Below are 56,144 nucleotides of genomic sequence, written 5' to 3' on the forward strand. Positions count from 1 at the left end.
CCGTCGGCAGCAGCTCCCGCACCCCCTCCGCAGAGGTCAGGAAGTCGGTCGCCCCGAACTGCCGTGCCACCGCCTCCTTGGCCGGATTGGCGTCGACGGCGACGATCCGCAGCGCCCCCGCGATCCGGGCCCCCTGCAACACATTGAGCCCGATACCCCCCGTACCGATCACGACGACACTGTCCCCGCGATCCACCTTCGCCCGGTTGAGCACGGCCCCCACCCCGGTCAGCACCCCGCACCCGATGAGCGCGGCGGAGGGCAGCGGGATGTCCTTGGGGATACGCACCACCTGCACGGCCTTGACCACCGTCCGCTCGGCGAAGGCGGAGTTCGACGCGAACTGGAAGACCGGCCGCCCACCCCGCGCGAACGGCTGCCCCGGCCGCCCGATCGCCTTGCGGCACATGGTCGGCCGCCCCCGGTCGCAGTCCGCGCAGGTACCGCAGTTGGCCAGCGTGGACAGGGACACATGGTCCCCGGCCGCGACATGCGAGACCCCCTCCCCCACGGCCTCGACGACCCCCGCCCCCTCATGCCCCAGCACCACGGGCACCGGAAAGGGAATCGTCCCGTCCACCACGGACAGATCGCTGTGACACAGCCCCGCCGCCGATACGGCGACCAGCACCTCCCCCGGCCCCGGCCCCCGCACCTCCAGGTCGTCGACGACCTCGACCCGCTTCCCGTCGAACACCACGCCGCGCATCACACAACCCCCTTGGGTTCCTTCGGCAGCCCGAGCACCCGCTCGGCGATGATCGTGCGCTGCACCTGGTCCGAGCCGCCGTAGATCGTGTCGGCCCGGGAGAACAGGAACAGATGCTGAAACGCGTCGAGTTCGTACGGCGCCGAGACCGACCAGTCGGCGGGCCCGACCCCCGCCGCCACCCCCCGCACCTGCATGGCCAGCTCCCCGAGCCGCTGATGCCACCCGCCCCACAGCAGCTTGGCGACACTGGAGGCGCCGGCATCCCCCGAACCCCCCAGCGTGCGCAGGGCGTTCCACCGCATCACCCGCAGCTCGGCCCACTGCCGGACCAGCCGATCCCGTACGACGGGATCACCCACCGTCCCGCTGTCGACGGCCGCCCGCACCACCCGCCCCAACTCGGCGGCGAACCCGATCTGCTGGGCGAGCGTGGACACCCCCCGCTCGAACCCGAGCAGACTCATCGCGACCCGCCACCCGGCCCCCTCACCCCCGACGACATGCTCCACGCGCGCGTGCGCACCGTCGAAGAAGACCTCGTTGAACTCACTGGTGCCGGTCATCTGCCGAATGGGCCGCACCTCGATCCGCCCCGGCTGATCCATGGCGACGAGCAGAAAGGACAGCCCGTGATGCCGGGTGGAATCCGGCTCGGTACGAGCCAGCACGAAACACCAGTCGGCCTCCTGCGCCAGTGAGGTCCAGATCTTCTGCCCGGTGACGCGGTACGTCCCATCCCCCGCGCGCTCCGCCTTCGTACGAATCCCCGCGAGGTCAGAGCCGGCACCGGGTTCGCTGTACCCCTGACACCACAGTTCCTCGCCGGCGGCGATCGCGGGAAGAAAGCGCCCCTTCTGCTCGGCCGTCCCATGCGCCAGCAGGGTGGGCGCCAGCAGGTTCTCCCCGATGTGCCCGGAGCGCGGCGGCGCGGAAGACCGCGCGTACTCCTCGGCCCAGGCGACCTGCTGGGTGAGCGTGCCGGTGCGATTGCCGTACCCGCCCTCGGGCCACCCCAGCCCGATCCACCCGTCTTTCCCGAGGGTGCGCTCCCAGCTGCGACGGTCCGGACGAGCCGAGACATGTTCGCTGAGCCAAGCCCGAGCCTCCGCGCGAAAGGCTTCGTCCTCAGCGGCCGTTCCGAAGTCCACAGACCTCTCCTCCCATACGCCGGATGCGCCGACCCACCCAGGGGCGCGGGGAACTGCGCGACAAGCCACAACGAGCCCGCAGCCGCCAACCCACCGATCCGCCCACCCCACTAGGCGTTGGGGCGTTCCCCTTCACGCGCGGCCCTCTCCATCGCAGCAAGCCGCTCCAGCAAGGGCATGGGATCCACCCCCACCGACCCCGGCAAGAACTCCGCGATCCGCTCCGGCGTCCAGGAACCCTCCGCATACGCAGCGCGCAGCTCCCGCGGCTGCGCCCACACCGCGATCTTCGGCCCGGCGACCGTGTACACCTGCCCGGTGACCTCCCGAGCCCGCTCCGACAGCAGATACACGACGAGCGCGGCCACATCCTCCGGCTCCCCGATCTCCGCCAGCGACATGGGCACACCGGCCGACATCCGCGTACGAGCCACCGGCGCCACCGCGTTCGCGGTCACCCCGTACTTGTTCAGCCCCAGCGCGGCGCTCCGGACCAGCGAGATGATCCCGCCCTTCGCGGCGCTGTAGTTGGCCTGCGAGACGGACCCCTGATGGTTCCCACTGGTGAACCCGATCAAGGTCCCGGACTTCTGCTTGCGCATGACCGCGGAGGCCGCCCGGAACACGGTGAACGTCCCCTTGAGGTGAGTGGCGACCACCGGGTCCCACTCCTCCTCGGTCATGTTGAACAGCATCCGCTCGCGCAGGATCCCGGCGACACACACGACCCCGTCCAGCCGCCCGTACGACGAGAGCGCCACGTCGACGACCCGCTGCCCACCCGCCATGGTCGACACGTCGTCGGCGACCGCGACGGCCTCCCCGCCGGCGGCCGAGATCTCCTTGACGACACCCTCGGCGACCTCACTCGTCGGCGAGGCACCGTCCACCGCGACCCCGTAGTCGTTGACGACGACGGACGCCCCCTCGGCCGCAGCACTCAGCGCCACCGCCCGCCCGATCCCGCGCCCCGCCCCCGTCACGGCGACCACCTTGCCTGCCAAGAAGTTCCCCACGCCCGGCCCCTTCCCGCGGTTTCTGACGGACCGTTAGATTTTATGACCCGTCAGACACCCGTAGACAAGCCCCGGGGGAGCACCGATGCCACTGCCCGCGATGCATCCGGCGTTTCACGACATCGCCAAGCGCGTGAACAACTGGGGGCGTTGGGGCCCCGACGACGAGATCGGCACCCTCAACCTGATCACCGACGAGGTCGTGCGCCGGGCCGCGACGGAGGTCAGGTCCGGCCGCCGCGTCCCGCTCTCCCTGCCGCTGAAGGAGGACGGCGTGCAGACCGGTCTGATGCCGGGGCGGGTCAACCCCCTGCACGCGATGGTGCAGATCAACCAGGAGATCTTCGGCCCGGGCACGGTCGCGTGCAGCGACGACGCCGTGACGATGGGCCTGCAAGCGGCCACCCACTGGGACGCGCTCACCCATGTCTCGCACTCGGGCGTGCTCTACAACGGCCGCTCCGCCGCCACCATCACCCCGCACGGCGGCGCCGAGTTCAGCGGTATCGACAAGGCACGGCACATCGTCTCGCGCGGCGTCCTGCTGGACGTGGCACGCGCGCGTGGCACGGACCGGCTGGGCGGCTCGTACGCCGTCACCCCGGAGGACCTGGAGGCCGCCGAGGAACTCGCGGGCACGCGCGTGCGCTCCGGCGACATCGTGCTCGTACGGACCGGGCAGATCCAGGTGTATCTGGCGGGCGACAAGCACGCGTACGGCTATCCGTCGCCGGGGTTTTCGATCCGTACGCCGGAGTGGTTCCACGCGCGCGATGTCGCGGCGGTCGCGAACGACACGCTGACCTTCGAGATCTTTCCGCCCGAGATCGAGGATCTGTGGCTGCCCGTGCACGCCCTCGACCTGGTGGAGATGGGGATGCTTCAGGGCCAGAACTGGAATCTCGAAGAGTTGTCCACAGCCTGTGGAGAAGCGGGCCGCTACACGTTCCTGCTGTCGGCGATGCCCGAGCCGTTCGTCGGCGCGACGGGCACTCCGGTCGCCCCGGTCGCCATTCTCTGACGCGGCAGACACGGGCGAGGGTCGGACGGCGGCGCCCCGACGCCCGCCCCGAGCACGGCACCGTGCTCCGCCGTCCGACTCGGCGCACCCGCCCCGGTTCCGCTCGACCGTGAGGGAACCGGCGCCGAATCACGACCCACACTCGCCGAGGGCTCCCGTCACCGAAACCCTCGTCGTCCCCTCGCGGCGAATCGCTGACCACAAGCGTGAGCAAACGGACACGCGGCGTCAACACCTGTACGGGGATTTATTACTTACGCACCATTTGTGCAGGGCGCACACAGAAGCACATCACGGCGCACCCCCAGTCGATCGACAGGGAGCACCGAAACGTTCTGCAACCGCGCACCGACCGCGCCACCGTGGGCGACACAACCCCGGACGGCCTCAGACCGCCTCGTACGCCAGACCCTCGTACCCCTCGAAGGCCGGTACGCCGCCGCCGAAGGACGCCGACCCCTCGCGGCCCTCCGCCGCGCAGCGGTCGAGTTCGCACCAGATGCGTTTGCCGGCCCCTTCGGGGCTCCAGCCCCACCGGTCGGCGAGGCCGTCGACGAGAGCGAGTCCGCGTCCGCCCGTGGCGTCACCGTCGACGCAGCGCGGCACGGGGGCACGGCCACTGGCGTCGGCCACCTCCAGGCGGACGGTGGCCTGTTCGGCCGCGGCACCGGGCAGCGACAGGCGCAGGACGGCCGGACGGCCGGTGTGCACCACGGCGTTGGTGACCAGTTCGGACACGAGCAGGATCAGGGTCTCGGCGAGCGGCTCGTCGACCCCTATCCCGGACCCGGCGAGCCGCGATCGGGCCCACCGCCGGGCTCGCCCCACCTCAGCGGGGTCGGGCCGGATCTCCAGCTGCACTTGAAGCACCTGCACCGCTCACACCATCCGAACCGGCAGACACATAGCCTCGCGCCTCACGAGGGCCACGATCGTAGCCATTTTTTGCATGGCCAGAACAATGGCCACGGCCGGGATCACAGAACGTGAATCCCTTACGAGACAGCATGGTTGACGTACAGTCACCTCAACAAGCGCTTCGGGCATATTCCAGCGCGAAGGAGTACCCGGCTGGCATACTGTGCGACGCTCGTTGCGGGGAGTCGAACAGGTGGAGGCCAACGGCCCGCCGACCCTGCGAGAAGCGGCGCGCACCGCCGCATCCGGAGCCGCCACAGAGGCAACACCGGCATGGCTCGTGCTCGGAACCACTCGCATCCCACAGAAGGTACCGGAGCGACTCCCCGACTCCAGGCCGTGACGGGTCACGCATAGGACACAACCCGATATCAACGCTCCGTAATTCCGGTATGCCACAATCCGCGACATTCACGGGAGCGCTCCCGCCCGACCCCGTGGCCCACCTCCTGTCAGACCGTCAGTTCGGCCGCGAGCAGCTCCTCACACTCCGTGCGGCCGCCGCCACGCTGCGCTCGCACCCAGGCCCGCTTCAGATGCAGATGCACCTCGGACTCCCAGGTGAAGCCCATGCCGCCGTGCACCTGGAGGCAGTCGCGGGCGCCGCGTACGGCGGCCTCGTCGGCGAGCAGCCGGGCCGCGGCGATGTCGGCCGGGTCCGCGGTGACGGCGGCCGCGTAGACCGCCGCACGGGCCACCTCGGCCCGCACCAGCAGCTGCGCGCAGAGATGCTTGACGGCCTGGAACGCTCCGATCGGCTGCCCGAACTGCTCACGGGTCCGGGCGTGTTGCACCGCCAGCTCGCACGCGCGCGTGGCGGTCCCGAGCTGCTCGGCGGCGGTGAGGAGCACGGCGACGGGGTCGGTCGCGGGCCTTCCGGGCGCAGGGCCCCCAGGCACCGCCAGGCGGGGCGGGCCCGCCGTGTCCGCCGACGACAGCGGTACGAAGTCGCCCGCGTCGGCCTCGGACACCCGCTGCGGGGACGCCGACGGGCCCACCGCCCGCACCGGCCCGAAGTCCGCCACGGCACCCCCGCCGACGCGGTGCAGGGGCGTCAGCGGATCGACCGACCGCAGCGCCACGGCGCCGGCTGTGTCGCCTCGTACGACGTCGGCGGCGTCCAGCCACTCCACCAGCCCGCCGTCCACGCCCGCCACGACCACGGACCCGTCGGCGGCCCCGGACACCGTGCCCGCCGCGAGATGCGTGGCCACCAACGGCCCGGGCAGCAGTACCCGGCCCGCCTCCTCGAAGGCCAACACCGCCTCGGGCAGCCCGAGTCCGACCCCTCCGTCATCCTCCGCCAGCCGCAGCGCGAAGAACCCGGCCTCGCCCAGCTCCCGCCACAGCGCCCGGTCCAGGCGGCCGGGCGTGTCGACGGCGGCCCGCAGCGCCTCGCGGCCGAAGCGCCGGGCCAGCAGTTCTCGTACGCCGTCCCGCAACGCGCGTTGATCATCGGTGAGTTGGAAACGCACGGGAACAGTCACCGCCCCTTCGGCAGCCCGAGGATCCGTTCGGCCACGATGTTCTGCTGGATCTGCGAGGTGCCGGCGGCGATGGTGTACGACAGCGAGGACAGCCGGTCCAGGACCCACGGCCGGTCGAGGTCGAGGGCATCGGGACCCAGGACGTCGGCGGCGGTGTCGTAGAGCTCCTGGCGCGCGTGCGAATACCTCAGTTTGAAAACCGAACCCCCGACACCGGGGACTCCCCCGGAGGTCTCCGCCTCGCTCACGTTCCACTGCGTCAGCCGCCACAGCGCCCGGAACTCGGCGTTGAGCCGCCCGAGCCGCCGTCTGAGCTCCGGCTCGTCCCAGCGCCCGTTCTTGCGCGCCTCACCGGCGAGTTCGCACAACACCCGCCTGCACGCGACCACTTCGCCCACGAAGGCCGTGCCGCGCTCGAAGGACAGCGTCACCATGGTCACGTGCCAGCCGTCGTTCTCGTCCCCGACCCGGTTGCCGACCGGCACCCGCACCTCGTCGAGGAACACCTCGGCGAACTCGGCGGACCCGGCCAGGGTCTTCAGGGGCCGTACGGTGATCCCCGGCGCGTCCATGGGCATGGCGAGCCAGGTGATGCCCCGGTGCTTGGGCGCCGCCGGGTCGGTGCGCACCAGCAGTTCGCACCAGTCGGCGACTTCGGCGTGCGAGGTCCAGATCTTGGACCCGCTCACCACGTAGTCGTCGCCGTCCCTACGCGCGCGTGTCCGCAGCGCGGCGAGGTCGGATCCGGCGTCGGGCTCGCTGAACCCCTGGCACCAGACCTCCTCCCCGCGCAGGATCGGCGCCAGCCACCGCGCCCGCTGCTCGGCGGTCCCCTCCGCGGCGATGGTGGGCCCCGCGTGCAGCAGGCCGACGAACCCCGCGCCCACATAGGGCGCCCCCGCCTTCTCGGTCTCCTCCAGGAAGATCAGCCGCGTGGTCGGCGAGGCGTCCCAGTGCACGTGCGCGTACCCGGCGTCGTACAGCATCCGCTGCCAGCCCATGTCGTAGGCGCGGCGCCCGGGCCAGTCGTCCGGGGACGGCTTGGGCGGCAGCGTGGGCAGCACGCGGCCGAGCCACTGCCTCAACCCCGCCCGGAACTCCTCCTCTTCGGGCGAGCAGGAGAGCTCCACTACCGGTCCCGGTCCAGATCGAGATCGAGCATGCGGATGGCGTTGCCCCGCATCAGCTTGTAGACGGTCTCGTCGTCCAGGCCCTTCACATGGTCGAGGGCGACCTCCTTGGTGTGCGGGAAGGTCGAGTCGACGTGCGGATAGTCGGTCTCGAAGGTGGCGTTGTCACGGCCGACGACGTCCAGCGAGGCGACGCCGTGCTTGTCGCGGAAGAAGCAGCAGAACATCTGCCGGTAGTAGTACGTGGACGGCGGCTCGGGGATCAGATCCCGCACCCCGCCCCACGCGCGGTGCTCCTCCCACACGTCGTCGGCGCGCTCCAGGGCATACGGGATCCAGCCCATCTGGCCCTCGCTGTAGGCGAGTTTGAGCGTCGGGAACTTCACCAGGACCCCGCTGAAGAGGAAGTCCATCATCGAGGCCATGGCGTTGTTGAAGCTGAGCGCGGCCTGGACGGCGGGCGGGGCGTCGGGGGAGGCCGCCGGCATCTGGGAGCTGCTGCCGATGTGCATGTTGACGACCGTGCCGGTCTCCTGGCAGACCGCGAAGAACGGGTCCCAGTGGCCGGAGTGGATGGAGGGCAGTCCGAGGTAGGTGGGGATCTCGGAGAAGGTCACGGCCTTCACGCCGCGTGCGGCGTTGCGCCGGATCTCCGCGACCGCCAGCTCCACGTCCCACAGCGGGATCAGGCAGAGCGGGATGAGCCGCCCGCCGCTGTCCCCGCACCACTCCTCGACCATCCAGTCGTTGTAGGCGCGCACACAGGCCAGCGCGACCTCTTTGTCGTGCGCCTCGGCGAAGGTCTGTCCGCAGAAGCGCGGGAAGGTCGGGAAGCACAGGCTGCCCTCGACGTGGTTGAGATCCATGTCCTTGAGCCGTGCGACGGGGTCCCAGCAGCCGCGCCGCATCTCCTCGCGGGTGATGCCCTCCAGGGTCATCTCGTCGCGGTCGAAGCCGACGGCGGCGATGTTGCGCTTGTACGGGAACTTCAGGTCTTCGTAGATCCACCAGTCGGTGGGCGGACCGTCCGGGTCCATCGTGATCTGGTACTTGCCGCCGACGTAGGCGAGTTCACCGATCCCGGCGGTGAGCGGCTGCGGTCCGCGGTCCTGGTACTTGGCGGGCAGCCAGGTCTTGAACAGGTGCGCGGGCTCGATCACATGGTCGTCGACGCTGATGATGCGGGGCAGTTCGGTCGGCATGGTCCCCTCCGCCGGACGGTGTTCACCGGACAGGCACAATCTGATGGAGCGTCAGATAGCATGTCACCTGACGAGTCGTCAGCCAAGCAGGGGGCACCCATGAACGAGACCCCGCAATCCCTGAGCTCCGCCCGCACCCTCTGGGACCTGGTCACCCGCCGCGCCGACCTCACCCCCGACCGCCCGGTCCTCCTCCAGGACGACCGCTCCCTGAGCTTCGGCGAGCTACGCGCGCGTGCCGAGCGGGTCGCGGCGGGGCTGTACGACATGGGCGTACGCCCCGGCACGGTGGTCGCCTGGCAGCTGCCCACCCGGATCGAGACGGCGGTGCTGTCCTTCGCGCTGGCCCGTCTGGGCGCGGTCCAGTCACCGGTCATCCCGTTCTACCGGGACCGCGAAGTCGGCTTCGCACTGCGGGAGTCCAAGGCCGAGTACTTCGCGATACCCGGCGAGTGGCGGGGCTTCGACTACCCGGGGATGGCGCGGCGGCTCGGCGCGAAGGGCGTCTTCGAGGCGTACGACCGTCTCCCCGACGGCGATCCCGCCCTGCTGCCCGCCCCGCCCTCCTCGGGCACCTCGGTCCGCTGGATCTACTGGACCTCGGGCACGACCTCCGACCCCAAGGGCGTGCTGCACACGGACCGTTCACTGATCGCGGGCGGCTCCTGCCTCGCCCACGCGCTGAAGCTGTCGCCCGACGACGTGGGCTCGATGGCCTTCCCCTACGCACACATCGCGGGGCCCGACTACACGGTGATGCTGCTCCTGTACGGCTTCCCGGCGGTGATGTTCGAGCAGTTCGCGCTGCCGGACGCGCTGGAGGGGTACCGCCGGCACGGCGTGACGGTGGCCGGCGGATCGACGGCGTTCTACTCGATGTTCCTGGCCGAGCAGCGCAAGCGGCCGGAGGCGAAGGTGATACCCACCCTGCGACTGCTGGCCGGTGGCGGGGCGCCCAAGCCGCCGGAGGTGTACCACGCGGTCGTCCGGGAGATGGGGGTGCAGCTCACGCACGGGTACGGCATGACCGAGGTGCCGATGATCACCATGGGGTCGCCGGACGACTCCGCGGAGAACCTCGCGACGACCGAGGGGCGGCCCCCGGAGGGGATGGAGATACGGATCGTGGACGGGGAGGTGCGGCTGCGCGGGGAGGCGGTGTGCCAGGGGTATCTGGACGCGGGGCAGACGGCGGAGGCCTTCGACGAGGACGGGTTCCTGCGCACCGGTGACCTGGGGGTGCTCAGGGACACCGGGCATCTGGTGCTCACCGGGCGGCTCAAGGACGTGATCATCCGCAAGGGCGAGAACATCTCGGCGAAGGAGATCGAGGACCTGCTGGCCGCGCATCCGGCGGTCGCAGACGTGGCGGTGATCGGGCTGCCGGACGAGGAGCGCGGGGAGCGGGTGTGCGCGGTGGTCGAACAGCCGCCCGGGGCCGAGGAGTTGACGCTGGCTGCGCTGACGTCCTACCTCCGCGCGGAAGGGCTGTCGGTCCACAAGCTGCCGGAGCGGCTGGAGGTGGTGGACGCCCTTCCGCGCAACGAGACGCTCAGGAAGGTGCTCAAGTACAAGCTGCGGGAGCGCTACTCGGGGACGGTGAAGTAGCGGGCGAAGGCGGAGACGACCTCCTCCTCGCCGATCCTGCCGTCGCCGTCGGTGTCGAGCGTGGCGGCCGCGGCGACGGCGGCCTCCTGCGCGACGCCGAGGATCCGCAGCACGCGCGCGGTGTCCTCGACTGTGGCCGCTCCGTCGCCGTCCGGGTCGGCGACGGCGAGGGCCGCGTGCAGGAAGGGCCGGGCGATCTCGGCGAACCGGTCGGGATTGTCGCGCAGCCGCTTCACGGCGCCGTTCACGAACTCTTCCCGGGTGATCCGCTGGTCTCCGTCGCGGTCCGCTATCCCCGCCATGCCCTGCCAGAACGCCTCCGCGCCGACATACAGGGCCTGTCCCTTGTCCGACCGTGCCGCCGTACCGAACTCCGCGAGCAGCGCCTTGGCCGCCACGCTGAAGTCCGCCCGGTCGATGTAGCCGTTGCCGTCCTGGTCGAAGGTGGCGAACCGGCCGGCGATCCTGCGCTCGTACTCGCTGCTGACCATGTCTTCTCGGGCCGCCTTACGTCACGTGGGGTGCATCTGGATCGGAGCGTACGACGCCGGGGCGGGGCGGGGAGCGGGAAAACGGCGGTTGTGCCAAGACCGGGGGAATTTCGGGACAACGATGTGGCAGAAACGGCGACTCCTCCAGGTCACGCCGACAGCGGCCCGGCCTCGTCCTCCGTCGCCGAGACCAGGTCCAGGTGGACGTCGAACAGCCGTCGCACCCCCAGCGCCCCCAGCACCCTGTTGACGTGGGAGCCGTCCACGGCGCCCTGGGCGGGGAGGATCAGCCGCAGGTGCCCCTGGCAGGAGCGGATGAGGCGGCGGGAGGCTATGAGCACGCCGACGCCGCTGGAGTCGCAGAAGAAGACCTCGGAGAGGTCGAGGACAAGACTGTGCCGGCCCTCGGCCACCACGTCGTGCACCCGCTGCCGCAGCACCGGTGACGTCACCAGGTCCAGTTCTCCCGACACATGGAGCACGGCCCAGTCGCCGTGTTCGCCGCCGGTCACGTTGAACGCCACCACCACGCCCTTCGTTCGCCGGGACTTCCCGGAACGGCCCGCAAACGGAAGCCGTTCCTACGCTTCCTTGCAGCGCGGCTGCCCAGCGGCCGTTCCCTGAAACACAAGTCAGGAAACGGAAACCGATCAGAAGAGGCTTGTTTTAGTCGCCTTCGATCCTGTTCGATCGTGGATGGGCGCAGAGTGGAAGGAAGACGAAGGTCCACTATCACCAGCCGCTCTCTCGGGGGCGCACATTGCTACAAAGGGGCGTGCGCTGTCAGACGTGCCGACTACATTCGAGGAGACGGTGGGTTCAGGCTTGACGAGGACGCGAAGGACCGGGAGGGGGCGGCATGGTGAAGAAGGACGCACCTCCCCGCTGGGACCGCAAGATGCAGCAGCGGCTCGCACGCGGTGAGGCGGCCGCCCTCGGCGAGCTCTACGACCGGTTCGCCTCGCTGGTGCACGGCCTCGCCCACCGCGTGCTGGGCGACGAGCGCGCCGCCGACGGCATCACCCGCGAGGTCTTCGCCCACGTCTGGGAGCACCCCGACGCCTACGACCCCAAACAGGGCCCCCTGCGCTCCTGGGTCGCCACCCTGACCCACCGCCTCGCCGTGCAGCGCCTGCGCGCCACCGAGACCGCGGCCCTGGCCCAGGACGGCCGCGGCTCCACCGAGGAACTGGAGCTCAAGGTCCGTCACGCCTCCGTCGCCGCCCGCGCCGACTACATCGTCCAGTCCATGCCCTCCCCGCTGCGCGCCGCCCTGGAGCTCGCGTACTTCCAGCGCCGCGACTACCGCCAGACCGCCGCCGACCTCGGCGTCACCGAGGACGAGGCCCGCCGCCGCCTCCGGCTGGGCCTCCAGCTCCTGGCCACGGCCCATGACGCCGGCGCCGCCCCCGGAGCGCCTCCCGGCTACGGAGGTGCGGCGTGAACGAGGCGAACCGCTTCGAGGCGTACGACGAACACGAAGGCAAGGAAGGGAAGGAGGGCGAGGAGGGCCGGGAGTACAAGCCCCACGACGGCGCTGACCAGCAGGGCGAGCCCTCGCCCCCGGCAGGCGACGACGGCACCGGCGGCCCGACCGACGGCGACCGTCCCACCCCCGCCTCCGAGCCGCCCCGCATACCGCTCCCGCGCGCGTCCGTCGAGGACACCGGGCACCCCCTGCCCCCACTGGAGACACCGCCGCCCGCACCCCTGGTCCTGGAACACCCCGTACTGAAGGCGCTGCTCGGCGCCTGGGCACTGGCCGCCTGCTCCCCGGAGGAGACCGCGGCCGTCGAGGAGCACCTCGGCGACTGCGGCTCCTGCGCGGACGAGGCGCTGCGACTGCGCGGGGCGGTCGGTCTGCTCCATCCGCCGGAGAGCCTCGACCTCGACCCCGGACTGCGCACCCGCGTCCTGGAGGGCTGCCTGGACCGCCGCCCGCCTCGCATCCCGGTACCCGAGTGGGCGGCGCCCTACGACGCCGAGACGGCCCGTCTGGACGCGCTGCTGCGGGACATGGGCGATGCCGAGTGGCACGCGCCCGTGCGGCTGCGCTGGTTCGAGGCCGACGAGGCGACGAGCCGTCGTACGACGGTCGCCGGCGTCATCGCGCACCTGCTCACGGTCGACGGCCTCGTCGCCCTCGCGCTGGGCCTGGACGACCCGCTCGGCGACGTCACCACAGACGCGCCGACCCCCGCGGCCCGCACCGAGGCGTTCTGGCGCGGCTCCCACTTCCCGCCGACCCGCTCCGTCCGGGGCCCCTGGCGCGAACAGAGCCACGACCTGGTGCGCACGGTCTCCTTCACCGGCGGCGGCCCCGGCAAGCTCTCGGTGTCCTACGGCGACTTCGAGCTCCCCCTGCACGACGCCATGCTGGACCGCGCCTTCGAGTGCTGGGTCCACGCGGAGGACATCGCCGAGGCGGTCGACTACCCGTACGACCCGCCGTCCCCCCGCCATCTGAACCGCATGATCGACCTGGCCGCCCGCATGCTCCCCGCGGCGCTGGCCGTGCGGCGCCGAACCGGGCTGGCCGCGCCGCTCCGCGGCCGCCACCTCGTCCCCGCGGGCGAGCCCGGGCGCAGCCTGCGGCTGGAGATCGAGGGTTCGGGCGGCGGCGAGTGGCTGATCCCGCTGGACTCCCCGGCGGCGGTGGGCTCCACGGAGTACGAGGTGGCCCACGTGGCCCTCGACGGCGTGGAGTTCTGCCAACTGGCCGCGGGCCATGTGCCTCCGGCGGACGCGGCGGCGGGACAGGTGGGTGACCGGGAGGCGATCAGGGACGTACTGTTCGCGGTCGCGTCGTTGAGCCGGATCTAGGGGCGGGTTGCGGATTCGCCGGCGGCTGCGGGTGAGTGGGGGCCCTAAAGAAGGCCGGTTCCCTGGACCCACCTTTTTTAGGGGCGCGGGGAACTGCGCGACCAGCCACAACCAGCCCGCAGCCGCCCGACGACACAAGCCCCCGAGCTCTTAGGCGAACACAACCGTCCGCCGCCCGTTCAGCAGAATCCGCCGCTCCGCATGCCACTTCACGGCCCGCGCCAGCGCCTGGCACTCGACATCCCGCCCGATCGCGACCAGCTGGTCCGGCGTGACGTCATGCCCCACCCGCTCGACCTCCTGCTCGATGATCGGCCCCTCATCGAGGTCAGCGGTCACATAGTGCGCCGTCGCACCGATCAGCTTGACCCCACGGGCGTGAGCCTGGTGATACGGCTTCGCACCCTTGAAGCTCGGCAGGAACGAGTGATGGATGTTGATGATCCGCCCGCTCAACTGCTTGCAGAGGTCGTCCGAGAGCACCTGCATGTACCGGGCGAGAACGACGAGCTCCACATTCTGCTCACGCACCAGCTCCAGCAGCCGCGCCTCCGCCTCCGCCTTGTTCTCCCGCGTCACCGGAATGTGGTGGAAGGGAATGTCGTACGACCTCACGAGCTCGGCGAAGTCGGTGTGGTTGGAGACCACCGCGGCGATCTCCACCGGCAGCGCACCGATACGGGCCCGGAACAGCAGGTCGTTCAGGCAGTGCCCGAACTTGCTGACCATGAGGACGACCCGCATCTTCTCCTCGGGCTGGTGGATCTGCCAGTCCATGTGGAAGGCGTCACCGATCGCCGCGAAGCTGGCCCGCAGCTTGTCCACCGTGACCGGCGCCTCCGCTGAGAAGTGGACGCGCATGAAGAACAGACCCGTGTCGTGGTCGCCGAACTGCTGGCTGTCCTCGATGTTGCAGCCGGTCATGAAGAGGTAGCTCGACACGGCGTGCACGATGCCCTGTTTGTCGGGGCAGGACAGGGTGAGGACGTACTGCTCGGCGGGCGCCGCGGCTCGGGTGGACTGCTCGTTCATGCAGGACAGGGTCCCATATCCACCGGCACCCCAGAGAACGCGTCCGTCACGCGGACCGGGTCATGATCTGGAGCACGTGCAGCGAGCGGGGCGGCTGGTCCGGGTCGTCCCCGTCGGCCGTGGCCATCCGCACATGGGCGTCCCGCGCGGCCCGTACCGCCTCCGGCCACCCCTGGTGGTCGAGATAGGCGGAGACGGGTGCGTCCGGGCCGACCTGGTGCATGATCCGCAGCACCCGCAGGACCGCGGTGTCGACGAGGGCCGACTCCTGGGAGTCCCGGAAGATCGTGCCGACGTATTTCTCGGCGGACCAGTTGTCCAGCCAGGTGTCCTCGACGAGGCGGTACACGGCGTCGGTGACGTCCCCGTACCCCTCGACACCGGCCAGCCAGACGTCCCGCTGGAACCCTGGGTCGGAGAGCATGTGCAGCGCGGAGCGCACATTGCTGCGCCAGCGCCACCACGGCATGTCGTTCAGTGGCATGCCGCCCATGGTGGAGGAGCGACGGCCGCGACGGGAAGAGTTCTCCGAACCTTGCACGGTCATCGATCGTACGTTCCTCGTCACACCGGTCTCACCGACCCCCGCAATTCACCTTCGCGTCACCGTTCGTTGACCGTAAGTCACTCCCGGGTTGGCCATGTGGCGAAAGCGTGTGTGTCCATGACCGGCAGGCGACGCATCCGCAGCACCTTCCTCCCCAAGCTCCACCCGCCCGTCAGAGCCACCGCCCTCGTGGCGACGGCACTGGCCGCGTGTGCGTCGCTGACCGTCGGTTGCGGGGTCATCCCCGGTGCCACGGGGGGCTCCGGGGATGACCCGATCAAGGTCATGACCTGGGCCCCGATGAACACCGGCGCCACCAACAAGCCCGGTATGCCCGCCTTCGCGCAGGCCTACGCCCGTTGGGTCAACGCGCACGGCGGCATCAAGGGCCGCAAGCTCTCCGTCCTGGTCTGCAACGACCACAACGACGCCGTCTCCGCCGCCAAGTGCGCCCAGCGCGCGGTCGACGAGAAGGTCGTCGCGGTGGTCGGCTCCTACAGCCAGTACGGCGACGCGTTCTTCCCGACGCTCGAAGGTGCCGACATCCCCTACATAGGCGGCTACGGCATCACCAACGCCGAGTTCGACAGCGTGGCCTCCTACCCCGTCAACGGCGGCCAGCCCAGCCTGCTCGCCGGCCTCGGCGAGGAACTCGGCGGCAGCTGCGGGCCCGTGGCACTCGTCCGCCCCGACAGCATCGCGGGCGACGAACTGCACGTCATGCTCGACTCAGGCCTGAAGGCCGCCGGCCACGCCGCCGCGGACGACCAGCTGGCCGCGGAGGACGCCACCGAGTACTCGGCCCAGTCCGAGCGCGCCCTCGCCCACGCGGTCGGCGACCCGACGAAGAAGGGGTGTGTGCTGCCCGCGCTCGGCGACCGCACCAGCACCTTCATGGACTCCTTCCGGCGCGCCCGCGAAAGCTACCCCGACGTACGCACCGGCACGGTCCTCGGCAGCGTCGACCAGACGGTCATAGACGCCTCCGGCGGCGCGTCGGGCCCCTACGAGGGGTCGTACATCACCGGCTGGTACCCGGTCGCGACCGACCAGCGCTGGGACCCGATGAAGAAGGTCATCAAGGAGCAGGCCTTCGACGACAACCGCATCGACCCCGCGGACGCCGGAGTGCAGACCACCTGGCTCGCGTACACCGTGTTCAAGGCCGCCGTCGACTCGCTCGACGACGGCGAGCTCACGTCGTCCGCCGTACGCAAGGCGCTCGACGGCGGTCTGAAGGTCAACACGGGCGGACTGACCCCGACCCTCAACTGGGAGTACGAGAACGGCCTCGGGGCCATCGGACTGCCGCGCCTGGTCAACACCGAGGTGACGCTCCAGGCCGTGCGCAAGGGCCGGCTGGTGGCAGCGCGCAAGGGCTTCACGGACGTACGCAAGACGCTGGCGAACGCCGACGTGAGCTAGTCCACGGACGACCGAGCGGGGGCCGCGACCGGCGGCCCCCGTTCATCACAGCTGGGTGCGGGTGCGTTCGGTCAGGCCGTACGTCTTCGCGATCGCGTTCCACAGCTTGGCCGCCGTGATCTTCTGCGTGCTGGCCTCGCCGCTCGCGGTGTTGCCGGCCTGGGTCTGGCCGGTGGCGCGGGCCTGGCCCTTCTTGCAGCCCTTCTTGCCTGCGGTCTGGTCGGCCCAGGCCGCGTAGTGGTTGTCGGCCGACGCGGAGGCCTGCCACGCCTTGGTGAGGGCGGTGGTCAGCTCGGCGTGGTTGGGCAGCTTGTCGACGGAGAGGCTGGACAGACGGGTCACCAGGTCGTTGCGCTGGGTGGCCGCGTCCCGCAGGTCCTTGGCCGCCTGGCCGAGGTTCTTGCAGGCCTTCACGTCCTCCACCGCGCTGATCACCGAGGCCCGGCTGTCACCGCTGTCGGCCAGCAGCTTGTCCAGCTCGACGGCCTGTGCCTCGGCCGGGTCCGCGGAAGGCGAGGCGGACTCGCTCGCCGGGGCGGTCGCGGCGACGGTCTTGTTGCCGTCCCCGTCGTCGCCCCCGCCACCACCGGCCATCAGCGCGCCCGCGCCGATGCCGAGGACGGCGATACCGATGCCGACGGCGGCGATGAGCGGCACCCGCGAGCGGTTGCGGCCGCCGCGGCCACCACCGTCGTCGTGGTGGTCGCGGTGCCCGTACGACGGCGGCTGGTGCCCCGAGTGCGGCGGCTGCGCCGGCTCGAAGCGCGGCAGCTGCTGCGTGGCCCCGGCCGGGCTCTCCCCGCCCGGCCCGCTGCGGAAGAGGTTGTCGAACTCGGCGGGCGGCTGCCGCTCCCCGCCGTGCTGGCCGGGCACGGGCGCGATGTACTGCGTGGCCTCGGCGTCCGGCCCGGACACGGGCGGCAGCGGCCCGCCGCCGCCCTGCGGGGCACGCCCCAGGTACTGCGTCTGCTCCGGCACCCCCTGCGCGGGCACCTCGGGCGGCAGAGCCCCGGGCGCGACCGGCGGGATGTACTGCGTGGCACCCTCGTCCGGGGACGCGGCGACCGGCGGAATGTACTGCGTCGCCCCCTCGTCCGGGGACGCGGCGACCGGCGGGATGTACTGCGTGGCGCCCTCGTCCGCCGGGGGCAGGGGTACGCCGGTGGCACCGCCGGGTCCGGCGGGCGTGCCGTAGGCGTCGGCGGCGGGCGGCAGCGGGGCGCCGTATCCGCTCGCGGGATTCGGGTTCACCGGCGGCAGGTAGTACGAGGTGGGCTGGTCGGTGTCCTGGCCGACGGGCGGCAGAGGCGCACCCTGGCCGGTTCCGTGCTGGGGGTTCTGGTCCACCGGCGGCAGGTAGTACGAGGTGGGCTGGTCGGTGTCGTAGCCGCCGGGCTGCGGCAGCGGCTGCGACGCGTCCTGGGCGCCCCACTGCTGGGCCTGCGCCTGGTACGGGTCCGGCGCACCCCACTGCTGGTCCTGCGGTGCGCCCCAGCCCTCGCCCTGCTGCGGGGCGGGCGACTGCTGCTCGGGTCCCCACGGGGTGCCCCAGGCCTGACCGCCGGGTGGGGGCGCGGGGGCCGGGTTCGGGTTCGGGGTGTGCGGGGCGGACTGGTAGCCGCCGGGTCCGCCCGTCTGGCCCGGCAGCAGCGGTTCGCCGCCGTCGGAGGGCAGCACGATGCCTTCGCGCGCCACGCGCGGCGAGGGCTCCTCGCCCTGTCCACTCTGCGTCACCGGGACTCCTACTAATGGGGGACCTTGTGAATCGTCGGCTCACGCTACCGGGTCCCCCGAGCCCGGTGCCACGCAGCACAGGTCTGGACCGGCGTCCCTGTGACCGCGGTAACAAATCCGGGCCCGCATCCGCTATATAGACCCTCCTTTCCCCTCCGGAGCCTTCGTTTCCTGCGTGTTCACGCCCTCGTACCCCGGGGTTTCACGCCGCCGCCTGCAACTCCAGTCGCGCCCCGAACTCCCGTACCACGGCCTCGTCCCGGAACGGCTCCAGCCGCTGTTGGAAGTCCTCCAGGTATTCGGCGCCCCGGTTGGAGCGGACGGTCTCCAGCAACTCCACGGCCTTCAGCCCGGTGTGGCAGGCCTGTTCGATCTCGCGCTGCTGCACCTGCGCGGTGGCGAGCAGCACATAGCCGATGGCCCGGCGCCGCGCCTTCGTCTCCGGGAGTCCGTCCAGCGACTCCTGCGCCCGCCGTGCCGCCGCCTCGGCCTGTCCGAGGTCCCGGTGGCAGTGCGCCAACTCGTCGGCGAGATAGGCCTCGTCGAAGTGCGCGATCCACGCGGGGTCGTCCCCGGCGGAGGGATCCGCCGCCTCCAGCGCGCCCACCGCGCGCCCGGACGCCAACTGCGCCGCCCGCGCGTCGCCCATCAGCGCGTGCCCGCGCGCCTCGGCCGCGTAGAACATCGCCTCCGCGCGCGGCGTCACACGCCCCCGCGCCCCTTCCTGCGCCGCACGCGCCAACTGCGCGATCTCGCGCGGGTTTCCGAGCTGCGCGGCGAGATGGCTCATGGAGGCGGCGAGCACGTAACCGCCGTAGCCGCGGTCCCCGGCGGCCTGCGCGAGCCGCAGCGCCTGGATGTAGTACCGCTGCGCCAGCCCCGGTTGGCCGGTGTCGATGGCCATGTACCCGGCGAGCTCCGTCAACCGCGCGACCGCGGCGAACAGTTCACGCCCCACGGCCTCCCGGTACGAGCCGGCGAGCAGCCCGCTCACGACACTGTTGAGGTAGTGCACGACGACCGGGCGCACATGCCCGCTGCCGTACTGGTGATCAAGGTCCACGAGCGCCTGGGTCATCGCCCGCACGGCCGCCACGTCGGACTGGCCCACCCGCGGTCCCGCCTGCCGGGCCACCTGCGAGTCCGGCGAGGAGATCAGCCAGTCGCGGCTCGGCTCGACGAGCGCGGACGCGGCGACCGAGGAGCCGGACAGGAAGTCCCGGCGGCCCACGTCACTGCGCCACAGTTCGCAGACCTGCTCGATGGCCCCCAGCACGGTCGGCGAGAACTGGAGGCCGACGCCCGAGGCGAGGTTCTTGCCGTTGGCCATGCCGATCTCGTCGATCGTGACCGTACGGCCGAGTTTGCGGCCCAGCGCCTCCGCGATGATCGCCGGGGCGCGTCCCCTCGGCTGCTGCCCGCGCAGCCAACGCGCCACGGACGTCTTGTCGTAGCGCAGATCGAGACCGTGCTCGGCGCCGCACATGTTGACCCGGCGGGCCAGCCCGGCGTTCGAGCAACCCGCTTCCTGGATGAGCGCCTGCAACCGTTCGTTCGGCTGCCGCGCGACGAGAGGCCTTGCGGCCATGGCGTACCCCCTGGGAACAACCCCTAGAGCGAAAAGATCCGGCCGTGAAGATCAATGCCCCGCGGACATACGGAAAATGCGAGGGATGTGAGGATTGCCGGGGTAAAGGACGGAAGCCACCCCGCATGTGGCTACCCACCTCACCCCACAGATCCTCCTGCGCGCCCCCACACATGCATCCATGCGCCCCAGATGCGGATTCGATGCGCTTCCCCCGCGCGCGGTACGGCCGTAACTCCAGGTGGGCGCGGGAGTTGTGTTGGGCGTGGAAGAGACGATCGCGAGCACCGAAGCCGCACAGATTCCGAAGCAGCGCGGGGAATCGCTGCTGGAGACCGCCGTACGCTACGCCGAGGAGCGCCACTGGGACGTGTTCCCCGGCACCTGGCTGGAAGCCGTCGACGGGGTGCAGCGCTGCTCCTGCGGCGACGCGGCGTGCGCCGCGCCCGGCGCACACCCCTCGCGCGAGGACTGGGCGACGCAGGCCACGGGCAGTGCGACCGTCGCGCGCCGGTTGTGGTCCAAGCAGCCGCTCGCGTCGATCCTGCTGCCGACCGGGCGCACCTTCGACGCGATCTCCGTTCCCGAGACCGCCGGGTTCCTGGCGCTGGCGCGGATGGAGCGGATGGAACTGACGCTCGGGCCGGTGACCCTGGCGCCGGATCGCCGGATGCACTTCTTCGTACTGCCGGGCGCGTCGGTGAAGGTGCCGGAGCTGGTGCGGAAGCTCGGCTGGACGCCGTCCTCGCTGGATCTGGTCGCGCTGGGCGAGGGAGCGTTCGTGGCGGCGCCTCCCACACGCTACGGGTCCAGTGGAGCCGTGCAGTGGGCCTGCCGCCCCACGCCCGCCAACCGGTGGCTGCCGGACGCCGAGGAGTTGATCTCTCCGCTCGCCTACGCGTGCGGGCGGGACCGCTAAAGCCCTCCCGCCCCTTAGGTTGGCTTCCATGACGTCGGCTGTGAGTGTGCGTGGGCTCTGGAAGCGGTTCGGGCAGCAGGTCGCCGTTGCCGGGATCGATCTGGAGCTGCCCGCCGGGAAGTTCATCGGGCTCGTCGGACCCAACGGGGCCGGGAAGACCACCACTCTCTCCATGATCACCGGGCTGTTGCGGCCCGATCAGGGTTCCGTCGAGGTCGTCGGACACGACGTCTGGCGGGATCCCGTCGAGGTGAAGGCCCGGATCGGCGTCCTCCCCGAGGGACTGCGCCTGTTCGAACGCCTCTCCGGGCGTGAACTCCTCGCCTATTCCGGGCGGTTGCGGGGACTGCCCGGCGCCGAGGTCGACAAGCGGGCCACCCAGCTCCTCGACGTCCTCGACCTGGCCGGCGCACAGCACAAACTCGTCGTCGACTACTCGACCGGGATGCGGAAGAAGATCGGGCTGGCGGCGGCCCTGCTCCACAATCCCGAAGTGCTGTTCCTGGACGAGCCGTTCGAGGGTGTCGACCCCGTGTCCGCACAGACCATCCGGGGCGTGCTGGAGCGGTACACGGGGTCGGGCGCCACCGTCGTCTTCTCCTCCCACGTCATGGAGCTCGTCGAGTCGCTGTGCGACTGGGTGGCCGTGATGGCCGCGGGGCGCATCCGGGCACACGGTCCCCTCGCCGACGTACGCGGCACCGCGCCCTCCCTCCAGCATGCCTTCCTGGAACTCGTCGGCGCGGGCGGCCGGGACGCCGGGTCCGATCTCGACTGGCTGGGTGGCGGGGCGGCGCGATGAGCGCCGACGTCACCGCCGTCGTCGTACGGCTGAAGCTGTCGCTGCTGCGCAACGGGCTGAAGCAGTCCGGTGGGCGGCGGGCCGCGTATGTCGCGTCGGCCGTGGTCACCCTGCTGTTCGCCGCGCTCCAGCTCATCGGGCTGATCGCGTTGCGCGGGAACGAGCACGCCGTGTCCGTCGTCGTCCCGCTGGTGGCGGTGCTGGCGCTGGGGTGGGCGGTGATGCCGCTGTTCTTCCCCAGCGGGGACGAGACGCTCGATCCGACGCGGCTGGTGATGCTGCCGCTGCGCCCCCGGCCGCTGGTACGGGCGCTGCTCGCGGCCTCACTGGTCGGGATCGGGCCGCTGTTCACGCTGTGCCTGCTCGTCGGTGCCGCGCTCTCCGTGGCGCACGGCGGGGCGGCGTACGTCGTCGGTGTCCTCGGCGTCGCCCTCGCGCTGCTGGTGTGCGTGGCGCTCGCGCGGACGGTGGCCGCCGCCAACATCCGGCTGCTGACCAGCCGCAAGGGCCGCGATCTGGCTGTGCTGAGCGGGCTGGTCGTCGCGATCGGGGCGCAGCTCGTCAACTTCGGTGCGCAGCGGCTGGGTTCGAGCGGGCTCGCGCAGCTCGATCCGGCGGCGGACGTGCTGCGGTGGGTGCCGCCGGGCTCCGCGATCGGGGCGGTGGAGTCGGTGAGCGAGGGGTCGTACGGGGTCGCGGTCGTCCAACTCGCGCTGAGCGCTGGGGCGCTGGCGGGCCTGATCGCCGTATGGTCCCGGCATCTGACCCGGCTGATGACCGCCCCCGACGGGTCCACCCTCCAGTCCGCCGGCGAGTCGGTCGCGCGCGAGCGGACGTCGACCGGGCTCGGGCGACTGCTGCCCACCGGCCGCACGGGCACGGTGGCGGAACGCAGTCTGCGCTACATCTGGCGCGACCCGAAGACCAAGGCCGCCTGGGTGACCTCGCTCGCGATCGGCCTGATCGTGCCCGTGTTCAACGCGCTCCAGGGCACCGGCTCGATCTACTTCGCCTGCTTCGCCGCGGGGATGCTCGGCATCCAGATGTACAACCAGTTCGGCCAGGACACCTCCGCGTTCTGGATGGTCGCGCTGACCATTTCCTCGACCCGGGACGCCTACGTCGAACTGCGCGGCCGTGCGCTGGCACTGCTGCTGATCACCTTGCCGTACGCCACCCTCGTGACCGTCCTGACCACGGCGATGCTCGGCGACTGGGCCCGGCTGCCCGAGGCGCTCGGCCTGTCCTTCGCCCTGCTCGGCGCGATGCTGGCGACCGGCGCGTGGGCGTCCGCCCGCTTCCCGTACTCCATCCCGCAGGAGGGCTACAAGAACGTGGCCCCCGGCCAGGCCGGCCTGGCCTGGATCTCCATCTTCGGCGGCATGGTGGGCGCGGCCCTCCTGTGCGCACCGGTCATCGTCCTGACGATCTGGCTGAACATCAGCGCGAACGGCGACGACTGGACCTGGCTGCTGCTGCCCGTGGGGGCGGCGTACGGGACGGGCATCACCCTGGCGGGCCTCCGCCTGGCGGCCCCGAGGACCGCGGCGAGACTCCCGGAGATCTTGGCGGCGGTGAGCAAGGGCTGAGGTGCTTTCAGGGCCAGATGTTCGGGCGAACTCTTTTGACGCAGGGTGCCTGCAACCCCCTAGGGGCGCGGGGAACTGCGCGACAAGCCACGAACCACCCGCACCCGCCACACAACGGAACTCCCGAGCTCTTGGGCACCGGTCACCCCGTCAGACCGTCGATGAACGGCTCGATCGCCGCCCGCCACGCATCCGGCTGATCGTAATGAACAAGATGCCCGGCATCAGCCACCTCCGCGTACTCCCCCCGCGGCAGCACCCGCACCATCTCCTGCGCCTCCGCCCGCCCCAACTCCCCGTCCAGCCCCCGCACGACCAACGCCGGGCACCGCACCTGCGCCAGTTCCTCCCAGTGCGCGTCGAACACCCACGTCTCCCGGGACTTCAGCATCTGCTCGTGCTCGAACACCGGCCGCCACCCGTCCGGCGACTCCGCCATCACCTCGGCGTAGAACTCCCCCCGCGCCGGGTTGGGCCGCTCCACCCACGGATCGTCCTCCCCGAACCACTTGCGTACGTCGGCGAGCGTGGCGAACGGCACGGGCCAGGCCTTGAACCAGTCCGCCCACTCCCGCTGCGAGGCCGCGCCGAGCGCGGAGGCCCGCATGTCGCAGATGATCACTCCGGACACCAGGTCCGGCCGCTTCGCGGCGAGCTGCCAGGCGGTGAGCGCCCCCATGGCGTGGCCGATGAGGACGGCCGGGCCGAGGCCGAGCTGTTCGAGGGCGGCTTCGGCATCCTCGACGTAGGCCTCGCGGGTGAAGGAAGCCTGTGGGGGCTTGTCGCTGCGGCCGTGGCCGCGTTGGTCGAGGGCGACGGCCCGATGGCGTTCGGAGAGCCAGCGGGCGGTGGAGGCCCAGTGGGAGGCGCGGCCCATGAGGCCGTGCAGTAACAGCACGCCGGGCGAAGGGTCCAGGGCGCCTTGCGCGGTCCGCCGACCGCCGTGCCGCGCGGCCGCCTCACCGCTCTCCCGGACGCCGTGCTCCGTCGCGTCCCTCGCCGGGTCGGGCTTGGGAGGGTCGCCGAACTCCCAGGCCGCGAGGCGTACGCCGCCCGCCCCGGTCACGTCGATGCGCCGCGCCATTGGTCCTGGCACCCCCCTCAACGGGTTCGTCGAAGTCCGTTCCGGCACCGCACCCCGAAGGACGCCGAGCCGGCCGGTCCTGTGAACCGTGTGCTGCCTGCCCTGCCTGACGTGCCTGCTGTGGTGCCGCCCCCTCCCTGAAGCGCACGTTCCACCCGACGTGTCACCCGAAGGATATCGAATACCCATTCGAGAATGCGGTTTCCGCCGACAACACCCCTCGTTTGAGTGACCTTGCTCAGGGGTTGATCGTCGCCGCCGAGGGGAGATCTTCAGCGGGAGGCGGACCGGCCGGGGAAACCGGTCCGAGGGGAATGACCCTGGGAGCTCGGGGCTCCGGGTCAGCACAGGGGAGGACAGGCCCCGGCGCCACCTGGCGCCGGGGCCCTCCACACGTCTGCGGCGCATCCTCCCCGCCCCCTCAGGTCATATGCCTCACGCGACAGCCTCGCACGCGGGGCGTCCGAGCGCTGCGATTCGGCACAGTGAATCTTGGAATCGACCAGATCGCCGGGATGCCACAACTGCCCCCGTGGTCCCGGCAGTTGAACACCCGACAGAAGGCGTCCGGCAGTCAGCGCTTGGCGACGAACACATGCGAGGCGACGTCCGACTCCAGCTCGGCCGCCTCACCCCCGCTGCCCACCAGCACCCCGCCGGCCGACTCCGTCACGCTCACCACCGAGCCGGGCTGCACGCCCGCCCGGCGCAGCGTGTACATCAGCTGCGCGTCGGTCTGGATCGGCTCGCCGATCCGGCGGACGACGACCGTCTTGCCCTCCAGGCCCGGGTCCAGGTCGGCCAGCGACACCATGCCCTCGTCCAGGAACGGGTCGGCGCCGTCCTTCTCGCCGAGCTCCTCCAGACCGGGGATGGGGTTGCCGTACGGCGACTCGGTGGGGTGGCGGAGCAGTTCGAGCACCCGCCGCTCCACGGCCTCGCTCATCACGTGCTCCCAGCGACACGCCTCGGCGTGCACCTGCTCCCACTCCAGCCCGATGACGTCGACGAGCAGGCACTCCGCGAGCCGGTGCTTGCGCATCACGCGCGTCGCCAGCCGACGCCCCTCGTCGGTCAGCTCCAGGTGCCGGTCGCTCGCCACGGACACCAGTCCGTCGCGCTCCATCCGCGCCACCGTCTGGCTGACGGTCGGCCCGCTCTGGTCGAGCCGCTCGGCGATCCGGGCGCGCATGGGGACCACACCTTCCTCCTCCAGCTCGAGGATGGTGCGGAGATACATCTCCGTGGTGTCGATCAGTCCGGACATACGTGCCCCTCGATGAGATCTGCCGGAAGCGCAACGACTTCGCGGCGCGTGCGCTGGCCCTGGCTTCAATTCTGACGCATAGCACTGACAACCGTGCCGCGCCGGTGAAACGAGCTGGTTTCGGCAGCGATCCGGGGCCCGGTCCGAGGCCCCGCGAGAGGCCCCACGCCGGTGCGGCGCGCCCGGCGGCGGTGGCGCGGCGGCGCCGGGGACCGGGCGGACGGAGGTTCACCGACGGGGCGCCACAGCTCGGCCCCGCCGTATTGACACCGCAGTGGTCCAGACCGCACGGTGATCCGCGACACAGCCGACCCTAAGGGGCCCGTATGAGCGACGGCACGCCCGCCGACCGGTTCTTCGACGCTGCGATCGGCCTGCTCCAGCGGGTCCGCGAGGAGGAGGCCGAGCCCATCGCCGCGGCCGGGACGCTCCTCGCCGACACCGTCGCCGCCGGCGGCCGGCTGTTCGCCTTCGGCGCCGGGCACTCCTCGCTCGCCGCCCAGGACGTCGTCTACCGCGCCGGCGGCCTCGCCCTGATGAACCTGCTCACCGTCCCCGGCGTGGTCGGCGTCGACGTCATGCCCGCCACGCTCGGCTCCGCCCTGGAGCGCGTCGACGGCCTCGCGACCGCCGTCCTGGACTCCTCCCCGCTCCGCGCGGGCGACACCCTCGTGGTCATCTCCCTGTCCGGCCGCAACGCCCTGCCCGTCGAGATGGCGATGAGCGCACGCACGCGTGGCGTGCAGGTCATCGGCGTGACCTCGGTGGCGTACGCCTCGGAGACGACCCCCCGCCATTCCTCCGGCACCTACCTCAAGGACCACTGCGACGTCGTCCTCGACTCCAAGATCGCCATCGGCGACGCGGAACTCACCCTCGACACCGTCCCCGCCCCCTTCGCCCCCGCCTCCACCGTCGTCACCTCCGCCCTCCTCCAGGCCGTCGTGGCGACGGCGGCGGCCGACCTGGCGGCACGGGGCATCGAGCCGCCGATGCTGCGGTCGGGGAACGTGGACGGGGGGCTGGCGTGGAACGCGCGGGTGTTCGAGGAGTACGGGGACCGGATCTTCTACCGGCAATAGAGCCCCTCAGAGCTTGCTCGTCCGCCCCGCCTCGAAGTAGTGCCCGTCCTCCAGATCCGCGAGCAGCCCCGCCTCCTCCGGCTTCCAGCCCAGCCGCTGCTGTGTCAGGGCGCTGGACGCCCGGAGGTCGAGGGAGGCGAAGTGGGCGATCCAGCCGAAGTGGGCGGCGGCTTCGGCGTGGGGGATCCGGACGACCGGGAGGTCCAGGCCGTGGCCGATGGCGGTCGCGATGGCGTGGAGGGGGACGCCCTCGTCGTCGATCGCGTGCAGGCGGACGCCCGCCGGGGCCTTCTCCAGGGCCAGCCGGAACAGCCGGGCCGCGTCGAGGCGGTGGACGGCGGGCCAGTGGTTGGTGCCGTCGCCGACCATGGCCGACACACCCCGGTCGCGGGCGATGTCGATCAGCCGGGGGACGAAGGCGCCGTCGCCGTGGCCGTGGACGGACGGGGGGAGGCGGACGAGCGAGGCCCGCACGCCGCGTTCGGCGAGGGCGAGGGTGGCCTCCTCGGAGGGGACGCGGAAGGGGGCCACGGATTCCGCGACGGCCGCGTCCTCCTCCGTGGCGAACGTGCCCGGCGCGACCAGGTACACCGAGGTCGTCACGAAGGGTTTGCCGGTGCCTTCGAGGGCCGCGCCCATAGCCTGGACGGCGTGCAGGTCGATCGCGCCGGAGGCGGCGATGTCGGAGAAGTCGTGCCTGAAGGCCGTGTGGATGACACCGTCCGCCGCCGCGGCGCCACGGCGGAGGCTGTCGGCGTCGTCGAGGTCGCCTCGGTGCACCTCGGCGCCCATGGACTCCAGTGCATCGGCCGACGAGTCGGAGCGGGCCAGGCCGACGACCTGGTGCCCGGCGCCGAGGAGTTCGCGTACGACGGCGGAACCGACGAACCCGCTGGCGCCGGTGACGAAAACGCGCATGGTGATGCCTCCGAACAGAGGGATGGTGTCTGGATGTCCTCATCGTCCGGAGCAGGCACGGTCCGCGTCCAAAGCCTGTTTCTCATCGGGCAATACGATTCAGGCATCACTCCAGCTCAAGCCTCAGTAGGCTCCTTATATGACCGACCTCGACCTCCGCCTGGTCCGGTACTTCACGGTCGTCGCCGAGCATCGCCACTTCGGCCGTGCCGCCACGGCCCTGCACATCACGCAGCCCTCCCTGAGCCGGCAGATGCAGCGGCTGGAGCGGCAGGTGGGCGCCCGGCTCCTCGACCGCACCCCGCAGGGGACGCGGCTGACGGAGGCCGGGGAGATCTTCCTGCCACAGGCCGAAGAACTGCTGCGCGTCGCGGTACAGGCGGCCACACGCGCGCGTGCCGCCGCCCTCCCGAACCGCATGACGGTCGGCTTCACCTCGGGCCTCATCGTCACTCCGGCGGTCCGGGCGCTGCGCCACCGGCACCCGGACGCCGATGTCCAGACCACGCACCTGAACTGGGACGACGTATGCCCCGCCCTCCTCGACCACCAGGTCGACGCGGTGGTGACCCGGCTGCCGTTCCCGACGGACGGCCTCCAGGTGACGGTCCTGTACGACGAGCCGCGCGTCCTGATCGTCCCGCTGGACCATCGGCTCGCCGGCAAGGAGTCCGTGACGCTCGCCGACATCGCCGACGAGCCGCTGCCGCGGACGGCGGATCCGGTGCGCAGCGCCTTCTGGCGTTTCGAGCCGCGGCCGGACGGCCGCCCGGCCCCCAACGGACCGCTCATCGCGGCGATCGAGGACAAGTTCGAACTCGTCGCCGCCGGAGAGAGCCTGGCCGTCTCCGTGGTCTCCGTCGGCAGGGTGCTGCGCCCCGACCTCACCATGGTCCCGCTGGAGGGCGTCGAACCGAGCCACGTCGTCCTGGCGACCCGCGCCGAGGACCGCAACCGCCTGGTGACGGCGTTCCGCAGAGCCGCGAGGGATCACCTCACCCTCGATCGGTGATCGTCGGCGGCGACGATCACGGACGGGCTCGCGGATCCTCGTACGAAGATCGAGATTGAGGTGTACGTGCCGCGGGGAGGTGGATCTCGTGTCTGATGTTCGAATAGAGCCCGCAGTGGGCGACGCCATGCTGGAGCAGTGGCGGTACGTCCACAACGTGATCGTTCCGGCCGACGAGCTGGACCTCGCCACCGTGCGGGAGCGCGGGGCGCGCTACCGGCTGCAGAACGCCTACGTCGGTGACGTGCTCGTCGGCTGCTCCACCGTGCGGCCCCCGCAGGACGGGGCGGTGACGGTCATCGCGCGCGTGTTGCCCGAGCACCGGCGCCAGGGGTTCGGGACGGCGCTGTACGAGAACGGGCTCGCCCACGCACGCGTGCTGGGCGCCACCGCGATCGAGACCTGTGTCCTGGCCGTCAACGAGGACGGTCTGCGCTTCGCCGAGAAACACGGGTTCACCGAGGTCGAACGCTATGTGCTGCCGCCCGAGACCGACCTGTGGGTCGACCTCAGGCTGGATCGGGCACCGTAGAGACAGAAGCGGCGTACAACGATTCCCCCAACTTGCGGGAACCCGGTGTGTGCTGCGTCACGTTCCAGTTAGATGATTGCAAGTGAGCGAACCGACGTGTCGTACGGACGGACGCAGCCTGCAGGGGGTCCAGGTGAGTGCTTCGCGGCGTAGTGGGACCACCGACGAGCTGGGGCCGAACGAGCCCGAACAGCCCGATGGTGCGGATCTGCTCGCCGCCCTGCTCGACGGCATGGACGCGGCACTGTGTGCCTTCGACGCCGACGGCGTCGTCACCCACTGGAACCGCGAGGCCGAACGGATCCTCGGCTGGACCGCCGCCGAGGCGGTGGGGCGGCAGGGATTCGCCGGGTGGGCGGTGCGCAGCGCGGACGCCCAGGAGGTCGAGGGGCGGCTGCTGTCCGCCATGCGGGCTCCCGGGCGCCAGGTGCACGAGTTCGCCCTGCTCACCAAGGACGGCGGCAGAGTCCTCGTACGGACCCAGTCGGCCGCCGTACGCGGCCCCGACGGGAAGCCGGCCGGGGTGTACTGCGCCTTCAGCGAGGTGCACGCGCAGATCGACCTGGAGCGGTCCATCGCACTCAGCGAGGCGCTGTTCGAGGACGCCAGCTGGGGTGTCGTCCTGGTCGACGCCGACCTGCGACCGGCAGTGGTCAACGCGCACGCCGCCCGCGCCCTCGGCATCGGCCGTACGTCCGTCCTGGGGCGGCCCCTCGGAGAGCTGCTCGCGCAAGGCGTGGAGGAGCTGGAGAGCGCGCTCACCCATGTGCTGGCCGAGGGCGCGCCGCCCGCACCCGCCGAGATCTGGGTGAGCGTACGCACCTCCGAGGGCGAACAGCGGCGCTGCTGGCGCTGCGGCTTCGTACGCCTGGCCTCGCCGCTCGCCGAGGAGCCGGTGCCGCTGGGTGTCGGCTGGCTCTTCAACGACGTCACCGAGTCCAAGCAGGCCGAACAGGAGGCGGCACTGCTCCGCTTCCGCACCAACCAGCTGCACCGCGCGGCCCGCGCCGCCGCCGAGTGCGAGGACCCGTCCGAAGCCGCCACGATCCACCTCGACTTCGCCCTCGCCGGCTTCGCCGACCACGCGCTGATCGACCGGGTGGCGGGAGATCCGGCCGCCGAGTCGGAGGGGCCCGTACGACTCGTACGCGTCGCGGGGACCCCCTCCGGAGCACCCGGCCCGAGCCTGCTGACCGGACAGGCCGGACTGCCCGTCCGCTACGCCGAGGGGCATCCGGCACTCCAGTGCGTGGACCGTACGGGCGCCGTACGGGCCAGCGTGGGGGCGGTACCGCCCGACAAGGCGCGCGAGTGGGCCCTGGCCCGGCAGTGGCCGGGAGACGCCGTACACGCGCTGTGCGCGGTCCTGCGGAGCCGGGGGCGCACGCTCGGGGTCGTGACCTTCCTGCGAGGCGCCGGGCGGAGCCCGTTCGAGCGGTCCGACGCGGTGTACGCGGAGGACGTGGCGGTGCGGATCGCTTCGGCGCTGGATCTGGCGGCGGTTGTGCGGCGGTGAGGTGAGCGTCGGTTCGGTGAGGCGAGGCTGGCGTGCGCTTCCTGTAGCAGCAAGATCGGCTGCGTGTTCGAGGATTTGGGGTTCTTCGCACGAATGAGCGCTGTTAGTCACTTCTACTGCTCGATGACAGCTTGATCACTAGCGTGCCTTGCATCGCTGAGAGGAGGTCAGTCGCTCCCCGACCCCATGGTCGTCGGCTGACCAGCCCAAGTCATCGCGATCCGAGATCAGGGAGGTGCCCCGATGACTACGTTTCCTGCAGGCGAGCAGACCCACCACGCTGTGCTTCCTCAGCAGCTTGCACTGGAATTCGTGAGAGCAGACACCCCTGGGAGCAGGGACGAAACGGCTCACGGACACCCCGCCACCGCGCGGGGCACCGGCAGGGAACATGGGCGAGGGGAGACCGACGGACACAGCACCGAAGCCCGTCGGCGTCACGCCAAGGCAGAGAACCGGAGCGGTGACGCTCCCACACAGGACCACTCTTACACCGGTGGTGTCGGGGCAAGCCGAGTCTTCGTCCTCGCCAAGGACGGGCAGCCACTCATGCCCTGCCACCCCGCCCGCGCCCGCGAACTCCTGGGCAAGGGAAGGGCGGTAGTCGCCCGGCAAGTGCCCTTCACCATCCGCCTGAAGGACCGCACCCTCGCCGAATCAGAAGTCGACGGCGTAGACCTGCGCATTGACCCAGGCTCCAAAGGAACGGGCCTCGCTCTCACCGACGAGAAGAAGGAAGTCGACGGGCAAGGAGCCGTGATCACCGTCAGACGGGGTTTGGTCTCGGTCGAACTCCAGCACCGGGGCGACCAGATCCACCTGTGCATGCAACAGCGCGCCGGTTACCGACACAGACGGCGCTCCGCCAACTGCCGTTACCGAGCACCACGCTCGAACAACCGAACCCGTCCCACAGGATGGCTCCCGCCCTCCTTACGCCACCGAGTCGACACCACCGTCTCCTGGACAGCCCGACTGTTCCGCTACGCGCCGGTCACCGAGATCCACATGGAAAGCGTCGCCTTCGACACCCACGCCATGAGCGCGGGCAGACCCCTCAGAGCGACGGAGTACCAGCAAGGAACCCTGGCCGGCACTGAAGCCCGTGCCTACCTGCACGCCAAGTGGAACCGTGCTTGCACCTACTGCGACGCAACCGGCGTACCTCTGAACATCGATCACATCAGGCCCCGCAGTCGAGGGGGCTCGAACCGCATCTCCAACCTGGTCCTTGCCTGCGTCCCCTGCAACAAGGCCAAGGACAACACGCCCGTCGAGGTCTTCCTCGCCCACCAACCCGAGCGCCTCACGAAGATCCTCCAGCAAGCAAAAACCCCGCTCCATGACGCGGCCGCCATGAACGCGACCCGCTGGCAGCTCACGGAGGTGCTGAGTGGCCTTGGCCGCCCGGTACACGCTTGGTCGGGCGGATGTACGAAGTGGAACCGCAGCGCTATGGGGCTGGCCAAGACCCACACCTTGGACGCGCTCTCTGTCGGGCAGCTGGATCACGAGAGCGGCGATGCGATCGTGCGTTTTCCGGGACAGGTGCTCGTCGCCAAGGCAGCTGGGCGCGGCTCCTATGCCCGTACCACCCCGGACCGATTCGGCTTCCCTCGTCTGCGGCGGTCTCGCGTCAAGCGGCACTTCGGGTACGTCACGGGAGACCTTGTCCGAGCCAACGTACCGACCGGCAGGTGGGCGGGCACCTGGACCGGTCGCCTCTCGGTCCGAGCCAACGGGCAGCACAGCCTCACCACACCGGCAGGCCGGTTCAACGTCCGTCACCGGAACATGGTGCTGCTGCAGCGGGGCGACGGATACGGCTACTCGCTCCGGCCGGAATCTGTGCCGTAAACATCCCGGAAAATCGGTTGAGCCGTCTCTGATCGGTTCCTAGGGTGTGCCCTACGTAGGAAGGGAGGTGATCGGGTAAATGAGTGAAACCCGGACGCGCGAGGTGGCTGCGGGCTAGCGGCCTGCCACCACACCAAGTGCGGTGCCGGACCAGCGTGTGCGAGAAACACGCAGCCGGCCAATCCAACGCAGTCACCCGACCCGCAAGCTCGCCGGTACGTCCGGCCGGCTCCCCCGCTCAGGCGGTGGAACCCGAGCTTGCGGGTCGTCTGCGTTCCTGGAGGATTTTCGGGAGTGATCTGCGACACCCGCATTTCTTGCGGCGCGCAGTACTCTGACCTCATGCTTTCGCTCGTTCGACGCCGCCACGTGGACTACGTCCGCGTCACGAGCATGGGCTGTCGACGCTCCATCTGAGCTTCCGGCCCCTTTCTGACGCAGCCACCCGCTGCCGTTTCCTCCTTCTTCTCTTTCTGTGGACGAACTCCATGACGAACGTGTCGACGATTCCGTCGTACCAGCAGCTCCCGATCATCGATCTCTCCGCCGCCGACCGCGGTCCGCAGGCCCGTGCGCTGCTGCACGCCCAGCTGCACAGTGCCGCCCATGACGTGGGGTTCTTCCAGCTCGTCGGGCATGGGGTGAGCCGTGAAGAGGTCGGTTCCCTGCTCTCCGCGATGCGGAAGTTCTTCGCCCTTCCCGAAGCGGAGCGACTCGCCCTCGACAACGTCCGCTCGCCGCACTTCCGTGGGTACACGCGGACCGGGGACGAGCGGACGGGGGGCAGCAGGGACTGGCGGGACCAGCTCGACATCGGGGCTGAGCGGGAAGCTCGCATACCGGGTGCCGACGAGCCTGCCTACTGGTGGCTCCAGGGGCCCAACCAGTGGCCCGACTCGCTGCCCGAGCTGCGGACGGCCGCGCTGGCGTGGATCGCGCGGCTCAGTGAGGTCGCCGAGCGGCTGCTGCACGAGCTGCTCGTCTCCATCGGGGCGCCCGCGGACTTCTACGACCCGATCTTCGGGGCGCACGCCCATCCGCATCTGAAGCTCGTGCGGTATCCGGGGAGTGCCGGGGACGGTGCCGATCAGGGGGTCGGCGCCCACAAGGACTACGGGTTCCTGACCCTGCTGCTCCAGGACCAGGTCGGCGGGCTCCAGGTGCAGCGCGAGGACGGGCTGTTCCATGATGTGCCGCCGCTGGAGGAGGCGTTCGTGGTGAATCTCGGTGAGCTGCTGGAGGTGGCCACGAACGGCTACCTCGTCGCCACCAACCACCGGGTCGTCTCCCCGCCCGGAGCGACCGAGCGCTTCTCCGTCCCGTTCTTCTACAACCCGCGCCTCGACGCGCGCGTGGAGCCCCTGACCTTCCCGTACGCCTCCACCGCCCCCGGCATCACGGACGACCCCACCAACCCGCTCTTCGCGGAGTACGGCTACAACGAGCTGAAGGGCAAGCTCCGGGCGCACCCGCTGGTGGCCGAGCGGCATCACGGCAACTTGCTGACTCCGGCCTGATCACCCACCTAGGGGCGCGGGGAACTGCGCGACCAGCCACATCGCACCCGCAGTCGCCCGCGCTCCTCAGACACCCCTCTCAGTGGGCGATGTCCTCATACCCGGAGACATCCTGCGGCCGCCGCGAACCGGGCCCCACATAGCGAGCAGAAGGCCGTACGAGCCGCCCCGTCCGCTTCTGCTCCAGGATGTGCGCCGACCATCCCGCCGTCCGCGCACACGAGAACATCGACGTGAACATATGGGCCGGCACCTCGGCGAAGTCCAGCACGATCGCCGCCCAGAACTCGACGTTGGTCGCCAGCACCCGGTCCGGACGCCGCGCGTGCAGCTCCGCCAGTGCGGCCTTCTCCAACGCCTCAGCCACCTCGAAGCGAGGCGCGCCAAGCTCACGGGCCGTCCGACGGAGCACACGCGCGCGCGGGTCCTCGGCGCGGTACACCCGGTGACCGAAGCCCATCAGACGCTCACCCTTGTCCAGGGCCTGCTTCACGTAGGCGTCCGCATCCCCCGTGCGCTCGATCTCCTCGATCATGTGGAGGACACGCGACGGCGCACCGCCATGCAGCGGCCCGGACATGGCTCCTACGGCGCCGGAGAGCGCGGCGGCCACATCGGCGCCCGTCGAGGCGATCACCCTCGCGGTGAAGGTGGACGCGTTCATGCCGTGCTCGGCGGCGGACGTCCAGTACGCGTCGACCGCGGCGACGTGCTTGGGGTCGGGTTCGCCGCGCCAGCGGATCATGAAGCGTTCGACGACGGACTGGGCCTTGTCGATCTCGTTCTGCGGGACCATGGGGCGGCCCTGGCCGCGGGCGGACTGGGCGACGTAGGACAGGGCCATGACGGCCGCCCGCGCGAGGTCGTCGCGGGCCTGGGCCTCGTCGATGTCGAGGAGGGGTTTGAGGCCCCAGACGGGGGCCAGCATCGCGAGGGCGGACTGGACGTCCACTCGGATGTCGCCGGAGTGCACGGGGATCGGGAAGGGCTCGGCGGGAGGCAGGCCGGGGCGGAAGGCGCCGTCGACGAGCAGGCCCCAGACGTTGCCGAACGAGACATGGCCGACCAGGTCCTCGATGTCGACGCCGCGGTACCTCAGGGCGCCGCCTTCCTTGTCCGGTTCGGCGATCTCCGTCTCGAACGCGACGATTCCTTCGAGGCCGGGCACAAAGCCGGGGTCGAGGTCGGACATCAGGCGGCTCCTCATGATGTGTGCGACAGGTCTTGTCGGGGCGGTGTGGGGGCGACCTGCGGAGGGGACGGCTCCGGATGGTCGGCTGGCCCTGTGATGCCCCGTACGGCGGGTGGTCACCCCACCGCGGCGGCATCTGCACCATATCCCCGAGTGCCACCTTTGGGGAGTACTTGCGGCACTGAGTGCCACCCTTGTGCGGTGGGCCCCGACCGGTCCTCCGGCGGATTCCATACGGCAAGATGACGGCGTGACCGACGCAGACGACGTCTCCCGCGACCCCGATCCCTTCCCCGACCCCGCCGCCATGCGCAAGCAGTACCGGGCCGAGGGGCTCGCCGAGAGCGACCTCGCCGCCACGCCCGTGGGGCAGTTCGCGCGCTGGTTCAAGCAGGCCGCGACGGAGGCCCAGCTGTTCGAGCCGAACGCCATGGTGGTCTCCACGGCGGACGCGGAGGGCCGGCCCACCTCTCGTACGGTGCTGCTGAAGCAGTTCGACGAGCAGGGGTTCGTGTTCTACACGAACTACGACTCCCGCAAGGCGCGTGACCTCGCCGGGAATCCGTATGTCTCGTTGCTCTTTCCGTGGCATCCGATGGCCCGGCAGGTCGTCGTCACGGGTGTCGCGCGCCGGACCGGACGGGACGAGACCGCCGCGTACTTCCGTACCCGCCCGCACGGTTCGCAGCTCGGGGCGTGGGCCAGTGCCCAGTCGTCGGTGATCGGCACACGTGCGGAGCTGGAGGGGTCGTACGCCGAGCTGGCGGCCCGTTATCCGGAGGGCGAGCAGGTGCCGGTGCCGCCGAACTGGGGCGGTTTCCGGGTGGCTCCGCAGGCGGTGGAGTTCTGGCAGGGGCGCGAGAACCGGCTCCACGACCGGCTGCGGTACGTGGCGGAGCCGGACGGGAGCTGGCGGGTGGAGCGGCTCAGTCCCTGAGGGTGGTCAGTCCCCGAGGGCGGTCAGTCCCTGAGGGCGGTTTCCACCAGCGCCGTCCACTGGGCGACCACTTTGTCGCGCCGTGCCCGGTCGTCGGTGAGCAGGTTGGCCAGGCCCAGACCGCGGGCCATGTCCAGCAGGCCCTGGACCGTCTCCCGTACCCCCGGTCCGGACTCGTCCGCGCCCAGCAGCTCGACCGCGATCCGGTGCGTCTCCCTGCCTACGCGGGCCTCCAGTTCCGTCACGCGCGGGCGGAGCTGCTCCTCGTTGGAGGCGGCGACCCACAGGTGGAGGGCGGCCCGGAACAACGGACCGGTGTAGAGGTCGACCAGTGCCGAGACGACCGCTCGCCGGTCGCCGGCCGCGCCTTCGGGGAACAGGTCCCTGAGCGCCGTGGAGCGTTCCTCCGCCACGTACTCCACGGCCGCCGTGAACAGGTCCTCCCGTGTCGGGAAGTGGTGCTGGGCGGCGCCCCGGGAGACGCCCGCGCGTTCGGCGACCACCGACACCGTGGAGCCCGCCCAGCCGTGTTCGGCGAGGCAGGCCACGGCGGCTTCCAGGAGCCGCTGCCGGGTGGCCCGGCTGCGGTCCTGTTTGGGAGTACGTTCCACCCGGTCGCCGACCGTGCTCACAGCGCCCATGCGGGGTCCCGTCGTTCTAGAAAGGCCGTCATGCCCTCGCGGGCCTGTGCGGAGGAGAACAGGCGGGCCGAGAGTGCGGTGAGGTCGGCCGCGTCCCGGTCGAAGGCTTCCAGCACCCTAGCGGTGAGCAGCTGTTTCGTCTCCGCCAGGCCTTCGGGGGCCGCCTTGCGCAGGCCGTCCAGGATGGGTTCCAGTACGTCGTCCACGTCGTCGCCGGTCGCTGTGAGGAGGCCGATGCGGGCGGCCTCGGCGGCGTCGAAGCGTTCGCCGGTGAGGTAGTAGCGGGCGAGGGCGCGGGGGTCGGTGCGGGGCAGCAGCGGCAGGGAGATCACCGCGGGGGCCACCCCGATCCGTACCTCGGTGAAGGCGAAGGTCGCCCCGGTGGCCGCCACGCCGATGTCGCAGGCCGCCAGCAGGCCGAGGCCGCCCGCGCGGACGTGGCCGGTGACCCGGGCGAGCACCGGTTTGGGGAGTTCGACGATCTGCCGCAGCAGCCCCACCAGCGCGTCCGGGTCCGGCGGGTCCTTCAGGTCGGCGCCCGCGCTGAACGTGTTCCCGGTGTGGGTGAGGACGATCGCGCGTACGTCGCCGTCCTTCTCCCCCTCGGCGAGGCCGGCGGCCAGCTCCTCCACCAGCGCCGCCGACAGGGCGTTGCGGTTGTGGGGGGAGTCGAGGGTGAGGGTCTCGATTCCACGCGCGCGTGCGCGGCCGATCGGTGTCACTGGAGCTCCCTCAGCTGTCGGCGCAGAATCTTCCCGGAGGCGGCGCGCGGTACCCCGTCGATGAAGGTGACCTGGCGGACGCGTTTGTAGGGGGCGACGCGTTCGGCGACGTACATCATGACCTCGCTCTCGGTGAGGTCGGTGCCGGTGGGCTGGCGGACCACGTACGCGTGCGGGACCTCGTTGCCGTCGTCGTTGTAGACGCCGATGACGGCGGCGTCGGCGATGTCCGGGTGGGTCAGCAGGAGGGCTTCGAGCTCGGCCGGGGCGACCTGGAAGCCCTTGTACTTGATGAGTTCCTTGACCCGGTCGACGACGAAGAGCCAGCCGTCGGCGTCGACATGGCCGACGTCGCCGGTGTGCAGCCAGCCGTCGGGGTCGATCATCGCGGCGGTGGCGTCGGGGCGGCCCAGGTAGCCCTTCATGACCTGGGGGCCGCGGATGAGGATCTCGCCGTCCTCGGCGATGCCGACGTCCTTGTCGGGGTCGTCGAGGGAGACGATGCGCATCTCGGTGCCGGCGATGAGGCGGCCGACCGTGCCGGGGGGCGCCTCGCGCATGGCGGCCAGGGGGACGACGTGGGTGCCGGGCGAGAGTTCCGTCATGCCGTACGCCTGGCCGACGGGCGGCAGGTTCAGGCGCTGCGAGCAGGCCTCGGCGAGCTTGGCGTCCAGGGGGGCGGCGGCGCTGATGATGTACTGGAGCGTCGACAGGTCGTACTGGGCGACCAGTGGGTGCTTGGCGAGGGCCAGGACGATCGGCGGGGCGACGTACAGGCCGGTGATGCGGTGGTTCTGGATGGCCGCGAGGAAGGTCTCCAGGTCGAAGCGGGGCAGGACGACGACCGTGACGCCCCTGCGCAGGGGGGCGTTCATGAGGGCTGTCAGGCCATAGATGTGGAAGAACGGCAGGACGGCGAGGATGCGGTCGCCGGGGCCCGCGGCGATGGCCGGTTCCAGCTGGGCGAGGTTGGTGGCCATCTGGCGGTGGGTGAGCATGACGCCCTTGGGGATGCCGGTCGTGCCCGAGGAGTACGGCAGTGCCGCCACGTCCTGCACGGGGTCGATGTCGACGTCCGGTTCCGGGGCCGTCGAGCCCAGCATGTCCAGGAGCGAGCGGTGTCCCGGCGCGCTGTCGCAGACGAATATCTCCTCGACGCCGCCCGCGAGTTCGGCCGCCCGGCGGGCCGCTTCAAGGAGCGGGGAGACGGTGACGATCCAGCGGGCCGCGGAGTCCTTGAGCTGCTTGGCGAACTCCTCGGGCGTGGCCAGCGGGTGCACGGTGGTGACGGAGGCCCCCGCGCGCGTGGCGGCGTAGAAGGCGGTGGGGAACGCGATCGTGTTGGGGCTGTGCAGCGCGAGCACGGCCCCCTTGGCCACCCCCGCCTCGGCGAGACCGGCGGCGACGCGCCGGTGGAACGCGTCCAGTTGGGCGTACGTGAGGGTGGTGCCGTCCGTGCCGTCGACGAGCGCGGGGCTGTCGCCGAACTCGGCGGCCCGGCCCAGGACGGCCTCGTGGATGGGGAGTTCGACGGGTGGGACGTCTGCGTACTCGCTGCGGAACACGGTTCCTCCAAGACGGCCTAGTACGACTTGGGCAGACCCAGGGTCTGGTGGGAGACGTAGTTGAGAATCATCTCCCGGCTCACCGGAGCAATACGAGCCACGCGCGAGGCGGTTATCAACGACGCGAGCCCGAACTCCCGGGTGAGGCCGTTGCCGCCGAGGGTGTGCACGGCCTGGTCGACCGCCTTCACGCAGGCCTCTCCCGCCGCGTACTTCGCCATGTTGGCGGCCTCGCCCGCGCCGACGTCGTCGCCCACGTCGTAGAGATGGGCCGCCTTCTGCATCATCAGACGCGCCAGCTCCAGGTCGATGTGCGCCTGTGCCAAGGGGTGCGCGATGGCCTGGTGGGCGCCGATGGGGGCGTTCCAGACGGTGCGGTCGCGGGCGTACTCGATGGCTTTGGCGAGCGCGTACCTGCCCATGCCGATCGCGAAGGCGGCGGTCATGATCCGTTCGGGGTTGAGGCCGGCGAAGAGCTGGAGGAGGCCCGCGTCCTCGTCTCCGACGAGTGCGTCGGCGGGGAGGCGTACGTCGTCGAGGGTCAGCTCGAACTGCTTCTCCACGGCGTCGAGTTCCATGTCGATCTGGCGGCGGGTGAAGCCGGCCGCGTCCCGGGGGACGATGAAGAGGCAGGGCTTGAGGCGGCCGGTACGGGAGTCCTCGGTGCGGCCGACTATGAGGGTCGCGTCGGCTATGTCCACGCCGGAGATGAAGACCTTGCGACCGGTGAGGAGCCAGTCGGTGCCGTCTTTGCGGGCCGTGGTGGTGATGCGGTGGCTGTTGGAGCCGGCGTCGGGTTCTGTGATGCCGAAGGCCATGGTGCGGGTGCCGTCCGCCAAGGCGGGGAGCCACTCCTGCTTCTGGGCGTCTGTGCCGAAGCGGGCGATCACTGTGCCGCAGATGGCTGGGGAAACGACCATCATGAGCAGGGGGCAGCCCGCGGCTCCCAACTCTTCGAGGACGATGGAGAGTTCGGAGATTCCGCCGCCTCCGCCTCCGTACTCCTCGGGGAGGTTGACTCCCAGATAGCCGAGCTTGGCTGCTTCGGACCAGAGGTCTTCTCGGTTGTAAGTACGGCCGTGGCGCTTGCCCAGGGCGGCTACAGCTGCGCGGAGGGCCTTGTGCTCATCGGTCTCGATCGTGGGCATGTGACTCCTTCGTTGTGGCTGGTCGCGCAGTTCCCCGCGCCCCTACGTGTCCTGGACTACCGCTAGCAACGAACCGACGGTGACTTGGTGGCCGAGTGCCGCGTGCAGGGCCGTGAGCGTGCCTGTGAGGGGAGCCGTGATCTTGTGCTCCATCTTCATTGCCTCCAGCCACAGGAGGGGCTCTCCAGCCCGCACAGGGGCTCCTACGGCCAAGCCCTCCGCGATCCTCACCACCGTTCCCGGCATCGGGGCCATCAAGGAACCCGGAGCCAGCTGGGCCGCGGGGTCGGAGAAGCGGGGCAGTGCCTTCAGCCTCGTGGCGTTCACGAACACCTCGTCGCCGTACCGCGTCACCTCGAACTTGCGCTGCACCCCCTCCACTTCGAGTACGACCAGGCCCGCGTTCGCGTGTACGACGCGCACCCCGTCCGCCTCCAGGCCGTCGCGCGTGGGGCGGTAGCGGACCTCGTGCTCCTCGCCCGCGAGTTCGTAGCGCTTGGTCTGGGGCTGGGAGGGGACGTTGCGCCAGCCTCCGCCGAAGCGGGACGGGCGGCTTCGGGCGTCGGCGAGGGCGGCGGCCAGGGGGGCGTGCGGGTCGGGGTGCGCCGTCGTGAGGGACGGGAGGTGGCGGTCGTAGAACGCCGTGGTCATCGCCGCCGAGGTGAACTCCTCGTGGCGCAGGCTCCGTACCAGGAGGTCCCGGTTGGTCGTCGGGCCGTGGATCGTGGCCCGTTCCAGCGCGCCGGCCAGTTTGCGGAGCGCCTCCGCGCGGGTGGGGGCGTGGGCGATGACCTTGGCGAGCAGGGGGTCGTAGTGGACGCCGATCTCGGTGCCGTCGTCGTAGCCGGTGTCGAGGCGGACGGTGTCGGGGACGGTGAGGCGGTGGAGGGTGCCCGTCTGGGGGGTCCAGTCGGTCGAGGGGTCCTCGGCGTAGAGGCGGGCCTCGACGGCGTGGCCACGCGCGCGTGGGGGGCCGCCCGCGTCCAGTGCGGCGCCCTCGGCCACCGCGATCTGGAGGGCCACCAGGTCCACGTCGAACACCGCTTCCGTCACCGGGTGTTCGACCTGGAGTCGGGTGTTCATCTCCAGGAACTGTGCCTTGTCGTCGGCGACCAGGAACTCGACCGTGCCGACGCCCACGTAGTCGACCGCGCGGGCGGCGCGTACGGACAGCGCGTGCAGCTCGGCCACGAGTTCCTCGGAGAGTCCGGGCGCCGGGGACTCCTCGACGACCTTCTGGTGGCGGCGCTGGAGGGAGCAGTCGCGGGTGCCGAGCGCCCAGACCGTGCCGTGGGTGTCGGCGAGGATCTGGACCTCGACGTGGCGGCCGTTCTCGACGTAGGGCTCGACGAACACCTCGCCGTCCCCGAAGGCGCTCGCGGCCTCGGCGCGCGCGCCTTCCAGTGCGGCGCCCAGCTCCTCCAGGCGGCGCACGATCCGCATCCCGCGCCCCCCGCCGCCCGCGGCCGCCTTCACCAGCAGCGGCAGATCGGCCTCCGTGGGCTCCCCCAGCGGCGCGAGGCCCATCAGCTCCTTCGCGCGCGTCTTGGACGCCATCGCCTCGATCGACGACGGGCTCGGGCCGATCCACACCAGCCCCGCGTCCAGGACGGCGCGTGCGAAGTCCGCGTTCTCGGAGAGGAAGCCGTAGCCGGGGTGCACGGCGTCCGCGCCGGCCGCGACCGCCGCCTTCACGATCAGGTCGTTGCGCAGATACGTCTCCGCGGGGGTCGCCCCCGGCAGCCGTACCGCCGTGTCGGCCACGCGCGCGTGGAGGGCGTTCGCGTCGGCGTCGGAGTGCACGGCGACCGTCCGGATGCCCAACTCACGGCAGGTGCGGAAGACGCGGCAGGCGATCTCGCCGCGGTTGGCGACGAGGACAGAAGTGATCACTGGAAGGTCCCTCACATCCGGAAGACGCCGAAGCCGCCGCGCGCACCCTCGTACGGCGCCGTGTGGATGGCCGACAGGCACAGGCCGAGGACGGTCCGGGTGTCGCGGGGGTCGATGACGCCGTCGTCGTAGAGCCGCCCGGACAGGAACATCGGCAGCGACTCGGACTCGATCTGCTGCTCCACCAGGGCCCGCAGTGCCGCGTCCCCCTCCTCGTCGTACGGCAGCCCCTTCGCCGCCGCCGACTGCCGGGCCACGATCGAGAGGACGCCGGCGAGCTGCTGCGGGCCCATGACGGCCGACTTGGCGCTGGGCCAGGCGAAGAGGAAGCGGGGGTCGTAGGCCCGCCCGCACATGCCGTAGTGCCCGGCGCCGTACGAGGCCCCCATCAGCACGGACAGGTGGGGGACGCGGGAGTTGGACACCGCGTTGATCATCATCGCGCCGTGCTTGATGATGCCGCCCTGCTCGTACTCCTTGCCGACCATGTAGCCGGTGGTGTTGTGCAGGAAGAGGAGCGGGATGTCGCGCTGGTTGGCCAGCTGGATGAACTGGGCCGCCTTCTGGGACTCCTCGGAGAACAGCACGCCTTGGGCGTTCGCCAGCACGCCGACCGGATAGCCGTGCAGCGAGGCCCAGCCCGTCGTCAGGCTGGTCCCGTACAGCGGCTTGAACTCGTCGAAGTCGGAGGCGTCGACGATCCGGGCGATGACCTCGCGGGGGTCGAAGGGGATCTTCAGATCGCCGGGAACGATGCCGAGGAGCTCCTCGTTGGAGTACTTGGGCGGCTCGACGGGACCTGGATCGTCGTACGCCTTGCGGTGGTTCAGGCGTGCCACCACTCTCCGCGCCTGCCGCAGCGCGTCCTGCTCGTCGACTGCGAAGTAGTCCGCGAGACCCGACACGCGTGCGTGCATCTCGGCACCGCCCAGCGACTCGTCGTCGCTCTCCTCGCCGGTCGCCATCTTCACCAGGGGTGGCCCGCCGAGGAACACCTTCGCGCGTTCCTTGACCATGATCACGTGGTCGGACATTCCGGGGATGTACGCGCCCCCGGCGGTGGAGTTGCCGAACACGACCGCGACCGTCGGAATACCGGCCGCCGAAAGCCGGGTGAGATCCCGGAAGATCGCGCCGCCCGGGATGAAGATCTCCTTCTGGGAGGGCAGATCGGCGCCCCCGGACTCCACCAGGCTGATGCAGGGCAGCCGGTTGGCGAGCGCGATGTCATTGGCGCGCAACGCCTTCTTCAGCGACCAGGGGTTGCTGGCGCCGCCGCGCACGGTCGGATCGTTGGCGGTGATCAGGCACTCCACGCCCTCGACGACACCGATCCCGGTGACGAGCGAGGCACCGACCGTGTAGTCGCTGCCCCAGGCGGCCAGCGGGGACAGTTCCAGGAAGGGAGTATCCGGATCGAGGAGCAGCTCGATGCGTTCGCGGGCGAGCAGCTTGCCGCGCTTGCGATGCCGTTGGACGTACTTCTCGCCGCCGCCCGCGAGGGCCTTGGCGTGCTCGGCGTCCAGTTCGGCGAGCTTGGCGAGCATGGTCTCGCGGTGGGCGCGGTAGTCGGGGCCGTTGGTGTCCAACGCCGACGACAGGACGGTCACACCAGCTCCTCGGGGATGTCCAGGTGGCGGGAGCGCAGCCATTCGCCGAGGGCCTTGGCCTGCGGGTCGAAGCGGTGCTGGGCGGCGACGCCGGCGCCGAGGATGCCCTCGACGACGAAGTTGAGGGCGCGGAGGGCGGGGAGGGCGTGCCGGGTGACGTGCAAGTCCGCTGTTTCTGGAAGGAGTTCACGGAAGCGGTCGACGGTCAGCGTGTGCGCGAGCCAGCGCCAGGCCTCGTCGGTCCGGGCCCAGACGCCCACGTTGGCGTTCCCGCCCTTGTCGCCGCTGCGGGCACCGGCGACGAGACCGAGCGGGGCGCGGCGCGTAGGCCCTGGCTGCCCGCCGGCCTGCCACGGCTCGGGCAGCGGTGGCTCCGGCACGTCGTCGAGTACGGCGGTGTCCTGGGCCGGTGCCACAGGGACCCGCCGCCCGTCATGGAGGACCGCCACATGGGGGACGGCGTCATGGGGGACGTACACATCCTCGAAGACCCCATAAGGCGCGCCCTTTCCCGGTGGGGCGAGCACATGGAAGCCGGGGTAGCTCGCGAGCGCGAGCTCGATGGCGGCCCCGCTGAGCGCCCGTCCCACGGTTTCCTGGTCCGGGTCCCGTACGACGAGCCGCAGCAGCGCGCTCGCGGTCTCCTCGGTGTCGGCGTCGGGACGGTCGGTGCGGACCAGGTCCCAGCGGACGTCGGCGGCTTTGGCGAGTACGGGATCCATCTGCTGCCGTACCAGGGCCGCCTTGGACTCGATGTCGAGGCCGGTCAGCACGAAGGCGACCTCGTTGCGGAAGCCGCCGAGCCGGTTGAGGCCGACCTTGAGGGTGGGGGGCGGGGGTTCGCCGTGGACACCGTCGATGCGGACGCGGTCGGGGCCGTCCTGGGTGAGGCGGACGGTGTCGAGGCGGGCGGTGACGTCGGGGCCCGCGTACCGGGCGCCGCCCGTCTCGTACAGGAGCTGTGCGGTCACCGTGCCGATGTCGACGAAGCCGCCGGTGCCGGGGTGTTTGGTGATGACCGCCGTGCCGTCCTCGTGGAGCTCGGCGAGGGGGAAGCCGGGGCGCCGGACGTCCCCGTCCTGGAAGAACGAGTAGTTCCCGCCGGTCGCCTGTGTCCCGCACTCCAGCACATGCCCGGCGACGACGGCTCCGGCCAGCCGGTCGTACTCCCTGGGCTCCCACCCGAAGTGCGCGGCGGCGGGCCCGGTGACCAGCGCCGCGTCCGTCACCCGCCCGGTGACCACGATGTCGGCGCCCTCGCGGAGGCAAGCGGCGATGCCGAAGCCGCCGAGGTAGGCGTGGGCGGCGAGGCTGCCGGGGTGCTGTGCGGTGAGGTCGTCGCCCTCGACGTGGGCGACACGGACCGGGATGCCGAGCCGGTCCGCCAACTCCCTTACCCGGTCGGCGAGTCCGGCGGGGTTGAGGCCGCCGGCGTTGGTCACGAGCTTGACGCCCCGCTCGTGGGCGAGGCCGAGGGATTCCTCGAGTTGGCGCAGGAAGGTGCGGGCGTAGCCGGCGCCGGGGTCCTTCAGGCGGTCGCGGCCGAGGATGAGCATGGTCAGTTCGGCGAGGTAGTCGCCGGTGAGGACGTCGAGTTCGCCGCCGGTGAGCATCTCGCGCAAGGCGTCGAAGCGGTCGCCGTAGAAGCCGGAGGCGTTGCCGATACGCAACGTGCTCATCCGGCCGCCCCCTTAGGCGGGCGCCCTTCACCCGGTGGGCCCGCGAAGGCCTGGGCGATGTCGAGCCAGCGGTCGGCGTCGGCGCCTTCGGTGCGCAGGGCCAGGTCGGTGCGGTGGGCTCGGTGGGTGACGAGGAGGCAGAAGTCGAGGGCGGGGCCGGTGACGTGATCGGTGGCGCTCTCGGGGCCGTAGGTCCACAACTCGCCTGAGGGTGCGGTGAGTTCGACGCGGAACTCCTCGAAGGGCGGGGTCAGTCCGTGCACGCCGAAGGAGAAGTCGCGGGTGCGGACGCCGAGGCGGGCGATGTGGCTCAGCCGGTCGGTGGGGGTACGGGTCACGCCCAGCGCGTCCGCCACGTCCAGGCCGTGGGCCCAGGTCTCCATGAGACGGGCGGTGGCCATGGAGGCGGTGGACATGGGCGGGCCGTACCAGGGGAAGCGGGCGCCGTCGGGGGCGGTCCGCAGGGCGTCGGCCAGGGCCCTCCGCCCGGTCCGCCAGTCCGCGAGCAGCTGCTCGGGCGGCTTCCCGGCCCCCTCCTCCGCACCGTTGTCCACGAAGTCACCGGGCGCGGCCAGCGCCTTCTCGACCTCGCGGGAGAAGGCGTCCTGATCGGTCACCGCGAGCAGGGAGGAGTGGTCGGTCCAGGCGAGGTGGGCGATCTGATGGGCGACGGTCCAGCGCGGCGCCGGGGTCGCGAGCGCCCACTGCTCGGGCTTCAGCTCTCCCACGAGCAGGTCGAGTTCGTCGCTCTCGGCGCACAGATCGTCGATGACGGGCGTCGGGTCTGCCATGGGGCGAGGATGGCAGCGCGTCCAGAAACAAGCAAGCGTGCTTGCATGAATATTTCGACGAGGCTCTCGGGTGGCGGGATGACTTGAAGGGCGGCCGAGTTTTCCACAAGCCGAGATCTCTGTGCATCCGAATGGCTACTCTCAGTCATGGGAGGTGGTCGACATGCGGATCCGTGAACTCGACCCGAGCGCATCGCCGTTGGACTACTACGGCTACGAGCTGCGCCGGATGCGGGAGGAGGCGGGACTCACGCTGGCGCAGCTCGGGTCGATCGTGTTCTGCACGGGGTCGCTGATCGGACAGATCGAGACGGCGGCGAAGGTGCCGCAGCGGGAGTTCTCGGAGCGGGTGGACGCGGCGCTGGGGACGGACGGGGTGTTCTCGCGGCTGGTGGGGTTGGTACTGCGCAGTCAGTTGCCGAACTGGTTCCAGCCATATGCGGAGATGGAGGCGAAGGCGGGGTTCATCTCGACGTACCAGTGCCAGTTGGTGCACGGGCTTCTACAGACGGAGGCCTACGCACGAGCCGTGCTCGGCGTAGAGCACTCGAACCGGCTTGACGAGATGGTGGCGGCACGGATGGACCGGCAGCGCATCCTGGCGCGGGAGCAGCCGCCGGTGCTGTGGGTCGTGCTGGACGAGGCAGTGCTGTATCGGGAGATCGGCGGCCGGGGGGTCATGCGGGAGCAACTGGCACACCTGCTGGGCCTGTTCGGCCGTCAGTGGATGGAGATCCAGGTGCTGCCGTTCTCGGCGGGGCAACACGCCGGGATGATGGGCTCGTTCACGCTGTTCCGGTTCGACAGCGATCCGGACCTGCACTACAGCGAGAGCTACGACCAGGGCCACCTGACCGCCAATCCGCCAGTGATCAAAGAGCGTTCTCTCGGTTACGCTCGCTTGCAGGCTGCGGCCCTCTCACCGAGAGACTCGGCCGCCCTGATCGCCCGCGTGATGGAGGAACGCTATGGGGAGCAACCTGAACCTGACGCGCGCGCAGTGGCGTAAGTCGTCGTACAGCGGAAGCAGTGGCGGCGAGTGCGTCGAGGTCGCCCACCTCACCCCCCACATCGCCGTCCGCGACTCCAAGAACCCCCATGCCGGGGTCCTTTCCCTCACCCCCGAGGCCTTCACTCGCTTCGTGACGGCAGCCGGTGGTGGTGTCCTCCGCTGACGACGGGTCCCGTCAGGCCCGCCGCTGGTTTGAGCTGTGTCGGCGGAGTCGGTCGGCGTGGCGGGCGATGTCGTCGACGTGCGCCGCGAGGTCGGGGTGGGCGGGTGCCAGATACGGGTGCGTGTCCGTCAGGGGGGTGACGAGGGTGGCCGGGTCGTTGTCGGCGAGGGCGGCGGTGAGCTCGGCCAGTGGGGGGCGGGCGGCGGTGGGGAGGTCGGTGAGTGCGGTGATCTGGCCGGCGAGCTGGCGCAGGGTGGCGGCGTTGGCACGGGCCCAGGCGGTGACGGTGCGGTCGCCGGCACGGCGGTCGCGGGTGGCTTGTACCCGCTGCTCGCCTGTGGAGCCCGGGTTGCCGGGGCGGACGCGCAGGTAGCGGCGTTCGGCGGCCTGGCGGCTGGAGACGCCGAGGGGATGGGCGAGGTCGGCCCAGCTGGCGCCGGCTTCCCGCGCGGCTTCGATCAGGCCTGCTTCCCATTCGGCGAGTTGCTCACGTGCTTGGCGCAGCAGCAGGAGCGCGGAGAGCGCCTGCTCGGAGTCGGCTTCGTCGGGCCCGGTGGGCTGCCCCTCCTGTGTGGCCTGGGCGGTGTGCAGGGCCTCGTGAATCGTGTTCAGTGCCGCGGCGGCGGCGAGGAAGGACGCCGGCGTGAGACCGCGGGCGCGGGGAGCGGGCTGATCGTCCCTGGTCATCGGGCCTCCAACGGTGTTGTCATCATGTCGATGACACTCGACTTGTCATCGCTTGGATGACATGTTACAACGTTGGCAGGTGAACGCATTGGCACAGTGCCTGACCCGAACGCTGGAGGTGTTTGACGATGTTGATGCGTACCGACCCTTTCCGCGAGCTTGACCGGCTCACCCAGCAACTGCTGAACACGACTGGGACCTGGTCGCGGCCGTCGCCGATGCCGATGGACGCCTACCGGGAGGGCGAGGAGTATGTGATCACCTTCGACCTGCCCGGTGTGACCACGGACGCGATCGACATCGACGTCGAGCGGAACATGCTGACCGTCAAGGCCGAGCGGCGGCCCGTCGCCAAGGCGGACGAGGTGCAGATGGAGCTGTCCGAGCGGCCGCTGGGTGTCTTCTCCCGCCAGCTCGTGCTGGCCGACACCCTGGACTCCGAGCACATCAAGGCGGACTACGAAGCAGGGGTGCTGACCCTGCGCATCCCGATCGCCGAGCGCGCCAAGCCCCGCAAGGTCACCATCGGTGGCGGCTCCGCGCGCAAGGAGATCAGCGGCTGAATCCCCCCAGCCGCATCGGAGACGGGGGACGGCTCCGCCCCCGAGGCCGCCCCCGTCCCCGGCTCCGCCGCACACAGGCACGGGAGCAGTCATGGTGATGCGATGGGAGGCGTTCCTTCACCAGGTCAAGGAACGCGGCCAGTACGAGACCACCGAGGAAGCCGAGCGGGCGGCCCGCACGGTGCTGGCGCTGCTGGGAGCACATCTGGTGGGCGAGGTACGGGCGGACCTGGCCGCCCGGCTGCCGGAGGATCTGGCGCTCGTCCTGCTCAATCCGCTCCAGGCACGCGAGCCGCTGTCTCCCGAGCGGTTCGTGCGGGCCACCGCGGCCTGGATCGAGGGAGCGACCGAACAGACCGCCGCCTGGGACGTGAGTGCCGTGCTCAGCGTGGCCGCGGACGCGGCGGGCGAGGAACTCACCTGCCGCGTCCTGCTCCAGCTCCCCGTCGGCTACGACCTGCTGTTCGGCCACCCCCAGCACGTTTAGCCCCCAGGCGGCGACACCCCATCCCCTGACCGAACAACGCCGGGGGCCGACGGGCGAGCCCCCGGTCCCCGGCCCCCGCTTCGCGACCACTTCAGACGAGAAAGGCAACCGCGTCAGCGATGATCCCCCTGCATGAGCCGTGCCGTTCCACCGTGGGCATGACGTTCGAGCAGATGCTGGAAAGAGTGCGCTATGACGGCGCCTATCCCACCCGCGCGCAGGCCGAGCAGGCGGTGCGCGCGGTGCTGGCCGGCCTGGGGCGCCAGCTCACGGGTGATGAGCGCGTGGAGCTCGCGGCCAGGCTGCCGCACGAGGCCGCCGTCACCTTCACCTCGGAGATCCCTGCCACGCAGCCCCTCACCGGCTGGGGCTTCGTCAAGGACCTGACCTCCCGAACCGGCGGCACGATGGCCACCACCCGCTGGGACGCCGGCACCGTCCTGCGCGTCGTGGCCCAGCTCGCCGGCGACGAGCTCCTCAGCCGCATCCTCGCCCGACTCCCCGCCGGCTACGCCCTGCTGTTCGGCCGCGCCGAGCTCACTCAGGCGGCCTGGCGCGCGGACGGGCGGTGTACGGCTGTGGAACAGGGCCGGCACACCGCGGCCGCGTGACCCACTCTTCCGGGTGTATTTGCAGCAGAACTCCACTTATTGACCCTGAAGAAAACCTGTAGCGGCTACAGTAGACATTAGCTAGCCGCAGGGCTACTGTTCTGGCTGTACCCCAGAAAGCGAAAGTAAGGAGCAGACGCCATCAGGATCGCCCGGGCGAGGAAGAAGTCCGCCCGGGTACCGCAGGCCCCGGATTGGAAGGTGGTCCCCGGTCACGCATCCGCGATCCCCGCAGTCCCGCCCACCCAGGCGGAGCCTGTGGATACAGAAGGCCGGCGCAGTCAGCCGGTAGATGGTGTTGAAAGCTCGGGGCCCGGGTGCCGCACGGCACCCGGGCCCCCCGACGCGTCCGCCGAAAGAAGAGGTCTATGCCCCCTGCCGATTCCCGCCCTGTCGACAATCTCGACGATGACGACTACCCCGCCTACACCATGGGCCGGGCCGCCGAGATGCTCGGCACCACACCCGCCTTCCTCCGCGCCCTCGGCGAACACCGCCTGATCACCCCTCTGCGCTCCGAAGGCGGCCACCGCCGCTACTCCCGCTACCAGCTCCGCATCGCCTCCCGCGCCCGCGAACTGGTCGACCAGGGCACCCCCATCGAGGCCGCCTGCCGCATCGTCATCCTCGAAGACCAACTCGAAGAAGCCCGGCGCATCAACGAACGACTGCGCACCCAGGGCCACGAGTCGCAGCCGAAGACCTCAGCCTGAATCAGAACCGTTCGCCCGGGTCGATCGGCCCCGGCGGGGGTGGTTCGCCGACGTGCGCACCCGGTGTTCCGTTGTCCATGGCACCTCAGGGCTAGGCGTCAACTGCCCAGGACGTCCGGCGACTTCGCCTTGCCCCGCCCCACCTGAGTCCGTACCGCGCCCATGCTCGCCGCGATCACCAGCGCGATCGCCGCGGACTCCGTGACGGTCAGGGCCTGGCTCAGGACGAGGAAGCCGGCGGTCGCGGCGATGGCCGGTTCCAGGCTCATCATGATCGCGAAGGTGGAGGCGGGAAGGCGGCGCAGGGCGACGAGTTCGAGGGTGTAGGGCAGGACCGAGGAGAGGACCGCCACGGCCGAGCCGAGGGCGATCGTCGTCGGGTCGAGGAGCTTCGTGCCGGATTCGGCGACGCCCAGCGGGAGGAACAGCACTGCCGCGACCACCATGGCGAGGGCGAGCCCGTCGGCCTGCGGGAAGCGGCGGCCCGTACGGGCGCTGAAGACGATGTACGCCGCCCACATGGCACCGGCGCCCAGAGCGAACAGCACGCCGACGGGGTCGAGGCCGCCGAAGCCTCCGCCGCTGAGCAGGAAGACGCCGCCGAGGGCGAGAGCCGCCCAGACGAGGTTGACCGCCCGGCGGGAGGCGACGACGGACAGCGCCAGCGGGCCGAGGACCTCCAGGGCGACCGCCGGGCCCAGCGGGATCCGGTCGATGGACTGGTAGAAGAGCCCGTTCATCCCGGCCATCGTGACGCCGAAGACCACGACCGTGCCCCAGTCCGCCCGCGTGTACCCGCGCAGCCTCGGCCGGCAGACCACGAGCAGCACCAGCGCGGCCGCCACCAGTCGCAGGGTCACCACACCGGCCGCCCCGGCCCGCGGCATCAGACTCGCCGCGAGGGCACCGCCGAACTGCACCGAGACACCCGCGGACAGCACCAGCCCGATGGAACCGAGGGAGCCCCAGCGGCGCGGGTCACCTGCCGGGGTCCGGGGATCCGGGGCCGACGAAGGCGCGGCGGAAGCGGAGGGGGAGGCGGCTGTGCTGGGGGTGGTCACGGGGCCTTCCAGAGCGGTTGATGCCGGGTTCGTTCATCGTGCTGCACTACGAAGTCCAGAGTAATGGACTCAGTCAGGTTCGTGAACCCTTTATGCAACTGTCCCGGATGACCCGCATCACCCATCACCCCCAGGGGCTTCCGCCCCGTGGTCCGAACGTCAGGGGTTCGTGCGGTCGTCCAGGTCGTCCGCCCGGTCCGTCCACCGCTTCATCTCCACGTACGCGTCCCTCACCCGGCGGTGCTGGCGGCCCAGGCGGGTGGCGCAGAAGTGGCCGAGGCTGCGGTACAGCGCGGCGGCGCCGCGGGCGTCGCCCGACTGGCCGGTGAGCTTGGCCTGGTAGGCACGGGCGTCGAGCACCTCGTCGTCCAGTTCGCCCTTCTGCCGGGTGCGTTCGCGGATGAAGAGCTCGTTCTCCCGGATCTTGGCGACGTAGTCGGTTCTGACGTGCGGCTGCGCCTCGCCCAGGAGGGAGACACGGAGCGCCGGCATCCGGTCCTCGCCGCCGGACGGCCGCCGCAGGACCGTGCGGGTGATCCGGTACACCTCGTCCGCGTCCTCGGGCCGGTCCTCGGGGTCCTTGGCGAGCAGCCGCAGCACCAGGTTGTCGAGGCGCTCGGGGATCCCGGCGCGGTAGGCGCTGGGAGGCGTCGGCGGCTCATGAAGATGGAGGCCCGCCACGTAGGCGTAGTCCGAGTACGGGTTGCCGAAGGGGGTACGCCCGGTCAGCATCTCGTACAGGACGCAGCCCAGTGAGTACAGGTCCGTGCGGGGCGTGCCCGGCTCGCCCCGGAGACGCTCGGGTGCCGCGTAGAGCACGGTGTTGTGGGCACTGCGGGACTCGGTCGCGTTCAGGAACCGGGCCAGCCCGAAGTCGGCGACCTTGGCGCGGGCCTTCGCCGCGGTGATCATGATGTTGGCGGGCTTGATGTCCCGGTGGATGATGCCCTGGGCGTGGATGGCGCCGAGCCCGACGCAGATGTCCTGGGTCCAGCGCACGAACTGTTCCAGGGTGAGTTCGAGCCGGTCGCGCTCGGCCAGCAGCTGGGCGAGGGACGCGCCGTCGATGAACTCCATGACGAAGTAGAGGCCGTCGGGTTCCCGGCCCCGGTCGTGGATCACCGCCACATGAGAGTTGTTGTCGATCTGCGCCATGGAGCGAACCTCGACCTCGAACAACCGGATGCGTTCGTCGAGTTCCGCGTTCTTACCGGACCGGGCGAGGCGGGCCAGCGGCAGCACCTTCACGGCGACCCGCCGGTCGTGCAGGTCCTCGTCCCGTCCCTCCCACACCTGCCCCATCCCGCCTTCGCCGACCAGCCGCACCAGCCGGTAGCGGCCCTTCAGCAGGCGCCCCTCGTTCACCGTGCGGACCTCGGCACGGGCGGGGTCCAGCCCTGGAGCGCGGTGAGCCCGTCGGCGTACGCGCTCCAGGTGTCGTAGAGCACCCGGCGCTCGCCCAGCGCCTGCTCCAGCCGCCGCACCGCGTGTTGCCGTCGGACCTGGCCGAGCCTCTCCAACCGCCGTCTCTCGGCGGGCACCCACTGGTACTCGTACCAGCACACCAGCGCGCCCAGCAGGCCGAGCAGCAGCGCCAGCCAGCTCAGCAGGAACGCGAAGACCGTTCCGGCCACGACCCCCGCGGCACCGCCCAGCGCCCGGGACCAGCGGGGCTGGACGGACGCGACCTGCTGTCGTGTCTCCCGCTCCACATGGCCGGTGAGGGCCACCCGAAGCTCTGGTTCGCCGGTGTCCTCGGCCGGCAGGTTCGCGTGCCAGCCCTCGATGACGACGCTCAGGGACCGGGGGCGCTGTTGCAGCGACGTCCGGACGAACGCCGTGGACATGGACTGGAGCTGCGGCCAGACGCAGGCCAGTGCGAGCCGCCGGGCCGCCGCCCCCAGCTCGACCTGGCTCGGCCCGAACACGGCGTTGTCGAGGAGTTCCTCGAAGGTCACGACCTCCGCGTCGACCGACTGACGCACCTCGTGCTCGCGGGCCGCCGCCGCCTCGTCGCCCTTGGCGTCCTTGAGCCGCTGCTGCCACTCGATCTGCGCGTGCAACTCGGCCTCGTCGGGCTCCAGCCGGTCTATCAGGTGCTCGAGAGCGCTGTGTACGTGTTCCCGCCGGGCCCGCGGATCTCCCGGCTCGGGCGTCTGCGGAAACTGGTCGGTCAGATAGGCCAGGGTGCCCTGCGCCACGGTCGCCCGTTCGTACGCTTCGACCAGCTGCTGCCAGTTGCCGGCGTAGACCTGCCGCAGGGTGGCGAACTCCCCTTCCGGCAGCTGGGTTCGCAGCTGCCACATACGGTCCCGCCAGCGCACCAGCCGGTCCTGCCGTCGCGTCTCGCCGTCGATCGCCGCAGGGGCCTCGGTGTACCAGCGGTCCATCGTGCGGACGGCATAGGTGTGGGCCTGGGCGCCGAGTTCGTTGCCCGCCGCCGCTTCCAGCACGACCAGGAAGTCCTGGGTGAGGCGGTCCGGGTCGAGGGTCTGGAGGTAGAGGTCCATGTAGCCGCCGGCGCCGGAGTCCTTACCGAGCCGGGCCGCTATGAGGGCGTGGAAGAGGAGGGTCTTGGACTCGTCCAGTCCGGAGGCGTAGCCGCTGGCCTCGGCGCTCAGATCCGGCTGCCCGCAGTAGTCCGCCGCCGCCGAGAGCAGGGCCGGCGCGAGCCAGAACTCCGGCTCGTGCAGAAAGCGTTCCTGCACGCACTGCTTGATGTGCGCGGTGTCGACCAGCCCGCGGCGCACGTTCTCCTCGGTGGCCGTGTTGACCAGACCGTGGGCCAGCTTGCGGGTGCGGGTGCGCTCCGTGAAGCGGCGATCGCGCTCGGCCGTGAGCCGCGCGTGCTCCATCTGGGCGTCGCGCTTGATCTCGTTGCGCCGCCATTCCGACTGGAACTCCGTGAGGAATTCCTGCTGTCGGGTCAGCCGGGCGTCGATCTGCGACACGTCGTCCCGCAGTGTGCCCAGATCGCCGGTGACCCGCGTCAGCCGGCTCTCCAGTCCGCCGATCTCACCGGTCAGACCACGCACCGAGCCCTGGAGGGCGGACAGTTGACCGGCCTGGAGCCGCTGCGAGTTGTCGACCCTGTCGATTCCGGCACTGAGCGACCTCAGCGCCTCACCGATCTGCCTGTCCTTCTCGTTCTGGTTCTGGCCCTGGTTCTGGCCCTGGTTCTGGTCCACCCCACCCCCCGAGGAGCCGCCTGCGTGTGCGTACGATGCGGCATCGGCCGGAATGGACACAAGGCCGCCTCCCGCCAAGTACGGCCGGTCTCAGGCGTCCAGCCCCTCCGCCAGCACCTCCGCCAGATGCCGCCCCCGCACCCCCGCCAGCTGCTCCAGCTGAGTCCGGCACGAGAAACCGTCCGCGAGGATCGCCGTTCCGTCGGCCGCGTCCCGGACCGCTGGGAGGAGCTGGTCCTCCGCGCAGGTGCGGGACACCTCGAAGTGGCCTTTCTCGAAGCCGAAGTTGCCCGCGAGGCCACAGCAGCCGCCCGTCAACTCACCGGTCAAGCCCGCGGCTTCGCGCAGTCGGCGTTCGGCCGCGTCGCCGAGTACCGCGTGCTGGTGGCAGTGGGTCTGGCCGGCCACCGGGCGGTCCAGGCGGGGCGGCCGCCAGTCCGGGGCCAGGCGCTCCAGCGCCTCCGCGAAGGTCACCACCCGCGAGGCGAGACGGGCGGCCCGCTCGTCGTCGTGGAGCAGTTCCGGCAGGTCCGTGCGGAGCGCCGCCGCGCAGCTCGGTTCCAGGACCACCACCAGGAGGTCCGTCTCCAGCACGGGTGCCATCAGGTCGAGCGTGCGGCGCAGGACCGTACGGGCGCGGTCGAGCTGGCCCGTGGAGACGTACGTCAGACCGCAGCAGACCCGGCCGCGGTGGGCCGTGAACGGGCTGAACCGCGCCGAGGGCACCAGCGTCGGCGGCAGGACCGCCGAGACCCCGGCCGCCTCCAGCACCCGTACCGCCGCCCGCCCCACCTCCGGCGACAGATGCTCGGTGAAGGTGTCCGGCCACAGCACGGCCCGCCCGCGCGGCCCGTCACCCCGCGGCCTGAACGACCGGCTGAACGTCTTGGTCGCCACCCTCGGAATCCCGCGCTCGGGTGCGATCCCGCCCAGCCTCTTCGCCACGGCCGCCAACGGCCGTACCGATGCCAGCGCGTTGACCACCCGCGCCGTACGCGTACGCGCCACCGCCCGCAGCCACACCGGCAGCCACCCCATCGCGTAGTGCGCGGCCGGACGGCGCCGCCCCTCGTAGTGGTGGTGCAGGAACTCCGCCTTGTACGTGGCCATGTCGACCCCGACCGGGCAGTCCGACCGGCACCCCTTGCAGGACAGGCACAGGTCCAGCGCGTCCCGTACCTCCTCCGACCGCCACCCGTCGGTCACCAGTTCCCCCGCGAGCATCTCGTGCAGCAGCCGGGCCCGTCCGCGCGTGGAGTGCTCCTCCTCGCCGGTCGCGCGGAACGACGGGCACATGACGGAGGACCCGGACGCCGACGTCGTACGGCACTTCGCCACGCCCACACACCTGCGCACCGCCGCGGAGAAGTCACCGCCGTCGGCGGGGTAGCCGAAGGTCACGTCGACCGGCTCGCGCGGCAGGACGGAGAAGCGGAGGTTGGAGTCCAGCGGTGCCGGGCGCACCAGCATCCCCGGGTTCAGCAGATCGTCCGGGTCCCACACC

General features: G+C 70.9%; 51 protein-coding genes (2 of these 51 only partly in view). 21 read left to right on the plus strand and 30 right to left on the minus strand.

Annotation, left to right across the window (positions count from 1 at the left end; all coding sequences use genetic code 11):
- The 3 genes from ACFY0U_RS14170 to ACFY0U_RS14180 form a co-directional block, all read right to left on the minus strand.
- Nucleotides 1-709, minus strand: partial view of a Zn-dependent alcohol dehydrogenase gene (locus ACFY0U_RS14170; protein ID WP_388634886.1) — the 5' portion only. It extends 341 nt beyond the left edge of the window; only the first 709 of its 1,050 coding nucleotides appear in the window; it begins with the start codon at nt 707-709; its stop codon lies off the left edge, out of view.
- Nucleotides 709-1,860: an acyl-CoA dehydrogenase family protein gene (locus ACFY0U_RS14175; protein WP_388634888.1), complete on the minus strand. Its 1,152-nt coding sequence runs from the start codon at nt 1,858-1,860 to the stop codon at nt 709-711. Before ACFY0U_RS14175 ends, ACFY0U_RS14170 begins: the two co-directional genes overlap by 1 nt.
- A 110-nt stretch (nt 1,861-1,970) precedes the next feature.
- Nucleotides 1,971-2,876, minus strand: a complete 906-nt coding sequence (locus ACFY0U_RS14180) for an SDR family oxidoreductase (protein ID WP_388634890.1) — start codon at nt 2,874-2,876, stop codon at nt 1,971-1,973.
- An 85-nt stretch (nt 2,877-2,961) separates the two neighbouring features.
- On the opposite strand from ACFY0U_RS14180, the gene ACFY0U_RS14185 reads away from it, so the two are divergent.
- Nucleotides 2,962-3,897: a cyclase family protein gene (locus tag ACFY0U_RS14185; RefSeq protein ID WP_388634892.1), complete on the plus strand. Its 936-nt coding sequence runs from the start codon at nt 2,962-2,964 to the stop codon at nt 3,895-3,897.
- 387 nt (nt 3,898-4,284) lie between these two features.
- Here the strand turns inward: ACFY0U_RS14185 and ACFY0U_RS14190 are convergent, their stop codons facing one another.
- The 4 genes from ACFY0U_RS14190 to ACFY0U_RS14205 all read right to left on the minus strand — a co-directional run bounded on the left by ACFY0U_RS14190 (nt 4,285) and on the right by ACFY0U_RS14205 (nt 8,634).
- Nucleotides 4,285-4,758: an ATP-binding protein gene (locus tag ACFY0U_RS14190; RefSeq protein ID WP_388635354.1), complete on the minus strand. Its 474-nt coding sequence runs from the start codon at nt 4,756-4,758 to the stop codon at nt 4,285-4,287.
- Nucleotides 4,759-5,267: 509 nt separating this feature from the next.
- Nucleotides 5,268-6,290, minus strand: coding sequence for an acyl-CoA dehydrogenase family protein (locus tag ACFY0U_RS14195; RefSeq protein WP_388635356.1), 1,023 nt, complete (start codon nt 6,288-6,290; stop codon nt 5,268-5,270).
- A gap of 8 nt (nt 6,291-6,298) precedes the next feature.
- Nucleotides 6,299-7,432, minus strand: coding sequence for an acyl-CoA dehydrogenase family protein (locus tag ACFY0U_RS14200; protein ID WP_388634894.1), 1,134 nt, complete (start codon nt 7,430-7,432; stop codon nt 6,299-6,301).
- Complete coding sequence (locus ACFY0U_RS14205; protein ID WP_388634896.1) at nt 7,432-8,634, minus strand: amidohydrolase family protein; 1,203 nt, start codon at nt 8,632-8,634, stop codon at nt 7,432-7,434. The genes ACFY0U_RS14200 and ACFY0U_RS14205 overlap by 1 nt, the downstream gene beginning before the upstream one ends.
- A gap of 99 nt (nt 8,635-8,733) precedes the next feature.
- On the opposite strand from ACFY0U_RS14205, the gene ACFY0U_RS14210 reads away from it, so the two are divergent.
- Nucleotides 8,734-10,242 (plus strand): class I adenylate-forming enzyme family protein, encoded by a 1,509-nt coding sequence (locus ACFY0U_RS14210; RefSeq protein WP_388634898.1) that lies wholly within the window; start codon nt 8,734-8,736, stop codon nt 10,240-10,242.
- Here ACFY0U_RS14210 and ACFY0U_RS14215 read toward each other — a convergent pair.
- Together ACFY0U_RS14215 and ACFY0U_RS14220 are read right to left on the minus strand one after the other, a co-directional pair.
- Nucleotides 10,221-10,733, minus strand: coding sequence for an EF-hand domain-containing protein (locus tag ACFY0U_RS14215; RefSeq protein WP_388634900.1), 513 nt, complete (start codon nt 10,731-10,733; stop codon nt 10,221-10,223). The genes ACFY0U_RS14210 and ACFY0U_RS14215 overlap by 22 nt on opposite strands.
- Before the next feature lie 149 nt (nt 10,734-10,882).
- A complete protein-coding gene (locus ACFY0U_RS14220; protein ID WP_388634902.1) occupies nt 10,883-11,263 on the minus strand; it encodes an STAS domain-containing protein in 381 nt (126 codons plus the stop codon).
- Nucleotides 11,264-11,592: 329 nt separating this feature from the next.
- Between ACFY0U_RS14220 and ACFY0U_RS14225 the strand changes: the two genes are divergently transcribed.
- Both ACFY0U_RS14225 and ACFY0U_RS14230 read left to right on the plus strand, forming a co-directional pair.
- Nucleotides 11,593-12,177 (plus strand): sigma-70 family RNA polymerase sigma factor, encoded by a 585-nt coding sequence (locus ACFY0U_RS14225; RefSeq protein WP_388634904.1) that lies wholly within the window; start codon nt 11,593-11,595, stop codon nt 12,175-12,177.
- Nucleotides 12,174-13,556 carry a zf-HC2 domain-containing protein gene (locus ACFY0U_RS14230; protein WP_388634906.1) on the plus strand — a complete coding sequence of 461 codons (1,383 nt, stop codon included), beginning with the start codon at nt 12,174-12,176 and terminating at the stop codon, nt 13,554-13,556. Before ACFY0U_RS14225 ends, ACFY0U_RS14230 begins: the two co-directional genes overlap by 4 nt.
- Nucleotides 13,557-13,706: 150 nt before the next feature.
- Here ACFY0U_RS14230 and purU read toward each other — a convergent pair whose 3' ends face one another.
- On the minus strand, nt 13,707-14,588 hold the full coding sequence (purU, locus tag ACFY0U_RS14235) for a formyltetrahydrofolate deformylase (RefSeq protein WP_388634908.1): 882 nt from the start codon (nt 14,586-14,588) through the stop codon (nt 13,707-13,709).
- Between the two features lie 46 nt (nt 14,589-14,634).
- Nucleotides 14,635-15,135 (minus strand): hypothetical protein, encoded by a 501-nt coding sequence (locus tag ACFY0U_RS14240; protein WP_388634910.1) that lies wholly within the window; start codon nt 15,133-15,135, stop codon nt 14,635-14,637.
- Nucleotides 15,136-15,252: 117 nt separating this feature from the next.
- On the opposite strand from ACFY0U_RS14240, the gene ACFY0U_RS14245 reads away from it, so the two are divergent.
- The gene (locus tag ACFY0U_RS14245; RefSeq protein ID WP_388634912.1) at nt 15,253-16,560 is read left to right on the plus strand and encodes an ABC transporter substrate-binding protein; all 1,308 of its coding nucleotides are present in this window, start codon (nt 15,253-15,255) and stop codon (nt 16,558-16,560) included.
- Between the two features lie 45 nt (nt 16,561-16,605).
- On the opposite strand, the gene ACFY0U_RS14250 is transcribed toward ACFY0U_RS14245, so the two are convergent.
- Both ACFY0U_RS14250 and ACFY0U_RS14255 read right to left on the minus strand, forming a co-directional pair.
- Nucleotides 16,606-18,294 carry a hypothetical protein gene (locus ACFY0U_RS14250; protein WP_388634914.1) on the minus strand — a complete coding sequence of 563 codons (1,689 nt, stop codon included), beginning with the start codon at nt 18,292-18,294 and terminating at the stop codon, nt 16,606-16,608.
- A 202-nt stretch (nt 18,295-18,496) separates the two neighbouring features.
- A complete protein-coding gene (locus ACFY0U_RS14255; RefSeq protein WP_388634916.1) occupies nt 18,497-19,882 on the minus strand; it encodes a transcriptional regulator in 1,386 nt (461 codons plus the stop codon).
- Nucleotides 19,883-20,138: 256 nt separating this feature from the next.
- Between ACFY0U_RS14255 and ACFY0U_RS14260 the strand changes: the two genes are divergently transcribed.
- The 3 genes from ACFY0U_RS14260 to ACFY0U_RS14270 are packed head-to-tail and all read left to right on the plus strand — an operon-like array spanning nt 20,139 to nt 23,192.
- Entirely contained in the window at nt 20,139-20,801 is a 663-nt protein-coding gene (locus tag ACFY0U_RS14260; RefSeq protein ID WP_388634918.1) for a bifunctional DNA primase/polymerase, read from the plus strand.
- Nucleotides 20,802-20,829: 28 nt separating this feature from the next.
- A complete protein-coding gene (locus ACFY0U_RS14265) occupies nt 20,830-21,603 on the plus strand; it encodes an ABC transporter ATP-binding protein (protein WP_388634920.1) in 774 nt (257 codons plus the stop codon).
- Nucleotides 21,600-23,192 carry a transporter gene (locus ACFY0U_RS14270; protein WP_388634922.1) on the plus strand — a complete coding sequence of 531 codons (1,593 nt, stop codon included), beginning with the start codon at nt 21,600-21,602 and terminating at the stop codon, nt 23,190-23,192. The genes ACFY0U_RS14265 and ACFY0U_RS14270 overlap by 4 nt, the downstream gene beginning before the upstream one ends.
- 142 nt (nt 23,193-23,334) lie before the next feature.
- On the opposite strand, the gene ACFY0U_RS14275 is transcribed toward ACFY0U_RS14270, so the two are convergent.
- Together ACFY0U_RS14275 and ACFY0U_RS14280 are read right to left on the minus strand one after the other, a co-directional pair.
- Nucleotides 23,335-24,276 carry an alpha/beta fold hydrolase gene (locus tag ACFY0U_RS14275; RefSeq protein ID WP_388634924.1) on the minus strand — a complete coding sequence of 314 codons (942 nt, stop codon included), beginning with the start codon at nt 24,274-24,276 and terminating at the stop codon, nt 23,335-23,337.
- 574 nt (nt 24,277-24,850) lie between these two features.
- Nucleotides 24,851-25,543, minus strand: coding sequence for a metal-dependent transcriptional regulator (locus ACFY0U_RS14280; RefSeq protein ID WP_020130217.1), 693 nt, complete (start codon nt 25,541-25,543; stop codon nt 24,851-24,853).
- A gap of 326 nt (nt 25,544-25,869) precedes the next feature.
- On the opposite strand from ACFY0U_RS14280, the gene ACFY0U_RS14285 reads away from it, so the two are divergent.
- Nucleotides 25,870-26,625, plus strand: a complete 756-nt coding sequence (locus ACFY0U_RS14285; protein WP_388634927.1) for an SIS domain-containing protein — start codon at nt 25,870-25,872, stop codon at nt 26,623-26,625.
- Between the two features lie 6 nt (nt 26,626-26,631).
- Here the strand turns inward: ACFY0U_RS14285 and ACFY0U_RS14290 are convergent, their stop codons facing one another.
- The gene (locus ACFY0U_RS14290; protein WP_388634929.1) at nt 26,632-27,543 is read right to left on the minus strand and encodes an SDR family oxidoreductase; all 912 of its coding nucleotides are present in this window, start codon (nt 27,541-27,543) and stop codon (nt 26,632-26,634) included.
- A 139-nt stretch (nt 27,544-27,682) separates the two neighbouring features.
- On the opposite strand from ACFY0U_RS14290, the gene ACFY0U_RS14295 reads away from it, so the two are divergent.
- The 5 genes from ACFY0U_RS14295 to ACFY0U_RS14315 all read left to right on the plus strand — a co-directional run bounded on the left by ACFY0U_RS14295 (nt 27,683) and on the right by ACFY0U_RS14315 (nt 33,977).
- Complete coding sequence (locus tag ACFY0U_RS14295) at nt 27,683-28,555, plus strand: LysR substrate-binding domain-containing protein (protein WP_388634931.1); 873 nt, start codon at nt 27,683-27,685, stop codon at nt 28,553-28,555.
- Between the two features lie 88 nt (nt 28,556-28,643).
- Nucleotides 28,644-29,087: a GNAT family N-acetyltransferase gene (locus ACFY0U_RS14300; protein WP_388634933.1), complete on the plus strand. Its 444-nt coding sequence runs from the start codon at nt 28,644-28,646 to the stop codon at nt 29,085-29,087.
- 133 nt (nt 29,088-29,220) lie between these two features.
- Nucleotides 29,221-30,603 (plus strand): PAS domain-containing protein, encoded by a 1,383-nt coding sequence (locus ACFY0U_RS14305; protein WP_388634935.1) that lies wholly within the window; start codon nt 29,221-29,223, stop codon nt 30,601-30,603.
- A 243-nt stretch (nt 30,604-30,846) separates the two neighbouring features.
- The gene (iscB, locus tag ACFY0U_RS14310; protein ID WP_388634937.1) at nt 30,847-32,460 is read left to right on the plus strand and encodes an RNA-guided endonuclease IscB; all 1,614 of its coding nucleotides are present in this window, start codon (nt 30,847-30,849) and stop codon (nt 32,458-32,460) included.
- Between the two features lie 488 nt (nt 32,461-32,948).
- Entirely contained in the window at nt 32,949-33,977 is a 1,029-nt protein-coding gene (locus ACFY0U_RS14315) for an isopenicillin N synthase family dioxygenase (protein ID WP_388634939.1), read from the plus strand.
- A 79-nt stretch (nt 33,978-34,056) separates the two neighbouring features.
- On the opposite strand, the gene ACFY0U_RS14320 is transcribed toward ACFY0U_RS14315, so the two are convergent.
- A complete protein-coding gene (locus tag ACFY0U_RS14320) occupies nt 34,057-35,169 on the minus strand; it encodes a citrate synthase 2 (protein WP_388634941.1) in 1,113 nt (370 codons plus the stop codon).
- A 307-nt stretch (nt 35,170-35,476) separates the two neighbouring features.
- Between ACFY0U_RS14320 and pdxH the strand changes: the two genes are divergently transcribed.
- Nucleotides 35,477-36,106: a pyridoxamine 5'-phosphate oxidase gene (pdxH, locus tag ACFY0U_RS14325; protein WP_388635358.1), complete on the plus strand. Its 630-nt coding sequence runs from the start codon at nt 35,477-35,479 to the stop codon at nt 36,104-36,106.
- Between the two features lie 23 nt (nt 36,107-36,129).
- Here the strand turns inward: pdxH and ACFY0U_RS14330 are convergent, their stop codons facing one another.
- From ACFY0U_RS14330 to ACFY0U_RS14365, 8 genes are read right to left on the minus strand one after another with little or no spacing between them, the layout of a single operon-like run.
- Nucleotides 36,130-36,747 (minus strand): TetR/AcrR family transcriptional regulator, encoded by a 618-nt coding sequence (locus tag ACFY0U_RS14330; protein ID WP_388634943.1) that lies wholly within the window; start codon nt 36,745-36,747, stop codon nt 36,130-36,132.
- Nucleotides 36,735-37,469, minus strand: coding sequence for an enoyl-CoA hydratase family protein (locus ACFY0U_RS14335; RefSeq protein WP_388634945.1), 735 nt, complete (start codon nt 37,467-37,469; stop codon nt 36,735-36,737). The genes ACFY0U_RS14330 and ACFY0U_RS14335 overlap by 13 nt, the downstream gene beginning before the upstream one ends.
- A complete protein-coding gene (locus tag ACFY0U_RS14340; RefSeq protein ID WP_388634947.1) occupies nt 37,466-39,034 on the minus strand; it encodes a 4-coumarate--CoA ligase family protein in 1,569 nt (522 codons plus the stop codon). Before ACFY0U_RS14340 ends, ACFY0U_RS14335 begins: the two co-directional genes overlap by 4 nt.
- Before the next feature lie 17 nt (nt 39,035-39,051).
- The gene (locus ACFY0U_RS14345) at nt 39,052-40,182 is read right to left on the minus strand and encodes an acyl-CoA dehydrogenase family protein (RefSeq protein WP_388634949.1); all 1,131 of its coding nucleotides are present in this window, start codon (nt 40,180-40,182) and stop codon (nt 39,052-39,054) included.
- Nucleotides 40,183-40,224: 42 nt separating this feature from the next.
- Nucleotides 40,225-42,075, minus strand: a complete 1,851-nt coding sequence (locus ACFY0U_RS14350) for a biotin carboxylase N-terminal domain-containing protein (protein ID WP_388634951.1) — start codon at nt 42,073-42,075, stop codon at nt 40,225-40,227.
- An 11-nt stretch (nt 42,076-42,086) separates the two neighbouring features.
- Nucleotides 42,087-43,685, minus strand: coding sequence for an acyl-CoA carboxylase subunit beta (locus ACFY0U_RS14355; protein WP_388634953.1), 1,599 nt, complete (start codon nt 43,683-43,685; stop codon nt 42,087-42,089).
- On the minus strand, nt 43,682-45,364 hold the full coding sequence (locus tag ACFY0U_RS14360) for an acyclic terpene utilization AtuA family protein (RefSeq protein WP_388634955.1): 1,683 nt from the start codon (nt 45,362-45,364) through the stop codon (nt 43,682-43,684). Before ACFY0U_RS14360 ends, ACFY0U_RS14355 begins: the two co-directional genes overlap by 4 nt.
- Nucleotides 45,361-46,155, minus strand: coding sequence for a TIGR03084 family metal-binding protein (locus ACFY0U_RS14365; protein WP_388634957.1), 795 nt, complete (start codon nt 46,153-46,155; stop codon nt 45,361-45,363). Before ACFY0U_RS14365 ends, ACFY0U_RS14360 begins: the two co-directional genes overlap by 4 nt.
- A gap of 163 nt (nt 46,156-46,318) precedes the next feature.
- Here ACFY0U_RS14365 and ACFY0U_RS14370 point away from each other — a divergent pair, with 163 nt between their 5' ends.
- Together ACFY0U_RS14370 and ACFY0U_RS14375 are read left to right on the plus strand one after the other, a co-directional pair.
- Nucleotides 46,319-47,164, plus strand: coding sequence for a helix-turn-helix domain-containing protein (locus ACFY0U_RS14370; protein ID WP_388634959.1), 846 nt, complete (start codon nt 46,319-46,321; stop codon nt 47,162-47,164).
- Nucleotides 47,124-47,330 (plus strand): DUF397 domain-containing protein, encoded by a 207-nt coding sequence (locus ACFY0U_RS14375; protein WP_388634961.1) that lies wholly within the window; start codon nt 47,124-47,126, stop codon nt 47,328-47,330. The genes ACFY0U_RS14370 and ACFY0U_RS14375 overlap by 41 nt, the downstream gene beginning before the upstream one ends.
- 12 nt (nt 47,331-47,342) lie before the next feature.
- Here ACFY0U_RS14375 and ACFY0U_RS14380 read toward each other — a convergent pair whose 3' ends face one another.
- Nucleotides 47,343-48,017 carry a type III effector protein gene (locus ACFY0U_RS14380; protein WP_388634963.1) on the minus strand — a complete coding sequence of 225 codons (675 nt, stop codon included), beginning with the start codon at nt 48,015-48,017 and terminating at the stop codon, nt 47,343-47,345.
- A 128-nt stretch (nt 48,018-48,145) separates the two neighbouring features.
- Between ACFY0U_RS14380 and ACFY0U_RS14385 the strand changes: the two genes are divergently transcribed.
- The 4 genes from ACFY0U_RS14385 (at nt 48,146) to ACFY0U_RS14400 (ending at nt 50,391) form a co-directional block, all read left to right on the plus strand.
- Entirely contained in the window at nt 48,146-48,580 is a 435-nt protein-coding gene (locus ACFY0U_RS14385; RefSeq protein WP_388634965.1) for an Hsp20/alpha crystallin family protein, read from the plus strand.
- Between the two features lie 91 nt (nt 48,581-48,671).
- The gene (locus tag ACFY0U_RS14390) at nt 48,672-49,067 is read left to right on the plus strand and encodes a DUF2267 domain-containing protein (RefSeq protein WP_388634967.1); all 396 of its coding nucleotides are present in this window, start codon (nt 48,672-48,674) and stop codon (nt 49,065-49,067) included.
- A gap of 119 nt (nt 49,068-49,186) precedes the next feature.
- Nucleotides 49,187-49,678, plus strand: coding sequence for a DUF2267 domain-containing protein (locus ACFY0U_RS14395; protein WP_388634969.1), 492 nt, complete (start codon nt 49,187-49,189; stop codon nt 49,676-49,678).
- Between the two features lie 368 nt (nt 49,679-50,046).
- Entirely contained in the window at nt 50,047-50,391 is a 345-nt protein-coding gene (locus ACFY0U_RS14400; protein WP_388634971.1) for a MerR family transcriptional regulator, read from the plus strand.
- 98 nt (nt 50,392-50,489) lie between these two features.
- Here the strand turns inward: ACFY0U_RS14400 and ACFY0U_RS14405 are convergent, their stop codons facing one another.
- From ACFY0U_RS14405 to ACFY0U_RS14420, 4 genes are all read right to left on the minus strand, one after another.
- Nucleotides 50,490-51,452, minus strand: a complete 963-nt coding sequence (locus ACFY0U_RS14405; RefSeq protein WP_388634973.1) for a DMT family transporter — start codon at nt 51,450-51,452, stop codon at nt 50,490-50,492.
- Nucleotides 51,453-51,611: 159 nt separating this feature from the next.
- Nucleotides 51,612-52,817: a serine/threonine-protein kinase gene (locus ACFY0U_RS14410; RefSeq protein WP_388634975.1), complete on the minus strand. Its 1,206-nt coding sequence runs from the start codon at nt 52,815-52,817 to the stop codon at nt 51,612-51,614.
- Nucleotides 52,814-54,640 carry a hypothetical protein gene (locus tag ACFY0U_RS14415; RefSeq protein WP_388634977.1) on the minus strand — a complete coding sequence of 609 codons (1,827 nt, stop codon included), beginning with the start codon at nt 54,638-54,640 and terminating at the stop codon, nt 52,814-52,816. Before ACFY0U_RS14415 ends, ACFY0U_RS14410 begins: the two co-directional genes overlap by 4 nt.
- A 90-nt stretch (nt 54,641-54,730) precedes the next feature.
- Nucleotides 54,731-56,144, minus strand: the 3' portion of a protein-coding gene (locus ACFY0U_RS14420; RefSeq protein WP_388634979.1) for an FAD-binding and (Fe-S)-binding domain-containing protein. The gene runs 1,406 nt beyond the window's last position; only the last 1,414 of its 2,820 coding nucleotides appear in the window; the start codon falls outside the window, past its right edge — the gene reads right to left on this strand; it ends in the stop codon at nt 54,731-54,733.

Source organism: Streptomyces sp. NPDC001536 (assembly GCF_042894505.1).
GTDB lineage: Bacteria > Actinomycetota > Actinomycetes > Streptomycetales > Streptomycetaceae > Streptomyces.

What these genes read in the sequence shown, in the direction of transcription:
- ACFY0U_RS14185 (WP_388634892.1), top strand. Translation starts at nt 2,962, where the DNA reads ATGCCACTGCCCGCGATGCATCCGGCGTTTCACGACATCGCCAAGCGC.
- ACFY0U_RS14205 (WP_388634896.1), bottom strand. Translation starts at nt 8,634, where the DNA reads ATGCCGACCGAACTGCCCCGCATCATCAGCGTCGACGACCATGTGATC.
- ACFY0U_RS14210 (WP_388634898.1), top strand. Translation starts at nt 8,734, where the DNA reads ATGAACGAGACCCCGCAATCCCTGAGCTCCGCCCGCACCCTCTGGGAC.
- ACFY0U_RS14215 (WP_388634900.1), bottom strand. Translation starts at nt 10,733, where the DNA reads ATGGTCAGCAGCGAGTACGAGCGCAGGATCGCCGGCCGGTTCGCCACC.
- ACFY0U_RS14225 (WP_388634904.1), top strand. Translation starts at nt 11,593, where the DNA reads ATGGTGAAGAAGGACGCACCTCCCCGCTGGGACCGCAAGATGCAGCAG.
- purU (WP_388634908.1), bottom strand. Translation starts at nt 14,588, where the DNA reads ATGAACGAGCAGTCCACCCGAGCCGCGGCGCCCGCCGAGCAGTACGTC.
- ACFY0U_RS14240 (WP_388634910.1), bottom strand. Translation starts at nt 15,135, where the DNA reads ATGACCGTGCAAGGTTCGGAGAACTCTTCCCGTCGCGGCCGTCGCTCC.
- ACFY0U_RS14245 (WP_388634912.1), top strand. Translation starts at nt 15,253, where the DNA reads ATGACCGGCAGGCGACGCATCCGCAGCACCTTCCTCCCCAAGCTCCAC.
- ACFY0U_RS14255 (WP_388634916.1), bottom strand. Translation starts at nt 19,882, where the DNA reads ATGGCCGCAAGGCCTCTCGTCGCGCGGCAGCCGAACGAACGGTTGCAG.
- ACFY0U_RS14265 (WP_388634920.1), top strand. Translation starts at nt 20,830, where the DNA reads ATGACGTCGGCTGTGAGTGTGCGTGGGCTCTGGAAGCGGTTCGGGCAG.
- ACFY0U_RS14270 (WP_388634922.1), top strand. Translation starts at nt 21,600, where the DNA reads ATGAGCGCCGACGTCACCGCCGTCGTCGTACGGCTGAAGCTGTCGCTG.
- ACFY0U_RS14275 (WP_388634924.1), bottom strand. Translation starts at nt 24,276, where the DNA reads ATGGCGCGGCGCATCGACGTGACCGGGGCGGGCGGCGTACGCCTCGCG.
- ACFY0U_RS14280 (WP_020130217.1), bottom strand. Translation starts at nt 25,543, where the DNA reads ATGTCCGGACTGATCGACACCACGGAGATGTATCTCCGCACCATCCTC.
- ACFY0U_RS14285 (WP_388634927.1), top strand. Translation starts at nt 25,870, where the DNA reads ATGAGCGACGGCACGCCCGCCGACCGGTTCTTCGACGCTGCGATCGGC.
- ACFY0U_RS14290 (WP_388634929.1), bottom strand. Translation starts at nt 27,543, where the DNA reads ATGCGCGTTTTCGTCACCGGCGCCAGCGGGTTCGTCGGTTCCGCCGTC.
- ACFY0U_RS14295 (WP_388634931.1), top strand. Translation starts at nt 27,683, where the DNA reads ATGACCGACCTCGACCTCCGCCTGGTCCGGTACTTCACGGTCGTCGCC.
- iscB (WP_388634937.1), top strand. Translation starts at nt 30,847, where the DNA reads ATGACTACGTTTCCTGCAGGCGAGCAGACCCACCACGCTGTGCTTCCT.
- ACFY0U_RS14315 (WP_388634939.1), top strand. Translation starts at nt 32,949, where the DNA reads ATGACGAACGTGTCGACGATTCCGTCGTACCAGCAGCTCCCGATCATC.
- ACFY0U_RS14320 (WP_388634941.1), bottom strand. Translation starts at nt 35,169, where the DNA reads ATGTCCGACCTCGACCCCGGCTTTGTGCCCGGCCTCGAAGGAATCGTC.
- pdxH (WP_388635358.1), top strand. Translation starts at nt 35,477, where the DNA reads ATGCGCAAGCAGTACCGGGCCGAGGGGCTCGCCGAGAGCGACCTCGCC.
- ACFY0U_RS14330 (WP_388634943.1), bottom strand. Translation starts at nt 36,747, where the DNA reads ATGGGCGCTGTGAGCACGGTCGGCGACCGGGTGGAACGTACTCCCAAA.
- ACFY0U_RS14345 (WP_388634949.1), bottom strand. Translation starts at nt 40,182, where the DNA reads ATGCCCACGATCGAGACCGATGAGCACAAGGCCCTCCGCGCAGCTGTA.
- ACFY0U_RS14360 (WP_388634955.1), bottom strand. Translation starts at nt 45,364, where the DNA reads ATGAGCACGTTGCGTATCGGCAACGCCTCCGGCTTCTACGGCGACCGC.
- ACFY0U_RS14365 (WP_388634957.1), bottom strand. Translation starts at nt 46,155, where the DNA reads ATGGCAGACCCGACGCCCGTCATCGACGATCTGTGCGCCGAGAGCGAC.
- ACFY0U_RS14370 (WP_388634959.1), top strand. Translation starts at nt 46,319, where the DNA reads ATGCGGATCCGTGAACTCGACCCGAGCGCATCGCCGTTGGACTACTAC.
- ACFY0U_RS14375 (WP_388634961.1), top strand. Translation starts at nt 47,124, where the DNA reads ATGGGGAGCAACCTGAACCTGACGCGCGCGCAGTGGCGTAAGTCGTCG.
- ACFY0U_RS14380 (WP_388634963.1), bottom strand. Translation starts at nt 48,017, where the DNA reads ATGACCAGGGACGATCAGCCCGCTCCCCGCGCCCGCGGTCTCACGCCG.
- ACFY0U_RS14385 (WP_388634965.1), top strand. Translation starts at nt 48,146, where the DNA reads ATGTTGATGCGTACCGACCCTTTCCGCGAGCTTGACCGGCTCACCCAG.
- ACFY0U_RS14390 (WP_388634967.1), top strand. Translation starts at nt 48,672, where the DNA reads ATGGTGATGCGATGGGAGGCGTTCCTTCACCAGGTCAAGGAACGCGGC.
- ACFY0U_RS14395 (WP_388634969.1), top strand. Translation starts at nt 49,187, where the DNA reads ATGATCCCCCTGCATGAGCCGTGCCGTTCCACCGTGGGCATGACGTTC.
- ACFY0U_RS14400 (WP_388634971.1), top strand. Translation starts at nt 50,047, where the DNA reads ATGCCCCCTGCCGATTCCCGCCCTGTCGACAATCTCGACGATGACGAC.